The following is a 56,584-nucleotide window of genomic DNA, read 5'->3' as shown; positions in this document are numbered from 1 at the left end:
ATGATGGCGCAGTATCTCGAAATCAAGGAGGCCCATGCCGACGCCCTGCTGTTCTACCGCATGGGTGATTTCTACGAGATGTTTTTCGACGATGCCGTCAACGCCTCCGAGGCGCTGGACATCGCCCTGACCAAGCGCGGCAAGCACAATGGCACAGACATTCCCATGTGCGGCGTGCCAGTTCACGCCGCCGAAGGCTATCTGTTGACCCTGATCCGCAAAGGCTTTCGCGTGGCGGTGTGCGAACAGATGGAAAGCCCGGCTGAGGCGAAGAAAAGAGGCTCTAAATCGGTTGTAAAACGCGATGTCGTGCGCCTGGTGACGCCCGGCACGCTGACCGAGGATGCGCTGCTTGAGGCCCGCCGTCACAACTTTCTCGCCACCTACTCGGCAGTCCGGGACGAGGCCGCTTTGGCCTGGGCCGATATCTCGACCGGTGCGTTTCACGTCATGCCGCTGACAGGCGCGCGGCTCAGCCCCGAGCTGGCCCGACTGGCCCCGTCCGAGTTGATTGTGGCCGATGGATCCCAGCAGGACCTGCAGGACCCGGCGCGCGATCTGGGGATTTCGCTGACCCCCATCGCGCGGGCCAGCTTTGACAGCACCGCGGCAGAAAAGCGCATCTGCGCGCGGTTCAACGTCGGCGCTCTGGACGCCTTTGGCGCGTTCACCCGCGCCGAAGTGTCGGCCATGGGCGCGCTGATCGACTATCTTGAGATCACGCAAAAGGGCAAACTGCCGCTGCTGCAAACGCCTTTGAAGGAAGCCGAAGACCGCGTGGTGCAGATTGACGCTGCCACCCGCCGCAATCTGGAACTGACCCGGTCCCTGTCCGGGGGCCGCGCGGGATCGCTTCTGTCGGTGGTAGATCGAACCGTGACACCGGGCGGCGCGCGCCTGCTGGAACAACGCCTGTCCAGCCCTTCACGCAATCTGGACGTGATCCATTCGCGGCTGGACGCGGTCAGCTTTGCGGTTGAGGACAGCCTGATCGCCTCGGACCTGCGCGAAGCGCTACGTAAAACCCCCGATCTGGACCGCGCCCTGTCGCGGTTATCTCTGGACCGCGGCGGCCCCCGCGATCTGGCCGCGATCCGCAACGGCCTGACCCAAGCCTCCGCGATTGCCGGAATTTGTGAAGAGCAGGACTTGCCCCGCCTGCTAACCATCGCACTGCAGAACCTCGTCGGGTTCGACGACCTGTTAACCCTGCTGGATGAAGCTTTGGTTGCCGAGCCCCCTTTGCTGGCCCGCGACGGTGGTTTCATTGCACCGGGCTTCGACGCCGAACTGGACGAGGCTCGTACCCTGCGCGACGAAGGCCGATCTGTCATCGCCGGGTTTCAGCAGAAATACGCGGACCATACCGGCATCACCTCGCTGAAGATCAAGCACAACAACGTGCTGGGTTACTTCATCGAAACCACGGCCACCCATGCCGAGAAAATGCTGAACCCGCCGTTCTCTGAAACCTATATCCATCGCCAGACCACCGCCAACCAGGTGCGGTTCACAACGGTCGAACTGTCCGAGATCGAAACCCGCATCCTGAATGCCGGAAATCTGGCACTTGAGATCGAAAAAAGGCTCTATCAAAAGTTATCAAGCGAAATTCTGACCCAAGCCGCGCGCCTCAACCTGGCCGCCCGAGGCCTCGCTGAACTGGATTTGACCACAGCGCTGGCCGATCTGGCACGCGGAGAAAACTGGTGCCGCCCGCAAGTCGATACCTCTCGCGCCTTCGATATTCGCGGGGGCCGCCATCCGGTGGTCGAAAATGCCCTGCGTCAGCAAAGCGGCGACGCGTTCGTCGCGAATGATTGCGACTTGAGCGCGGAAGACAGACCTGCCATCTGGCTGCTAACCGGCCCCAACATGGCCGGTAAATCCACCTTCCTGCGCCAGAACGCGCTGATCGCTTTGTTGGCGCAAATGGGCAGCTATGTCCCCGCCGAACAGGCCCATATCGGCGTCATCAGCCAGCTGTTCAGCCGCGTCGGCGCGTCAGATGATCTGGCACGGGGCCGCTCGACCTTTATGGTCGAAATGGTGGAAACCGCCGCCATCCTCAATCAGGCCGACGACCGCGCGCTTGTGATCCTTGATGAAATCGGACGCGGCACCGCCACCTATGACGGCCTCTCCATCGCATGGGCCACGCTGGAACACCTGCACACCGCCAACCAATGTCGCGCGCTCTTTGCCACGCATTACCACGAACTCACAGCGCTGGCGGGAAAGCTGACAGGCGTCGATAACGCAACCGTCGCCGTCAAGGAATGGGAAGGTGAGGTCATCTTCCTGCACGAAGTCCACAAAGGCGCCGCCGACCGGTCTTACGGCGTACAGGTCGCACAACTGGCGGGCCTCCCAGCCTCGGTGGTTGATCGCGCCCGAACCGTCCTTGAACAGTTAGAAAAAACGGAACGCGAGGGCGGCAAGCAAAAAGCCCTGATCGACGACCTGCCCCTGTTCTCAGTCGCGCCACCACCGCCGCCCGCACCCAAAGCCTCACCCGTCGCGGATATGCTGAACGACATCCTGCCTGACGAACTCAGCCCCCGCGAAGCACTCGACCTGATCTACAAACTGAAAGAGGCGGCCAAGTCCTGACCGCCTCTTCATCTTTTCAAAAATACTCTCGCCGAAGGCTTGGCCTCGCAGAGGCCAATCAACTCGCAGGTGTCGACGACACCCCAACCTGCGCCGGACGCAACAACCGGTCATGCAACATGAACCCTTCCGCAGACACCTGAATGATATCCCCCGCACGGGTCCCCGGTACCGGTGCTTCAAACATCGCCTCATGCACGTTCGGATCGAACCGATCCCCAACCTGTGGTGTAATCACCTCGATCCCATGCTTTTGAAACACATCTTTCAGCGCCCGCATGGTCAGCTCAACACCTTCCAACAGACCGGCAGCAACCTCTTTCTGCTCATCGGTTGCGGCCTCAAGCGCACGCTTCATGTTGTCGTAAACCGGCAGCATGTCGCGTGCCAGTTTCGACCCACCATACTGCTCTGCATCCCGACGCGCCTTGTCACCGCGCTTGCGCGCATTTTCTGCGTCCGCCAGCGCGCGCATGAACCGGTCCTTGAACTCGTCCCGCTCTGCCCGCAGCGCATCGATCTCCAGCGCCTTGTCGCTGATCTCAGCAAATTCCTCCGCCAGTTCTTCCGCTTCGGCGGACATGATATCGTCCAGAAATTCTTCGTTCTTGGGCTCTGCCATCTCTTACCCTCTAGCTCCGGTCGGATATCAGCTTGCCGACCAGTTGCGCCGTATAATCCACGATCGGCACGATCCGTCCATAATTCAGACGTGTGGGTCCGATGACCCCGACCGCACCGATTATCCTACGATCAGCGTTCATATATGGAGACACCACCAAAGAGGAACCCGAAAGTGAGAAAAGTTTGTTCTCAGAGCCGATAAAAATGCGCACACCCTCGCCTTCTTCGGTCAATTCGAGGAATTCGGCAATATCACGTTTGCGTTCCAGATCGTCAAACAGGGTGCGAATACGGTCCAGCTCTTCTGCCTGACCCGGTTCGTTCAACAGATTCGCCCGCCCGCGCACGATCAACCGGGCCGAGTCGCTGCCGTCCCCGTCCCAGGCCGCCATCCCGCTTTCCACCATCTCGCGCGCCAGAACATCGATTTCCTGCTTCCGTGCGTCGATCTGCGATAGCATCTGACGACGCACTTCGCTGATCGTGCGGCCTTCGATCAGGGCATTCAGAAAATTTGCGGCCTCGCGCATGGAACTGGGCGTCTGCCCCGGCGGCGGCGTAAACAACCGGTTTTCCACATGCCCGTCCGAGAACACCAACACCACCAAAGCACGATCATGCCCCAGCGAGACGAATTCGATATGCTTGATCTCGGCCTCATGCTTGGGGGTCAGCACCAGCGACGCGCCTTGTGTCACGTGCGACAAGGCTGACCCCACGCGGTCCAGCATTCCCCCCACATCGCCTGCGTTAGAGCCTAATGTCTCGTCCAGTTTCTTCCGATCATCCGCGCCGAGATCGCCCATTTCAAGCAATCCGTCCACGAACATGCGCAATCCCTGCTGCGTCGGAATCCGGCCTGCGCTGACATGAGGACTATCCAGCAGGCCCAGAAATTCGAGGTCCTGCATCACGTTGCGAACGGTCGCGGCGCTGACCTTTTCGGACAGGGTGCGTGTCAGAGTGCGGCTGCCCACCGGTTCACCACTGTCCAGATAGCTTTCGACGATCAGCCGGAACACCTCGCGCGACCGGTCGTTCATCTCGTCCAGAATCTTGCTTGCTTCGCTCATCTGCGGCCCTCTGCTGGATCGCCATTAAATCGCAGGAAAATGAAAGGTCAATCGGGGTTGCATCGTAGCGCTGCGGGGCGGTATCCCCAAGTCAACAGACAAAGGAATGCCCATGCGACCCTCAGGACGTAATCTAGACGAAATGCGCGCTGTTTCCATCGAAACAGGTTTCACCAAACATGCCGAAGGATCCTGCCTGATCAAGATGGGCGACACCCATGTGCTGTGCACCGCCACGATCGAAGATCGCGTGCCGCCATTCATCAAGGGCTCGGGCCTGGGTTGGGTCACGGCAGAATACGGCATGCTGCCCCGTGCGACCAATACCCGGATGCGGCGTGAGGCTGCCTCGGGCAAGCAAGGCGGTCGCACGGTCGAAATCCAACGCCTGATCGGTCGCGCCCTGCGGGCCGGGGTGGATCGCGTCGCGTTGGGAGAACGTCAGATCACCGTCGACTGCGATGTGATCCAAGCCGATGGCGGCACCCGCTGCGCCTCGATCACCGGGGGCTGGGTGGCGCTGCGACTGGCGGTGAACAAGCTGATGAAAGCCGGTGATGTGATCAGCGATCCGCTAGTCGATCCGGTGGCGGCTGTTTCCTGTGGCATATACGCGGGTCAGCCCGTGCTGGACCTCGACTATCCTGAAGACAGCGAGGCCGGCGTGGATGGCAACTTTATCATGACAGGCTCGGGCAAACTGATCGAAGTGCAGATGAGCGCCGAGGGCTCCGTCTTTAGCCGCGCGCAGATGGATCAGCTGATGGATCTAGCCGAGAAAGGCGTTGGCGAATTGGCCGCCGCCCAAAAGGCCGCCACCGCATGACTCGCAAGTTCGAAGGCGACCGCCTGTTGGTCGCCACGCATAACAAGGGCAAGCTGGAAGAGGTCGCGCACCTTCTGGAACCCTTTGGCGTAACCGTGGTGGGCGCGGGCGACATGAACCTGCCTGAACCGGAAGAAACCGAGGATACCTTTGTCGGCAACGCCCGGATCAAGGCTCACGCCGCCGCGCAGGCGACCGGCTTGCCCGCCCTGTCAGACGATTCCGGTATCACCATCGACGCGCTGGACGGTGCACCCGGTGTCTACACCGCCGACTGGGCCGAAACCGGCAATGGCCGCGATTTCCTGATGGCGATGACCCGCGCGCATACTGAGCTTGAGGCGAAGAATGCGCCCCATCCACGCACCGCGCAATTCCGCAGCACGCTGGTGCTGGCCTGGCCCGACGGTCATGACGAAGTGTTCGAGGGCATCGCCCCCGGCCATCTGGTCTGGCCGATCCGGGGCGAAGGCGGCTTTGGCTATGACCCGATGTTTGTCCCCGAGGGCCACGACATTACCTTTGCGGAAATGGATCGCTGGGAAAAGAACAAGATCAGCCATCGCGGCCGCGCGGTGGAGATGTTCGTGAAAGGCTGCTTTGGCGGATGATTGGCGCAACGGGGGCTTTGGCCTGTATGTGCACTGGCCGTTTTGCGAGGCCAAATGCCCCTATTGCGATTTCAACAGCCATGTTTCCAGAAATATCAACCAAAAACAATGGCTTGCAGCATATCTGAGTGAGCTGCGCCGCTCTGCCGCAGAAACGCCCGACCGGGTCCTGAACACGATCTTCTTCGGTGGCGGCACGCCATCCCTGATGGACCCGGACACCGTCGCCGCCGTGATCGACGAAGCCCGCGCGCTCTGGCGCCCGGCCAACGACATGGAAATCACGCTCGAAGCCAATCCCGGTTCGGTCGAGGCCGGGCGCTTCACCGCCTATCGCGACGCGGGTGTGAACCGGATTTCAATGGGCGTGCAGGCACTGAACGATGACGACCTGCGTCGTCTGGGCCGCATCCATACCGTCGCCGAGGCCGGCGCCGCTTTTGACATCGCGCGGGACTGCTTCGACCGGGTCAGCTTTGACCTGATCTATGCCCGCCAACACCAGACGCTGGACGCCTGGCGCATGGAACTGACCGAGGCCCTGTCGATGGCTGTCGATCACTTGTCTCTGTACCAATTGACCATTGAGGACGGCACCGCCTTCGGTGACCGTTATGCCGTCGGGAAACTGCGCGGCCTGCCCGAAGATGACAGCGCCGCCGAGATGTATCTGGTCACACAAGAGATCTGCGACGCCCATGGCCTGCCCGCCTATGAGGTCTCGAACCACGCCCGGCCCGGCGCAGAGTCGCAGCACAATCTGATCTATTGGCGCTATGGTGATTACATCGGGATCGGCCCTGGCGCGCACGGACGCCTGACCCTGAGCGGACGCAAATACGCGACCGAGACACACCTGTCACCGACGCAATGGCTGAGTGCCGCAACATCCGGGTCGGGTGAGAGCAACCGTACCGAGCTGGCACATCAGGATCAGGCCGTTGAATACCTTATGATGTGTATGCGTTTATCAGAAGGCATAAATGTAGATCGATTTGAAACGCTCGCAGGCGATCCACTACCACAAAATCAACTGGAAACGCTGACTGATCTAGGGATGGTCAAGTTCCAGAGCAATCGACTCAGAGCTACTAGAAATGGACGTGCGGTGCTGAACGCCGTGATCCGGGAATTGTTGGGATAGATGATGCAATATCTATGGGCCGGATTGGGTTTGCTCTGCGTCGCTCTTGCGATGATCGGTATCGTATTGCCTTTACTGCCGACTGTTCCCTTTCTGCTTTTGGCCGCATTTTTCTTTGCCCGGTCATCGTCAAGACTGCACACTTGGTTGCTGACCCATCGAACCTTCGGGCCGCTGATTGTTGACTGGCAGAACTCGGGCGCTATCCGACCTGCTGCAAAAAAAGCGGCCACCTTGTCGGTCGCCGCTGTCTTTGGAATTTCGATTCTGATTTCCGTACCGCTGTTTGTTCTGATCATTCAGGCGGTGACGCTTGGAGCGGTGATGATCTTTATCTGGACACGTCCTAACGGCTGAGCTTGGCGCAAAGATCATCCAGCTGATCAAGGTTTTCATAGGCCAGAACAACCTGCCCTGATTCCGATCCGGGCTTGTGATTGATCGTGACCTTCATAGCCAGGATGGCCGACAGGTCTTTTTCAAGCGCACGCGTATCCGCGTCCTTCCCGGCATTCAGATTTCTGGATTTTGGCGCGGATCTATCCGGACCGCTTTGTTGTTTTTTGACCAACGCTTCGGTCGCGCGCACCGAAAGACCGTCCCGAACCACTTGTTTCGCCAATTCCGACGGATTTTCAGCCGTGATCAAGGCGCGCGCATGCCCAGCCGACAGCTTGCCTTCGATCACCAGCGTCTGCACATCCATCGGCAAGGACAACAGACGCAGCAAATTGGCGATGTGACTGCGGCTTTTGCCCAGCGCCTCGGCCAACTTCTCTTGCGTATGCCCAAAGCGATCCATCAACTGCTTGAAACCAGCCGCCTCTTCCACCGCGTTCAAGTCAGCACGCTGGATGTTTTCGATGATCGCGACTTCCAGCACTTCGGTGTCATCGAATTCGCGCACAATGACTGGGATTTCATGCAGTTGCGCCATTTGAGCGGCGCGCCAACGGCGTTCACCTGCAACGATTTCATATTGTCCGCCCGCGATACTGCGCACGATCAAAGGCTGAATGATCCCCTTTTCCTTGACCGACGCCGCAAGCTCATCCAGCTGTTCCTGCGCAAATCTGCGGCGCGGCTGATCCGGGTTCGCCTGCAGCTTTTCTATTGGCACCTTTAGATCAGGGCGACGCGGCTCGGATGTGATCCGACCATCGGCCTCAGGTGTCACATCGGCCATCAACGCAGACAATCCTCGACCCAACCCTCGGGATTTGCTTTTCCTGACGTTCATCATGCTCTCCTGACGGTCGCTTAAACGGCGACTTTGTTATTCTTGTGCATAACCTCGCGGGCCAGATGCCGATACGCCATCGCGCCGAGAGACCCGGAGTCATATTGGAGCACAGGCAACGCATAAGAAGGCGCCTCGCTGACCCGCACATTTCTGGGTATCTTTGTTTTAAATACCATCTCACCCAGATTGTCACGTGCGTCTTTTTCAACCTGACGGGACAAGTTGTTGCGGTTGTCATACATGGTCAACACAACACCTTCGATTCTGAGGTCCGGGTTTGCTGTCTGACGTACCTCGCGAATGGTGAGCATCAATTGCGACAATCCTTCCAAAGCAAAGAACTCGCTTTGCAGGGGAACCAGCACAGAATGTGCGGCCACCATTGCATTAACGGTCAGAAGGTTAAGTGACGGCGGGCAATCAATCAAAACGAAATCCAGGTCAAATTTGTCGATTGCAGTCTGCCGCAGGGCATCATGAAGCAAGTAGCTGCGCTTTTCGTTCGAGATCAGTTCGATATCTGCCGAACTCAGGTCCACGGTCGCGGGAACCACAAACAGCCCGTCAATTTCAGTCTCCTGAACCACAGCCTCCAAAGGGGCGTCGTCCAATATTAGATCATAGGCCGTCCAATCCCGGTCTTCGACCCCTAGCCCGGTCGAGGCATTTCCTTGCGGGTCCAGATCAACGACAAGTACCTTGCATCCCGATTCAGCCAATCCAGCCGCAAGATTGATCGCTGTTGTCGTTTTCCCAACTCCACCCTTCTGATTTGCGACGGCAATAATTCGCGGCCCGGATGGACGAGACAGGTCAACCACGAGAAACTCCTTTAATCTTAAGGATAACGGCCTTGGGTTCCGTTAGACTTGTAATTGGCTCAGCATCAAATTTCCATTCTTCCCGGGCATCTTCGATCTCTTTTTTCCACTGTGCGCCTTTCGGCAACAGAGCCGTCCCAGCTCCGCTTAAATGCCTGTCACAAAAAGACAAAAGTGCCCGAAGATCGGCCAATGCGCGTGCGGACAAGATATCTGCATTCAGCGGCTCAATCAGTTCGATCCGTTTTGAAATCACATGACAATTTACATCGCATTCCCGAGCCGCCGTCCGCAGGAACGCAGACTTGCGTTGATCGCTTTCTACCAGCTTAAAATGCGAAGCCGGCGCGTGTTCCGCCGCCAGAATTGCGCACACAAGCCCCGGAAATCCGCCACCACTGCCGAGGTCACACCATGTATCAAAGGGTCCCGCGCAATCAAAAACCTGAATGGAATCCTGGATATGCCGAACCCAGATTTCCGAAAGGCTATTTTTTGAAACAAGGTTAATCTTCGGATTCCATCGCCTGACGAGATCGACATAGGTGCTGAGGCGCTCAAATGTTTCACGTGAAACATTCAAAGCCTCGATCAGATTGTCGTTCATACTCTGCGAACCCTCTGATCACGTCGCAGCTTTGCCAAAAGCAACGCCAATGCAGCAGGCGTCACGCCCTCTACCCGACTTGCCTGAGACATGTTCTCTGGTCGCGCGGATGACAGCTTTTGCTTAACTTCTGATGACAAGCCTTCCAAAGAAATATAGTCAAAATCATGCGGAATTTCGTGATGTTCGTCGCGCTTCATCGCCTCTACATCTCGTTTTTGCCGTTCAATGTAATTTGAATAAAGTGCGTCACGCTCCACCTGTAGGCGAATTTCAGCTTCGACTGTTTCCAACTCAGGAATCAGCGGTATCAAATCACCAAAACCAACATCCGGAAAAGCGAGGATCGCCATGCCATCCCTACGATTGCCGTCCTGATTCACTGCAATGCCAGCCGCGTTTACCTCTTTCGGAGTGTAGGTTTTATCAGTGAGCCTCTGCTTCGCCGCAGTTAACATGTCCATTTTATCGTTAAAACGACAGCTTCTTTCTTCACCGACGCATCCCAAATCAATACCAACCGGTGTCAATCGCTGGTCTGCATTGTCTGCGCGCAGCGACAACCGGAACTCCGCTCGAGATGTGAACATTCGGTACGGCTCAGCAACTCCGCGCGTCGTCAGGTCGTCAATCATAACACCGATATAGGACGAAGAACGTGAAAAATGCACCGGCTCGCGATCAAAACAGAACTGAGCTGCGTTCAAACCCGCAACGAGGCCCTGTGCTGCAGCTTCCTCATACCCCGTAGTTCCATTTATCTGACCTGCAAGGAAGAGGCCTTGAATTTGCGGCAATGCCAAAGAAGACGTCAGGACCCGTGGATCAATATAGTCATATTCAATCGCATACCCCGGCTGCAAAATATTGGCTTTTTCCAAGCCTTTAATTGATCTGACGTAGTCAAGCTGCACGTCCTGCGGCAGGGACGTCGATATCCCGTTTGGATATATCGTGTGATCATTGATCCCTTCGGGTTCCAAGAAGATTTGGTGCGAATCTTTCTCGGAAAACCGAACAATTTTGTCCTCGATCGACGGGCAGTACCTCGGGCCGACCCCATCGATATGCCCACCATACATCGCGGATCGGGACAGGTTTTTCTCGATAATTTCATGTGTTCGGAGATTTGTATGCGTGATTCCACACGATATCTGTGGCGCGACGACAGATTTTGAAAGAAACGAAAACAATGTCGGATCCTCGTCGCCTTTCTGGCTTTCCAGTCCGGACCAGTCAATTGTCCGGCCATCCAGCCGTGGCGGAGTACCTGTTTTTAATCGCCCCAGAGGAAGATCCAAAGCATCCAGCCGCTCCGCCAGTTTAACAGACGGTTGATCCCCCATTCGGCCACCTGGGTGTGATACGTCTCCGATGTGAATAACGCCGCGTAGAAAGGTGCCTGATGTCAATATGACAGCTTTCGCGTGCACTTCAGACCCGTCAGCCAGAACAACACCCGCAACATGGATCCCGTTCATTAAAAAATCGACAACTTCACCAACCACAACGTCAAGGTTTGGCCTTTGGGCTGTCTCTCTCTGCATAGCGGCGCGGTACAAGCTTCGATCCGCCTGGGTCCGCGGTCCTTGCACAGCTGGTCCTTTTCGCCTGTTCAAAAGGCGAAACTGGATCCCTGCCTGATCGGCAACGCGCCCCATAACGCCATCCATGGCATCGATTTCGCGAACCAAATGTCCTTTTCCCAAACCGCCGATTGCGGGGTTACAGGACATAACACCAATATCCGTTTCGGACAGTGTCACCAAAGCTGTAGACGCACCCATTCGGGCCGATGCATGTGCAGCTTCAGCCCCGGCATGACCCGCACCAATGACCACGACATCAAAACTTGAATGTTTCACGTGAAACACTCCTTACTTACCGAGGCAAAAGCTCGAGAAAATCTCATCCAGCAAATCTTCCACACCGATCCGGCCGACCAATGTTTCAAGTGCACGAATGGCAGTGCGGATTTCTTCTGCCGCAATATCATATAGCTCGGGTCCCGATTCCAGTACAGCGACAGCCGCATTCAATGAATCTTTAGCTGAATTCAGCGCCACACGATGGCGTTCTCGAGTCGCGATACCATGGCTTGTAGAGCGTTTTGACAAAACCCGCGATATATTGTGGACGAGACGATCCAAACCTTCGCCAGTTTTTCCGGATACGCCGGTGTTGCATTCATCGCGCAAATCCGATTTCGGTAACACCTGAATATCGCCCGGGCGCGGCGCAACACCCAAAACAGCTGGATCTTCGGATAGGAAAACACGCAAATCAGCCGATTCGGCGCGTTTGCGGGCCAACTCAACTCCCAGCGATTCAATATGGTCCTCAGTTTCCCGCAAGCCGGCGGTATCCAGCAACGTCACAGGCAGACCCGCGAGGTCCATTCGAACTTCAATGACATCTCGTGTTGTTCCAGCGTATTCCGAGGTAATCGCAGCCTCTCGTCCCGCCAGTGCATTCAGCAAAGTTGATTTACCTGCATTAGGCAATCCCACAATGGCAACTTCAAACCCCGTGCGGATACGTTCGGCAATCTGAACCCCGCGCGCTTCACGCTGCAGATCTGCAATAACGCCCGAGATCAGTAGATTTACCTCGGGTGTTACGTCCGTCGGAACCTCCTCATCGGCGAAATCTATAACTGCTTCCAACAAAGATGCAGCGCGGATCAGGTCTCGTCGCCAGCTCTCAGCCAAACCGCCCAATTCTCCGGCCAGTATCGTTTGCGCTTGTTTTCGTTGGGCTTCGGTTTCTGCGTCGATAAGATCGGCAAGCCCTTCGACTTGCGTCAGATCCATCTTGCCGTTTTCCAGGGCCCGACGTGTGAATTCACCCGGTTCGGCCAAACGCAGTCCTTCAGTGTCAGACAAGCATTGCATGACTGCGCTCACCGATGCCGTGCTTCCGTGTATTTGTAACTCGGCAACATCTTCTCCGGTGAAACTGGCCGGGGCTTGGAAGGTCAGGACCAGCCCTTCATCCAGCCGTGACCCGTCAGGCGCAAAAAGAGTTCGGACTTTCATCCCGCGCGACGGCAGAGCACCTCGGGTCAAGTCCGCTGCAGCAGAATGTGCCAACGCACCCGAGAGACGGATCACCGCCACCCCTGCTTTACCTTGTGCGCTGGCCAAGGCGAATATCGTGTCCATTCGAAGGCCTCGCGTTCGTTAAGACCTGATGGTGTCAGGTATTCATCGAGTCGAAGAAATCCCCGTTCGATTTCGTCTGCTTCAGCTTCGAAAGCAGGAATTCGATCGCGTCCGTCGTGCCCATCGGGTTGAGGATGCGGCGCAGAACAAAGGTCTTGGCCAGATCGCCCTTGTCGACCAGCAGGTCCTCTTTCCGGGTGCCGGACTTGAGAATATCGATCGCAGGGAACACGCGCTTGTCTGCAATCTTACGATCCAGAACGATTTCCGAGTTGCCGGTACCTTTGAACTCTTCAAAGATCACTTCGTCCATCCGGCTGCCGGTATCGATCAGCGCGGTCGCGATGATGGTCAAGGAACCGCCCTCTTCGATATTCCGCGCCGCACCGAAGAAGCGTTTCGGCCGTTGCAGGGCGTTGGCGTCCACACCACCGGTCAGAACTTTACCCGAAGATGGGACGACAGTGTTAAACGCCCTACCAAGTCTTGTGATCGAATCGAGAAGAATAACAACATCTCGTTTATGCTCGACCAGACGCTTGGCTTTTTCGATCACCATCTCGGACACGGCCACGTGGCGGGTCGCGGGTTCGTCAAAGGTTGAGGAGACAACCTCGCCCTTCACCGAGCGCTGCATGTCAGTCACTTCTTCGGGACGTTCATCGATCAGCAGGACAATCAGGTAGCATTCCGGGTGGTTTTGCTCGATGGAATGCGCGATGTTCTGCAGGATCACCGTCTTACCCGTGCGCGGCGGGGCAACAATCAGCGAACGCTGGCCTTTACCAATCGGCGCGACCAGGTCGATCACCCGAGCCGACTTGTCCTTGATCGTCGGATCTTCGATCTCCATCTTCAGCCGCTCTTCGGGGTAAAGCGGCGTCAGGTTGTCGAACAAGATCTTGTGTTTGGCTTTTTCGGGGTTCTCGAAGTTGATCTTCGTGACCTTGGTCAAGGCAAAGTAACGCTCGTTATCGTCGGGCGCTTTGATTTCACCTTCGACCGTATCCCCGGTGCGCAACGAATGCTGGCGGATCATGTCAGGTGACACATAGATGTCATCGGGACCCGGAAGATAGTTCGCCTCGGGCGAGCGCAGAAAGCCAAAACCATCCTGCAGCACCTCAAGCACGCCATCGCCGCCGACGGTCCAGCCTTCATCCGCACGTTCACGGAGAATCTGGAACATCATCTCGCCCTTCCGCATGGTCGAGGCGTTTTCGATTTCCAGTTCTTCGGCCATGGCCAGAAGGTCTTTGGGGCTTTTGGCCTTCAGGTCGGCCAGATTCAGAGATTCAGTGGACATGATGATACGATCCTTGGCCGCAATGGTCGCGGCACGGAGTGGAATTTCAATACGGAAGATACGCCGCCCGGACGGGCGTGTTGCGAATTACATAAGCGGCCAGCGCTTCGGAGTCAAACAGGCCCTCAGAACTTCAGAATGACCGCCAGGACGATGGCAACCATCAAAACGGTCGGAACCTCGTTCATCATGCGATACTGCCGTCCAGTGAGCTTATTTTGTCCCTCAAGGAAATCTTTACGCCGCGCCATCAGCCAGTGATGGAACCAGGTCATGGCGATCACGGCTGCGCCCTTGACCCAGGGCCAGCTCCAATCCCAGCCAATGATGCCCGGTGTGAAAACCATGACAAGACCACAACCCCAAGACACAATCATCGCAGGACGCATAATCACCCGCAGCAGCTTTTCTTCCATTTCAAAGAAAATCTGTTCTGCCCCATCGACCGCTTGCGCTTTTTCGACGTGGTACACGAACAATCTAGGCAAATAAAACAGACCAGCCATCCATGAGATTACAGCCATGATATGCAGTGATTTCACCCAGGGGTATAACGTGAAGAGAAGATCAGTCATTTGGGCTCCGGGGATTGCTTACGACATTCCCTAATAAAAAAAATAGAAAAGAAAAAGGATGATGGTTTTGTAGGGTCGTTCAAATCGGTGGATTACTTTGTTACCCATGGTTTTTCCCCAGGTGGACAGGGTTTGTTATGACATCGTAAGGCTCTGTTGATTTTCATTTTATTTTTTAAATTTCAAAGCCTTATATGATATCAATTAGATTGATCTTGGGGATAAGTCATGGGGTAAGTCTGGATATCCATGTTATCCCTTTGGCCCAAGTTATCCTTACCCAGATTGGACAATCCCTGAGCGACTCGGCTGAGATTTTCACGAAAATGCCGGGCTTGCGTGTCAACCGGAAAACCATACAAACCATCCCTGACGCTTTCACCAATTGCTCAGCAGGTTTTCCACATGTCTGTCCCCATCATCCTGGCCTCGGGGTCGTCCATCCGGTCGCAGCTTTTGCAGAACGCGGGCGTGCCGTTCACGGCCCAGACCGCTCGCGTGGATGAGGATACCGCCAAGCGCGCGCTTCTGGCCGAAGGTGCCAGTCCGCGTGACATTGCTGATACATTGGCCGATATGAAGGCCCGCAAAGTCAGCGACAAGAATCCGGGCGCGATGGTTCTGGGTTGCGATCAGGTGTTGGATTTCGACGGGCAATTGCTGTCGAAGCCTCAAAGCCCCGAGGACGCTCTGACCCAGTTGAAAACCATGCGCGGCAAGCGTCATATGCTGTTGTCGGCGGCGGTGATCTATCAGAATGCCGAGCCGATCTGGCGTCATGTCGGTCAGGTGCGATTGCGGATGCGGGCAAGTTCGGATGCTTATCTGCGCGCTTATATAGACCGCAACTGGGGCAGTATCCGCCACGCCGTCGGGGCGTACAAGCTTGAGGAAGAGGGCGTGCGCCTGTTCGCCACCATTGACGGTGACTATTTTAACGTTTTGGGTATGCCCCTGTTGGAGCTGTTGAATTTTCTGGCGGTCAAAGGGGTGATCGATCAATGAACAAGGCAAAAATTCCTTTGGCCGGGGTCATCGGGCATCCGGTGGCACATTCGAAATCGCCGCAGTTGCACGGCCATTGGTTGAAAACCTACGGACTGGCGGGCCACTATGTCCCGATGGACGTGGCCCCTGACGATCTGGCGAGTGTTCTGAAGATCCTACCAAAGGCCGGATTTGTCGGCACCAATGTTACCGTGCCGCACAAAGTGGCTGCCTTACAGCTTGCGGATCAGGCGACCGACCGGGCTAAACTGATCGGCGCGGCCAATACGCTGGTGTTTCAGCCCGACGGTTCGATCCACGCCGACAACACGGATGGCTACGGATTCATGGAAAACCTTCTCAGCGGCGCGCCGGATTGGCGTCCGGGCGATGGGCCAGCGGTTGTTTTTGGTGCAGGCGGCGCAGCACGGGCGGTTTTGCAAGCTCTGGTCGAGGCAGGCGTGCCGGAGATCAAGCTGACCAACCGCACTCGCAGCCGTGCCGAGCATCTGAGTGAGGAATTTGGTCCCACGATCTCGGTGGTCGATTGGGTTCAGGCAGGAAATGTGATCGACGAGGCCGAGCTGGTCGTCAATACAAGTTCGCTCGGGATGCAGGGTCAGCCGGAACTGCGGGTGCCGCTTGACGGTTTGCAGCCCGGCACAGTGGTCACTGATCTGGTCTATGTTCCGCTCAAGACCCATCTGTTATGCGCCGCGGATGAGGCGGGCTGCACCACCGTAGATGGGCTTGGCATGTTGCTGCATCAGGCGGTGCCCGGGTTTGAACGCTGGTTTGGTGTGCGCCCCGAAGTGACGGACGATCTGCGTGCGGCTGTTTTGGCATGAGCTTTGCACTGGGTCTGACCGGATCGATCGGAATGGGCAAAAGCACCACCGCGCAGATGTTTGCGGATGAAGGTTGCGCCGTTTGGGACGCTGATGCGGCAGTCCATCGGCTTTATTCGACCGGGGGCGCAGCTGTTGAGCCGATGCGTGCAGCCTTCCCTGCCGCTGTCACGGACGGGGCGGTCAGCCGGGAGGCGCTGAAACAGATCATCGCAGAAGATGCCGCCGCGTTGAAACAAATCGAGGCGATTGTGCACCCGTTGGTTGGTGTGGACCGCGCCGCCTTTAGAGATAAGGCATCTGCCGATATTCTGGTCTTTGATATTCCCCTGCTGTTTGAAACCGGTGGAGATGTTGCAATGGATGCGGTTGCTTGTGTTTCGATCCCGCCGGCTGAGCAAAAGCGCCGGGTGATGACGCGTGGAACGATGACCGAGGCGCAGTTCGAACAGATCAGGGCTAAGCAGATGCCGAATGACGACAAATGCGCACGATCGGATTTCATCATTGTGACAGACACTCTGGACCACGCCCGCAGCCAGGTGCAGGATGTGATCAGGCAGATACGGGCGAGGATGGCTGATGCGTGAGATCGTACTGGATACCGAAACCACGGGGTTCGATCCCGAAAGCGGTGACCGGATCGTCGAGATCGGCGCGGTCGAGCTGTGGAACCATGTGGCCACGGGTGAGACTTATCACGTCTATATCAATCCGCAGCGCTCAATGCCCGAAGAGGCGTTTGGCGTGCATGGCATTGGCCCCGATCTGCTGGACTCTCCGCGCCCACCGGAAAAGGGCGAAGTGACGCTGAAGGATAAGCCGGTCTTTGCCAAGGTGGGTCAGGGATTTCGCGACTTTGTGAAAGATTCCCGGCTGGTGATCCACAACGCTTCGTTCGACATGAAGTTTTTGAACGCTGAGCTGGGTTGGATGGGTTTGCCGCTAATCCCGATGGAGCAGGCGCTGGACACGCTGGCAATCGCGCGCAAGCGATTCCCCGGCTCTCCGGCCTCTCTGGATGCGTTGTGCCGGCGATTCAATATCGACAACTCGAACCGCGTGTTGCACGGGGCGTTGCTCGACTCGGAAATTCTGGCCGAAGTTTATCTGGAGTTGATTGGTGGCCGCCAGCCGGATTTCGGTTTGTCGACGGCGGGGACATCCGGCGCCGGTGGCGGAGAGGAATGGCGTCCCGGGGCGCGTCCGACTGCTTTGCCTTCCCGCATCACGGAAGAGGAACGCGCGGCACACAAAAAATTTGTCGAAGGTTTGGGCGAAACCGCCCTGTGGACCCGCGCCTGAGATTGGCTCCGGCGCGGGTCAAAATGTTTAGGCTTCGGCTTTTTGCGCTTCTGCCTGACGGCGCATCAGCTCGTTTCGATACAGGCCGACAAAGTCGATATTGTCCAGATTCACAGGCGGATAGCCACCATCGCGCGTCACATCGCTGACAATGCGACGCAGGAACGGGAACAGCATCCGCGGGCATTCGATCATCAGGAACGGGTGCAGCTGATCATCGGCGACCCCTTCCACGTGGAACAGACCGCAATAGTCGATCTCGCACAGGAACAGAACATCCTCCATGCCCTTGGCTTTGGACTTGAGGTTCAGTTTGATCGATACTTCGAACTGATGATCAGCCGGGCGCTTTTTCGCATCCAGATTGACCTGTACGTTGATCTCGGGCTGCACATCGCCCGACACACCCTTCTGGGCCATCACGTTCTCAAAAGACAGATCGCGGATGAACTGTCCCAGAACGCGCATCTGGATTTGCGGGGCGGCCTGGGCCGCGGTGTTTTCTTTGGCGTCTTCTTCGGCCATGGAACTACTCCGAAACTAAAATCCGCCATTGCTTAGCAAGTTGGGCGGGGCACCTCAATGCCGGTGCGGGCCTTCTACCCATTTCGATGGCTTTGACGGGTCCTGGCGGGGCCGGACCTCGGTAAATTCACCGTCGATCACATCATCTTCCGAGAACGGCTGTGGGCCTGTGCGGAACTGTGCGCCGGTGCCCATCTGGAAATGCGTGATCGTTGCCTTGGACTTGAGGTACCGGAACACAGCGACCCGAATGCCGGGAATTAGCAATGCGAAACCAACGGCATCCGTGAAAAATCCCGGTGTCAGCAGCAGGACGCCCGATAACAGGATCATGGCGCCATGGGCCAGCGGCTCGGTCGGGTCATCCAGCTCAGCGAACGAGCGTTGCAGGTTGGCAAGTGCCATGCGACCTTGTGTCCGGACCAATACGGTGCCCAAAACGGCCGTCAGAACCACGATCGCAAGGGTCGGCCACAGTCCGATCAGGCCGCCAACCTGGATGAACAGGGCGATTTCGATGATCGGAACCAATAAAAAAGCCAAGAACAGATACATTTGCGTTAACCTTTAGCATGTGTCGGGCTGTGGACTTGGCCCGAACTGTCACCTACATAGTGGCAGAGGGCTGCGTATACAAAGCCCGGGTTCTGAAATGAGGACGAAATGAACTCACCCCTGATCCAGCTTCTGGTGCTGGCCGGAATTGCCATCTTCCTGATCCTGCGCCTGAAAAGCGTGCTGGGTACGCGTGAAGGTTTTGAAAAACCACCGCTGCAGCAACAGCCGGAGGCACACAAGTCGCGCCGTGATTTCGAAGTGATCGAAGGTGGGCCGGATCACGATATCACTGATCATGTCCAAGAAGACAGCGAACAGGCGCAAACCCTGGCCGCGATGAAGCGGATTGAGCCCGCGTTTTCCGTCAGCGAATTTGTGCAGGGCGCGCGCGGGGCTTATGAACTGATCGTGATGGGGTTCGAAAAAGGAAATCTGGATGAAATCCAGCCTTTCCTGTCGGAAGAGGTGTTTGACACATTCGTGTCGGTTGTCGCCGCTCGAGAAGACCAGGGCCTGACGATCGAGGCGGAATTCGTTGGGGTGCGCGAAACGACGCTTTCGGATGTCAGGTTCGACAAGGACAGCAATGAAGCCGAGATTACCATGAAGTTCATCGGCGAGCTGACCTCGGTCGTGCGGGATCGCGGCGGCGATATCATCGAAGGCAATCCCAACACGGTCAAACGCCAAAAGGACAGCTGGACTTTTGCCCGTGTCATGGGCTCGGACGATCCGAACTGGCTGCTTGTTGCTACGGACGCATGATTGCAGCGCTTCGGTCGCTTTGTCTGGTGGCCGTCATGACCACCGCCGCCAGTGCCGAGGCAACGCGATCCATCCTGTCTTTTGATGACCTTGATGGCTGGGCCGCCGATGACCACGGGGCGGCCCTTTCGGTTTTTCTGAACACGTGTGGCGATCTGGATGATCCGGATTGGCGCGCGTTATGCGGCGTCGCGCGCACCTATGAAGCCGATGCTGCGCGTGCGTTTTTTGAGTTGTTCTTTCGCCCTGTTCTGGTCGAAGACGGCAAAGATGCTCTTTTCACTGGTTATTTCGAACCTGAGTTGGATGGGTCACGCACACGATCCGCCCGCTTCAGATATCCCATCTACAAGATGCCGCCTGAAGCCCGAGGTGTGGACCAATGGCTGAGCCGCCGTGACATTCTGACCAGCGGTGCCATGTCCGATCGCGGGTTGGAGATCGCTTGGGTCGATGACCCGGTTGAGTTGTTCTTTCTGCAAATTCAAGGCTCGGGCCGCGTGCGTCTGCCGGACGGAGGTGCGCTGAGAGTTGGATATGGCGGGGCAAACGGGCATCCGTACCGCTCGATCGGGGCCGAGCTAATCCGGCGCGGCGCGCTGGGCGCGCATCAGGTCAGCGCGCAGATGATACAGGCATGGGTGCGAAAGAATCCCGAGGCCGGGGCCGAGTTGCTGCTCCACAACCCTTCTTACGTGTTCTTTCGCGAAGTCACCCGCGTTGCGCCTGAGCTTGGTCCGTTGGGCGCGATGAACCGGTCTGTCACCACGATGCGCAGTATTGCGGCAGATCCGGTCTATACACCTTTGGGCGCCCCGGTTTGGGTTGAGAAAGACGGAAAAAACCCGCTGCGGCGATTGATGATCGCGCAGGATACTGGCTCGGCCATCAAGGGCGCGCAACGCGCGGATATCTTTTTCGGAACCGGAGACCAAGCGGGCCAGGCAGCTGGTCGCTTGAAGGATCCGGGTCGGATGGTGGTTTTGCTTCCCATTCAGCGGGCCTATGCCCTGTTGCCGGATGAATTCTGATGACTCGCCGCAAGCTGACTTCTGACGAGATCGAGCTGTGGCGCAAGGTCGCCAAACAAGCTGAACGCCTGCATCCCGAACTTCCCCCGACAGTGCATCCCACCACGTTGCCCAAGCCGAAACCGATCAAAACGCCCAAAGTTAGACTCGAAGATTTCGAAATTGGCCAAATAGCGCCCGCTAAACCCGCACGCAATGCGTTGAAACCGTCGATTACGGAAAGTCTGCATGCGAAACCTGTTCAGATGGATCGCAAGGCGTTTGGTCGCCTGAAACGTGGCAAGCTGAAGCCCGAGGGCAAGCTGGATCTGCATGGGATGCGCGTGGATACCGCGCATCCTGCATTGGTGCGTTTCATTCTGACGGCACAAGCCTCTGGCAAGAGACTGGTTCTTGTGGTGACGGGCAAAGGTAAGGATCGGGACGAGCCCGGCCCCATCCCGACCCCGCGCGGCGTATTGCGCAACCAGGTGCCGCATTGGCTGTCCATACCGCCATTGGCGCAGGCGGTGCTGCAGGTGACCCCTGCGCATATCAGCCATGGCGGTGACGGGGCTTATTACGTTTATCTGCGTCGCAGCCGTTAAAGCGTGCGCGCGGCGCGGGTAATGCCGGTTTTTGCCAGAACGCACACCAGTACAAAATAGACCCCGATCCACCGGAATTGTTGGTCCAGCGCAACCCCATGATCGACCAGAACCCCGGTCATACCGGGTCCGATGGCCGAACCGAGCACCATAACCGCTGTGGCCATGGCTTTGATCGCGCCGATATGCCGGGTGCCGTAGAATTCGGCCCAGAATGCGCTGGGCAAGGTGCTGTTTGCTCCGACTGTAAACGCCAAAAAGATCAGTGCTATGGTGGCATCGATGATCGATCCTGAGGCAGAGAGGATCACAAATCCCAACGCCATGGGTAATTGATAGTACGGGATCAGGCGCACGGTCCCCCATTTGTCCAGCGCCCATCCCGTCGCGAACATCGCAAGCAGGGAAACGCCGGTGTAAACCGGAAAAAGGGCCACCAACTCTATGTGTTGCCAGCCTTTGACCTCGGTCAGATGAACCTGATGAAAGAAAAACGCTGTAATAAAAGCCGATGGTCCCAGCAGCGTGGGGGCCATGAACCAGAACAGTGGATGGCACAGCGCCTCGGTGCGGGTCCAATGGCGACCCTGCATTCCTTCGGCTGCGTATTCGCTGGACAGGCTTTGGGGCGTGCGTTCGTTCCGTAGAAGGCTATGCAGTAAGGGAATGCCAAGTATGGTGACACCGGCTGAGATTACCCAAAGCCAGCGCCAGTCCAGATAGACCATTGCGGCGACAAACAGAACCGGCAGCAACGCCTCGCCAACCGAAAACCCTGCTGATGCGATTGACAACGCTTTGCCCCGCGTGGCGGTAAACCAGCGCGCCATTGCAACCAGCGCCAGATGGGTGCTCATGCCCTGCCCGAACAGGCGCAGAAAAAAGACCACGAGGGGCAGAAGAACCAGCCAGTTGTTCAGCGCCATGGCAAGGGCGGCAAATGCCAGCCCGGTTAGCACTACAGGCCCCAGAACCCGCACGCGAAAAATATCGGTCAGGCTGCCAGCCCAGATCATGACAATGGCCGAGACGGTGGTGCCCAGCGAATACAACCCACCCCAGGCACCATGGCTCAACCCGAAAGCAGTGCGAATCTCGCCCGAGAAGATCGAGATGAAAAACGTCTGTCCGAAGCTGGATAAAAAGGTCAAAAGCACACCTGCACCAAGCCACCGTGCGTTGTCCCGCAGGTAGCGAACAGGCCCGCGTTGGATCACGGAGTGATCACTTTGGTCTCACCAGTTTCGCTCAGCACAATTTCGGTCGCGCCATCAACGTTGCGCTGACTCCTGGGAACCAGAATATCGATCCCGGGCGGTCCGTCCGGTCCGAATGTGGACGACACCCGGCGAACCGAATTCAGAATGGTCAGCAACGCAGGAGAAGTGGCGGCGACGAAGTGAGACGATTGTGCATCGCTGTTGAAGGCGGTTGTGTCGATCACGTTGATCGGAAATTCGGACAGCGACTCGATCGAGCTGATGTTGCCCAGACGTTCGCCTTCAGCCGTGCCGCGCAGGCGGGCCGAAATGTTCAGGATTTTATCCTTCTGCGACACCATCACGACGAAGGGATCAGGAGGATTGTCGATCCGTTCCATTTGCGACCGGAACAGATCCACATCCAGATCGGGAGAGATCAGTATAACTCCCTCGATGTTTCGGTTCGGCCAGTTAGGCTCTTGCAATTCGGCCTGGCGCATCATCTCCATTGACAGGGCGCTTCCCATACTGTGCGCGACCAAGATCACGCGTTTTACGCCCATGGATTTCAGGTCGCGTATGGTCTCTTCCAGCCCGTCGCGGGCAAACAGCATGCTGTCCAGATCATAGGCATAGCCGAAGCCCGTGGCGCGGCTTGGCCAGGAATAGACCAGAATGCTGCCCGGAAGACCAATGTCGTGGGACAGTTGCGCCGCGCGAAAAATGGTCTCGGTCTGGGTCGAATTATACCCATGCACGAATATCGTCACCTCGTCCTGTCCGCGCAGGTGTTTCTGCAAATCCCGCGAACTGTCCAGTTCTGTTGTGTCGACCAGCACGAATTCCTTGTTGGGATCCGGGTTTGCATATGAAAACTTGAGCGTTCCGGGCGTATGGCTTGGAGGGATCGAGACTGTTGTATCCAGAAATTTCAGGCTATCGGCGCGGCGAAAGCCGTAGGAGCCGTCTGCCTCTCGGGCGCGCGTCGTGCTGGCAAAGACCTTGACTGGCGTGCCAACCTCCAGCGCCGAGGGCACGGTTTCGGTAATTGTCCTGTCCGTACATGAGGTCAAAGACAGGAATGCAATCAAAACGATAAATTGGCGCAGCACGGGCGGACCTCGGATAGCTATTGCGTCAAGCTAACGAATTCTGGCCTCGCGTCCAGCGACACAAGGCGACTTTGGTGCAATTCCTGTCAAATGGCGTTACAGAACGTAACGGCTGAGATCGGTGGATTTCGTCAGCTCGCCCAGATTGTCCTCGACAAACTGTGCGTTCACGGTGATCTCGGCCCCGGCCTGATCGGGCGCAGTGAACGAGAGTTCCTCGAACACCCGCTCCATCACTGTATAAAGCCGCCGTGCGCCGATGTTTTCGACGCTCTGGTTCACATCCGCCGCGATCTTGGCCAGCGCGGCAATGCCGTCATCGGTAAAGCTGACGGTAACCTCTTCGGTGCCCATCAGGGCAGTGTATTGGCGGGTCAGAGCGTTGTCGGTCTCGGTCAGGATACGCACGAAATCTTCTTCGGTCAGCGCCCGCAACTCGACACGGATCGGCAGACGCCCCTGCAATTCCGGCAACAGGTCCGAGGGTTTGGCGATGTGGAACGCTCCGCTGGCAATGAACAGGATATGGTCGGTTTTCACCGGGCCGTGCTTGGTGGACACCGTGGTGCCTTCGATCAGAGGCAGCAGGTCGCGCTGCACCCCTTCCCGGCTGACATCGCCACCGCGTGCTTCGGCGCGCGCGCAGACCTTGTCGATCTCGTCCAGAAACACAATGCCGTTCTGCTCGACCGACTCCAAAGCCACGCGGTTGACGGTTTCATCATCCAGCAGCTTGTCGGCTTCTTCCCCGATCAGCGCGTCATAGCTGTCGGCGACGGTCATACGTTTCTTGACGGTGCGCCCGCCAAAGGCTTTACCGAAGATATCGCCCAGATTCATCATCCCCATCTGGCCGCCGGGTTGACCCGGAATGTCGAACATCGGCATCGGGTTTGACGTGTCCGAAAGTTCCAGCTCGATCTCGGTGTCGTCCAGTTCCCCGGCTTTCAGTTTCTTGCGGAACATCTCGCGCGTGGCCTCGCGGGCGTCTGTTCCGGCGATGGCTTCGATCACACGATCTTCCGCAGCTTGATGGGCGCGGGCCTTCACATCTTCGCGCATGTATTCGCGGGTCTGGATGATCGCTGCATCCGCCAGATCGCGCACAATCTGTTCCACGTCGCGGCCGACATAGCCGACCTCGGTAAACTTGGTGGCCTCGACCTTGATGAAAGGCGCGCGGGCCAGTTTGGCCAGACGGCGGCTGATCTCGGTCTTGCCAACGCCGGTGGGTCCGATCATCAGGATGTTCTTCGGGTAAACCTCATCGCGAATGTCATCCGCCAATTGCTTGCGCCGCCAGCGGTTGCGCAGCGCGACGGCAACGGCGCGTTTGGCATCCTTCTGCCCGATGATAAAACGATCCAGTTCCGAGACAATCTCGCGCGGGGTCAGGTCGGTCACGGGGGCAGTCCTTTCGATCAGCGGTTTGGCTTAGGTAGTCACCGCAAGGGCGAAAACAACATCGGCGGCGCTGCTTAGCAATGCGCTTTCGGCTTTGCAAATGCTTTCCTTAGGTGATCGGCGCGCCCTCTGATACAGTGATTTCAAGGTGTTGAGGGTCCGGAGTGCGGAAATGACGAAAATTGCCAAGATCACCCTTCTGTTTGTGGTGTTTGTGGACCTGATCGGACAGGGGCTTGTCTTTCCCATCATCAACTCGCTGATTATGGAGACGAAATCGGGCTTCCTGCCGGAAAGCACGGCCATGGGCACACGGCACTTTTATTATGGTCTGGTGATCGGTTGTTTTTTTCTGTCGTGGTTTCTGGGCGTTGTCTACGTGTCCAAAGTCTCGGACTCGATCGGACGGAAAAACGCGTTGTTGGTCTGTTTGGGCGGGGCGCTGATTGGGTACGCGCTGACGATTGCCGCCCTCTATATCAACAGCCTGCTGCTGCTGATCGTGGGCAGGTCGATCACCGGGTTTACCGCAGGCAATCAGCCCATCGCGCAAGCCGCGATGATCGATGGCAGCACCGATGCCGCGGATCGGGACCGAAACATGGGCTATATCGTGACCGGCGTCAGCTTTGGCCTTGTCGGAGGGCCCATCATCGGTGCGGTCCTGTCCGATGCGGCCTTGCTGGGCAGCGTTGCGACCCTGAAAACACCGTTTTACGGGGCCTTTGTTCTGGTCCTGATCGCCATTTTCCTTGTCCTGACCTTCTTCAAGGACACGCGGACCGAGCGTGCCGCTTTTGTGTTCCGCGCCCGCGATGTCACGGATAGCCTGATCGCAGTACGCGAACACCCGACGGTTCTGAAAATCCTGCCGGTCTATTCGTTTTTCATGATCGCCAACGTCACCTTCTATGTGTTCGTCGACAATTTCCTGACCAGCAAATTCGGATATGGCGTGATCGGCGGCAGTGTGGCCATGGTTGTGATCGGTTTTGCCCTCGCGTTCTCGAGTACATTCCTGGTTAAGCCCGCGCAGGAAAAGTTCAGCAAACATCAGATCATCTACACCTCTCTGATCGTGATGGTGATCTGCGGCTTGGCATTCGCCTTTATCCCCAGCGGAATCCTGATTTATATCCCGGTCTTTTTCTTCTATTTCCTGTTCGGGGTTGCCTACCCCACAATGCTGGGTTTGTTTTCATCAAGCGTCAGCGAGGCCGATCAAGGCTGGGTTATGGGCGTGACCACAGCTGTATTCTGTCTGGCCGGGGGCATCATGTCCCTGATCGGCGGCGGATTGATGAGCATCGACATCCGCGTGCCCTACTATATCGTGATCGTTGCGGCGATCTTTGGCCTGATCGGTATGCACCGGCGCTGGAAAGGAAAAGAGATCAAGGCGCTATTGGCCTGAGATCTCCTCAACCGTCAGATTACCGTTGGTATAGACACAGATATCAGCGGCAATTGCCATCGCCTCGCGCGCCACCTGCTCGGCGGCTTTGTCGCTGTCCATCATCGCGCGTGCTGCCGCCAGGGCAAAGTTCCCGCCCGATCCGATGGCGGCCACGTTGTGTTCGGGTTCCAACACGTCCCCTGCCCCGGTGATGACCAGCAGGTCCTTACCGTCAGTCACGATCAGCATCGCTTCGAGCTTTTGCAGGTACTTGTCGGTGCGCCAATCCTTGGCCAGCTCGACCGAGGCGCGGGCCAGTTGACCCGGCGTGGCTTCCAGCTTGGCTTCTAAACGTTCCAGCAGCGTGAAGGCATCCGCCGTCGATCCGGCGAATCCGGCAACCACTTCAAACCCACCGGGCGACAAACGGCGCACCTTGCGGGCGGTGCCCTTGATCACGGTCTGACCCAGACTGACCTGCCCGTCGCCCGCAATCACCACGTGGCCGTCTTTCTTGACGCCAATAATCGTTGTGCCATGCCAACCGGGAAAATCGCTGTCTGCCATGAAAGCCTCCGTACTATCCGGCGTCCTATATGGGCCGGACCAGCAGCCAGCGCAACCGTTCTCAAACTGCCTAAAAGATATGCAATGCGTGCAATCCGGGGTTACCAATCCGGCAATTGTGAGTCTCTGAGGCGCAGGTTACATCAGCCCCACAACCGACACGAGGTCGGCTGTTTCAGATATAAGGAACGCGCAAATGGCTGCTATTGCCAAAACCCATGCGCCGCTCGGAGCAGTCACCATCCTGCATGTAGTGGACGCATTTCTCGGCACTTTCGAAAACGCTGTCGAATGGAACAACAACCGCAAAACCCGCAAGGAACTGTCGGCCCTGAGCGATGAGCAACTGGACGATATCGGCCTGACACGGGCCGAAATCGAAAAGATCTGATCCATCGATCTAAAATCCATGCTGATGAGACAAGCCGCCGGTTCATCCAGGCGGCTTTTTCATGTCTTGTTGATTTCGGGATGATCGAGCGACCTAGAAACGGCAGTTCTTGAAACGCGGCTGATCCCATGACACACAAGGCTGTGCCAACCGGTGTTTTCACAGCAGAAATTGCATGTCTCAGCTTACCGATACGGAAATGACCACCCAGCAACGTCGCGCGTTTCTTGCCGACGTCATTCGACCTTATGATCTTGGCTATCATCTGATCCGTATCGGCGCGTTCGGGGATGGTGGCTATTTGCTGCCCAATGATCTCGAGGACATCGCCGCATGTTTTTCGCCGGGTGTGTCACTGCAATCCAGTTTCGAGCTCGATCTGGCGAAACATGGCATTCGATCCTTCATGGCGGACGGGTCGGTTGAGTCCCCTGTTCTGACCGTGCCCCATGCAGAGTTCATTCAAAAACACCTGGCCGAGGAAACCGGTGATCAGGTGATCTCGCTAAAGGACTGGATGGCGCAATCCGCCCCGGCAGCTGGTGATCTGATCTTGCAGATGGATATCGAGGGCGCAGAGTACAAAGTGCTTGCTCCACTATCGCGGTCTGAGCTGAACAGATTTCGGATCATCGTAATTGAGCTTCACGGCATTCCGTCGATTCTGACAAAGGCGCGGCGCTTCCAGCAAGCATATCCTGCTTTGTCTGCCCTGAAGGAAAGCTTTATCTGTGCTCATTTGCATCCCAACAACGCATCAGGCGTTGTCGAGTTCGAAGGCGTGGCATTCCCGCGTGTGATCGAGGCGACTTTTGTGCGGCGGGATCGGGTCAAGAAAATCACGCCAGTTGACGCCTTGCCGCATCGGTTGGATGTGCCGCACCGCGCGCATATCCCGGCACTGACCCTGCCTGTGGAATGGACCGAGTATCCAGCGACTTGAAGTCAAATAAAAAAGGAACGCCCACGAGAGGCGCTCCTTTCAACGTACTTGATCAAAGATCAGATGGATTCGTCAATCCAGCTTTGCAGTGCTGCCTTTGGGGCGGCGCCGGCACGGTTCGACACAACCTGACCGTCCTTGAAGATGAACAGCGCGGGGATACCGCGCACGCCCATGGCCGCTGCAGCGTTCGGGTTGCTGTCCACATCAACCTTGGCAATTTTCACCTTGCCACCATACTCGGTCGCCAGCTCTTCCAGAGCGGGGCCGATCTGCTTACATGGGCCACACCATTCGGCCCAGAAATCGACAACCACAGGGATGTCAGAGTTCTTGACCTCGGCGTCAAAGGTGTCGTCAGTTACGGCTACGGTCGACATATTCTGTCTCCTGAATGGGGAATGCTTGGTCACAGAACCTAGGTGCGGGGTATTCGGACGTCAAGATATCTGGGCGCGACGCAATGCGTCCGTCACAATATCGTGTGGCAGCCACATCAACTGTGCGGTGCGGGTCCAAAGGATCGCGGTTCTGATGTCCCGGCCCGGATATATTTGCGCAAGCGCCTCCGCATAGGCTCCCATCTGCCGCAACAGGCCTTCTGGGCAAGCGGTTGGGTTGTCGGGGACCATCATATTCGATTTGAAATCAATGACCTGAATATCCGTTTCCGACACGATGAGACGATCAATAACGCCATGCACACGCCGACCCATGAGATCGGCCGATATGGGAATTTCGGCAAGGGTATCTGGCGCGAAAACAGGCTTTAAATGTTCGGCCGTCAGCACAAGTGCTGCTTCGCTCAGCAACGCTTGCCGCTCCGCGTCTTGCATATCAGGCAGAACCCGCGCGCAAAGCTGCGTCCAGTTGTCCGGTGCTACCGACGGAAGATGCTCCAGCAGCAGGTGCAGGCGCGTGCCGCGCAGTTTGGCGGCCTCTTCATCCAGACCTTTGTCGCCGGGCAACGCCTTGGCGCCGCCCAGTTCGGACGGACTCAGCGTATCGGGTATGGGTGCCGGTGGCGGTATGGGTGAGGCAAATACCTTTGGCAGATCTTCGGGTGTATCTTTGTCTTCCTCGGGCGTGATCTTCTGCAGCCCGTCCCAGTCGCCATGGGACAGCCGCAGCGTATCCGAGCCTGGTATCTGTGTGGCCCCGGCACGTGTCATTGCGGTTTGAACCATCTGATACCAACTTGATCCATCCTTCCCGACATCACCCGCGGCTGCAACAATTAACCATTTTTCTGCTCGTGTTAGAGCCACATATAGCAACCGAAGCCGTTCATTTTCTTCCCTCTCGCGCGCCTCGACCCGCGCCTCGGCAATCAGGCGTGGCGACGCATCAGCGGGGACTTTCCACAAGGCTGTGCCCTCGGCCACCATGATCTCGGCATCACGCGGCGCCCGTCGTTTGCCGGTATCGGGCAGAATGACGATCGGGGCCTCCAGCCCTTTTGAGCCATGCACGGTCATCACGCGGATCATGTTTCCGACGCCGCTCATCTGTCGTTTGATCTCAAGATCGTCGGTTTGCATCCAGGTAAGGAACCCGGTCAGGCTGGGAATATCGGTCCGTTCATAAGCCAGCGCCTGCGACAGCAGCGCGTTAATCCCGTCTTCGGCTTCGGCCCCCAACCGGCCCAACAGGTTGCGGCGACCATTGTGGCGGGTCAGGATACGCTCGATCAGATCATAAGGGCGCAGAAAATCGATTTGGGCCCGAAGATCGTTCAGAATGCCAAGTGTTTCGGGATACTCCTCGGCCCTTTGGCGCAGGGCTGCCCACAGAAATTTGTCCTGCCGCCGATGGGCCAGATCGAACAATTGCTGTTCCGACCACCCTAACAACGGAGATTTCAGGACTGTCGCCAAAGAAAGGCTGTCTTCGGGTGTCGCGAGAAAGCTCAGCAGAGCCGCCAAATCCTTGACCGCAAGTTCCGCGCCCACTTTCAGCCTGTCAGCCCCGGCGATGGGCAAATGCCTGGCCTTGCACGCGCGGATGATCTCGGCAAACAGATCCGAGCGACGCTGTACGAGGATCAAAAAGTCGCCCGGCTGCACTTTGCGGCGCACGAACACATCGGGTGCGTCACCGTCTTCTGGGATAGTTTCGCCGCGGTCGATCATCGCCTTGATGGATGCCGCAACCTGTTCGGCCAATATCACTGTATGATGACGCGCACCGGGTCGGTCCACTGGGTCGGTCCAGTCGATCTCATCATCGTCCTCGACCTTTTCGACCACAGGCCACAGGTCCACACGCCCGGGCAGGTCTGCCTTGAAGGCGCGGTGCTGACTGTCCTTGTGGAACCCGGCCTCTGCATGATTTTCAAAGAGGATATCGACAAGTGAAAGGATCGCGCTGGAGGATCGGAACGAATATTCCAGCGTCGAATCCCACAATTTAGAGCCTGATTCAGTCAGTTTTCGCCCGAATTCCTGCTGCATGCGATCAAAGGCTTGTGGATCGGCGCCCTGAAACGAATAGATCGATTGTTTTTTGTCGCCCACCACAAAAATGGTGCGCTCTACGCCCGAGCGTGCGCCCTCGCCGCTGGTGAATTCCTGTGCCAGTTTCTCGACGACATCCCACTGATCCGGGCTGGTGTCTTGCGCTTCGTCCACCAGAATGTGATCGATTCCGCCATCCAGCCGGTACAAAACCCATTCAGCTACCGCCGGATCGTTCAACACCTGCCGCGCGCGCAGGATCAGGTCGTCGAAATCCAGCCAGCCGCGTTGCTGTTTACGTCGCTCGTATTCCGGCAGGAAAGCGGATGCAAATCGATGCAGGACATGTGTTTTGCGCGCCGCCACAAGCGCCAGCCGCTGCTCGCGCGCTGCTTCAACGCGCAGCATCAGTGCTTCGAGCTGCGGCATCTTCCCGGCCAGCGCACCTTCGCGCAGTGTTTTGGTCGGGAAACTGTTGATCTTGGCGGTGAATGGTTCCTTCGCCGCTTTTCCGGTCAGAAACACAGCTTCCAGAACTGGCAGGCTGTTGATACGAGGATCGGTGAACGTTGCCAGTTTGGCGGCCGCCTTGGCGTTGTTGCCGCCGCTTTCCGTCAGCACGGGCAGGATTGAGCGGATCAGATCGACCTCTCCGCCCAAAAAGACGCGCGACAGCAAGGTGTCTTCGTTGAACCCATCGGGTAAACCGAAGCGCGCCAGTATGGCATCCCATCCCAACGGATGCGCAAACTGGCTGCGTCTGTGTGTCACGGCCGCAGTCAGGGTGTCAAAGCCGGTATCAGTGACAAACCGAGCCACTTCGTCGATCAAAGTGGCATGTAGGCTATCGGCAAAATCCTCGAGAATCTCTTGGCGCAGCAATGCGGCGGCCCGATCCTCCATCTCGGAAAACTGCGGACTGACGCCCGCTTCCAGCGGAAATCGGCGCAAAAGCGATGCGCAGAATGAGTGGATCGTCTGAATTTTCAATCCGCCGGGTGTTTCGATAGCCCGTGCAAACAAGGTTCGGGCCTGCGCCAACCGTTCGGGATCGATCAGGCCGGGCACGCCCAGATCGGACAGCTGAGCCAGAAGCCGATCATCGTCCAGCATCGCCCATTCACCCAGCCGTTTGAACAGCCGGTTCTGCATCTCGCTGGCGGCGGCTTTGGTATAGGTCAGGCACAGAATGTGTTGCGGCTGCACCCCGTCCAGCAGCAATCGCGCGACACGGTCGGTCAGGACCCGTGTCTTGCCCGATCCCGCATTGGCGGCCAGCCAGGTCGAAGCATCAGGCCGCGCCGCCTGAACCTGCCGCTCGGTCGCGTCGTTGCGAGCGCTCACGTCAGATCCTCCGGTTGCGTTTCATCCGTTCGGTCCCACTCACCAAAACGCGCCAGATGGTCGTAATCCCCGATATCGGTGTCCTTATGCAGCATCCGACGGGATGAAAAGCCTTGATCGGGCTCTAAATAGGCGGAAACCAGTTCTTTTAGTTCTGACAAAATCTTGTCTACAGGTTCCTTCGACAATGGGGCCGGCACTTCCTTGTAGTTGGCGCCGACGCCGATAAAAACCGCCTCGGCCACAGTCAGCGGGTCAAAGCCCTCAAGTCCACCCTGTTCGGCAATGGCCGCTTCGATCAGCAGTTGTTTGTCGAATCTTGCCTGCTGGCTTTCGGTCGGCGGGGCACCGGTTTTGTAATCGACCAGCCGCAAAGCCCCGCGGCTGTTTCGATCAATCCGGTCTGCACGACCCGCGATGGTAAAGTCCAGCGGGTGCAGCTTCAGGCTCATCGCAGCTTCAAAGGCGACGGGTCCACCGTCCTTGCGCCGTCCGATTTCGGCCGTCAACAAGTCATCGGCGATCCGGTCCAGGCGCGCCAACCACAGTTTGCGTGCCGTGGGCCAGGCGACATGTTGTTGTAGCAGAGATTCCGCGCGTTTCAGGAAGTTCTCTCGGGTCAAAAGCGCGGTATCCAATACGCTGTCCCGGATGAAGTGCTCCAGAATCTCGTGAACAACAATACCGCGCAACAAGGCGTCCGGGGTTTGCACCAGCGGGTCCAGAGGCTTTAGCCGCAGCACATGTTTGGCATAAATCGCATAGGGATCTCGGATCAACCGCTTGATCTCGGTGACCGTCAAGCGACGCGGTCTGGCTGCCACAGGAGGCCGCGGTGAGGGGCGTGGGGCGGCTGCGGCTCTGGGCGCGTGTTCTAACTGCCCGGCCCAGTGCAGCCATTTTTGTCCTCGCGCGCGCATGTCCGCCAGCTCTTCGGGCCCGCCTTGTTCGGGCAGGCCGCTCAGCAAATTGGTCAGTCGGTTCAACCAGCGGGACGGAACCGTTTCCGCATCATCGGACCGGATTGCGCGGGTCAGCCAAACTTCGGGCGCGCCGACGGCCTGCTGGAAATCATGCGCCGACAGACCGATCCGTCGCTCGGGCAGCAACAGCCCCACCTTGTCACGCATCTGACGATTCAACCAGGGATCGGGTGCGGCAGCTTCGGGCCAACTGCCTTCGTTCAAACCGCCAAGGATCAGAAGATCAGCGCCCTGCACCCGTGCCTCAAGCGTGCCCCAGATCATGATATGAGGATGTGGTGCGTCGCGGTCGCGTACCTCTTCGTTTGCCAACAAGGCGCCCAGCAAATCGGCAAAGTCATGCGCCGTCATCGTGCCGCCATGTTGCGCTTCTGTCTCGAGCGCGGTTATCACAGACTGCGCTTTTTGCCCGGCGTTTTTATCCCAAAGGGTGCCTGTTTCACCTGCACTGCCCGCAGAAATGGCCTGCGCCAAAGTACGCAAGTCTGCCACCCAGTCTGATAGCTGGCGTTCACCTGAAATCTGTTGGTTGCAGAATTGAGCGGTTACCCATTGCACCCAGGGATCAGGCAATTTCGCGCGCAGAGCCAAAGCGGCAATGTTCTCCGGATCGGGGAAGGGAATCCCGTGACGGCGCAAGTCCAGCTCAAGCTCGCGGGTATTCAGCAGATGTTCGCCGCGCGCGCCGCCATCGTGACACAGCGGATGCTTGAGCAGGGTCAGCAATGTCTCGCCATCCAGCCGCCGCGCAAACAGGTTTGCCACATGCCGCAGAAACCGACCAGGAGGCGAAAGCTGCAGCGGCAGGCCTGCGCTGTCATCGGGCAGGATGTTCCACTGATCCAACGCCGCGCTGACCTGACGGGTCAGCATGCGGTCAGGCGTAATCAGGGCGGCGGTTTGGCCTGCTTCGGCGGCCTGACGCAGGCGCAGGGCAATGGACAATGCCTCGGTTCGGGGGGATTGCGCCTCGACCAGCGTCAGATCCGCGGCTGCCTGATCAAGACCCGTCAATCGAGGGCCTTCGGACATCCAGGCATCCGTAATCGGAGCGGGGCGCAAAGCAAGTGAGATCAATGCGTTGCGTGCGGGCGAGGGCGGTTCAACCGGGGTCCAGCGTTTGATCTGATCAGGGTTCAGCCCCAGCCGGGCCATCAGCTTATAGAACCGGAATTGCGGATGATCCTCCGAACTCAAACCGTCCGTCAGACTCGCCCAAACTTGGTCAGGCTGGTCAAAATCAAACCCCGGCAGGATCAGCGCCCCTTGTGGCAACCGGGCCACCGCCTCCATCAGCATCAGCGTTGTTCCGCGCGAACCGGTCGAGCCTGCAAGAATGACCGGGTGTTGCGGCGGCGCGGTTTCCCAGCGGGTGATCAGGTTTTCAACCACGCGCCGTTGCCGTGCCTGCACATCCAGCGCATTGTCGTCGGCCTCAATGAACCGGTCAGCGATCCCGATGAATGCCTGCGCGCGCGCCCAGTGACCGGACATATCGCTGACATCCAGCTGTCGGATCGCGTCAGCTGAAACACCTTCGCCCTGCATCTCATCAATCAGGGTGGCCAAACTGTCGGACAGGTCAAACACCGAAGACCGTGCCGCCAGATCAGGTTGCTGGTCCAACAATTTGCTGATCAAGCGGGTCAGTTCCAGACGCCGACGCAAAGGCGGAATTGCCGGGGGAACCTGCGCCAGATCGACGGTTTCCCCTAAATCCGTGACCAGAGACAGACGTGGCAACAGACAGGCAGGGCTCTGGTCAAACAGTTCACGGACCCGGCGCGCCATGCGGCGTGTGTTTAGCACCAGCTCGACCCGCGCCAAATCTTCGGGCGGGTGATCGGCGCTGCGGCTGCGCAGCCCGTCAACCAGCGATTTGGGAAAATCGGCACCAGGTGGCACCGCAAACACCCGGGGCAGGGCGCTTGTGTCAAACATTGGCCAGCAGCCCTTCGGCCATTGCGATTCCTTCTGGTCGACCGACATCGCACCAACGGCCCGGATAGGATACCGCGAACAGCCGACCCTGCGTCTGCATTCGATCCCATAACACGTTCAATGAGAAAGCTGTGTCAGCGATATCAGCCAGCCCTTCGGTTTTCAGTATCTGCGCTCCGCCATAGATCAAGCCCGGACCACGCGTAATCCTGCCATCTGGGTCCGAACGGAAATCGCCCTGACCGGAATGGCCGATGGCCTGCCCGGTCGGGACACACATCAGCAAAGCGTCCATACAATCCGGATTCCATGCATCACGAAGTAATTTCAGCGGGTTGGGTCCTGTCCAAATGGCATCGGAGTTCATCGTGAAAACAGGCCCTGCGCCCAGGAGGGGCAGCGCGGCCCGCAATCCACCGCCGGTTTCCAGTATGGTCGGGGTCTCGTGTGAGATGGTTACGTTTCTGGGCTTTAGATGCGCCTCTATCTGGTCGGCCCGGTAATGGGTGTTTGCGACGACCTTCCGGGGCGCGATTTCATCTACAAGATCCAGCGCGTGATCGATCAGCGGGCGACCGGCCACATCGATCAAGGGCTTGGGGCGGTTCTTGGTCAGCGCGCCCATGCGGGTTCCAAAACCCGCAGCGAATAACATGACGGCCTGCGGCGTGGTGGTCATCGGGCCCTCAGCCTTTCCAGATTTTCAGGTGTTGGTCGGGGCAGCGCGTCGCGCAAGAGCCCGGCCACCTGTGCCAACGCCGGATGTTCCAGGTTGCGCATCAAATGGGCCCAGGCCGACGGTATCAGATCGATATAGTTGGGCTTTCCGTATTCTGTCGCCAGTCGGGCAAACCCGCCCAGAATGCGCAGATTGCGCTGAGCGCCCAGTACCGCGTAAGCGGTATGAAACCTATGCGCATCCGTGCCGGTGGCCGAGATGTAGCGATCGATCATGCGCATCTCGATCCCGGCGGGCACCCTGCGCCGAACATCCTGCAACAGAGACATCAGATCATACGCGGGATGCCCAAGCATTGCGCTCTGGAAATCCAGCAACCCGACACGCGCCAGCCCGCCACGCTCGGGCAGCCAGATCAGGTTTTCGGCGTGATAGTCCCGTTGTACCACAACGCGCTGTCCGCCGGTTTCTGTATGAAGGATATCCGCAAACCGCGATTCAAACTGCGTTCGGGCCGGAGCATCGAAACTTCCCTGAATTCCCTTGGCGTATTTGGTAAAGGACAGGGCAGCCAAATCGGTCATCATCGCCGGATCATAGCTGTCCAGTGCCAATGTGGACCCTTGGTGGAGATGTACGAGTACATCTGTCGCCGCGTCATAGAGGGTCCGTTCAAGCTGCGGCTCGGCCTGCAACACGCGGGCGAACAGAGCATCGCCCAGATCCTCAAGCAAAAGAAAGCCATACTGAGCGTCTTCGGCATATATCTCGGGCGCGCTGAGGCCGAGCGAGCGCAGATACTGGGCCACGCGCACAAAGGCTTCGACATCTTCGCCTTTTTCGGGTGGTGCATCCATCAACACGGCGGTTCTGCCGCTGGCCGTGTCGGTCACGCGTTCGTATTTCCGGTTCGATGCGTCCCCGGCAAGCGGAGCGCGGCTTGCCCCGGCCCAGGTGGTTCGGGCAATCAGGGCTTCGGCGAGAACAGCCCGGTTTGTCATTTTATCGCCTCCAGCTTTCGCATCCAAACCGGATCGGACCACGAGATTTCCAGATGCCGTCTGCCCAAAACCTCGGGATCGGTCCGAAACCGGAGGCTCAGGGCGGATGCGGGCGTCAGAGCGCCCAGTTTTTCGGGCCATTCGATCAGGCAAATCGCAGAGTCAAATGCCTCTGCCAACCCCAATTCATCGATCTCGAATTCCGAGGACAGACGATAGAGATCGGCGTGCCAGATCTCTCCGATCTGTGTGTCATAGACTTGCACAAGGGTGAATGTAGGCGACGGGACATCTTCGATCCGGTCCATCGACGACTGGATCAGGGCGCGGGCAAAATGGGTTTTTCCGCTGCCAATTTCTCCGCCCAGAAGGATGACGTCAGCGGGCCGCAGACACCGGGCCAAACGCGCCGCAAGATCCGAGGTTTCCTCGGGCGAATTCAACAGGATCGAGACAGGCGCAGTCATGGCGCCACAATGGACCCGCCCCGAAGCGGCTGCAACCCGGTTCAGGCGCTGATTTTCCGTATTCCCGCCATTGGTTCCATCGTGTTGACATGTGTAAAACGAACGATGGTAGCGCCGTTCTGCATTGGACTGACGGTGCAGGTCATGTCGCGACCGTCTCGCATCCGAATCTCAGCGCTCCATTCCGCGCGGTTCTCGCGTGACTTTACGAAATCCCGGATTTCTCCAAGAACCGGAGACGCCATGCAGTGGTCTTGCCACGCACGGGTGACATCAAGGATGGTGACGGGGTCAAAGCCGGTCTCGTCGCTGTCGCCCCAAAGGGTTTGATAGGCATAATTTGTCAGGGCCAGCGACCCGTCGTCGGAAAAGACGGCAATGGCGTCGGCCAGCTTGTCCAGAATGGATTGCATCAGGTCCATTTCCGACCGGAACCGCCGGGTCAACGTGATTTCGGCCGTAATGTCCTCGAACAGGAAGGCAACAGCTCCATCCGGATGGGGTCGCCCGCTGACCGAATAAACCGACCCGGACGGGAGCGACCAGGTCTCCTGATAACTTCCATCCTGTGCCGCCTCTAGAAGATCGTCCATCTGGCGCCGCCAACTGCGGTAATTTTTGGGCTCGGGCATCATGTGCTGATCCCGCATCCGGTCAAAAAAGCTGGACAGGCTGGGGCGACAGCTGAGGAAATCCGGAGGCAATCCGGTCAGATCAATCAGCGCGGGATTGAACAGAGCAAGTTGCCGGTTGCGGTCGAAGATCGCCAGACCGATGGACAATTGCGCGAAGGTTTTTGTCATGGTCTGCACGAATTTGCGCTGCGTGGTTTCGGCCTCGACAATCGCGTTGACGTCGACCGCATAACACAGCAAACCCTGCTCGCGCCGCATACAGGTCAGATCGAACCAAAGCTTGGCGTCCGCACCATCTGCAGAAATTGACACGCGGATCTTGCGATCCAGTTGTGTGTCATCCTGAATGGTCGGGATCAACGGCTCGGTCAGGTCAGCATCCGTACCGCGGATTTTGCGAACCAGCGCGACATACGCGGCGTTGCACCAGCCAACCCGCGCCTCATGATCAATCAACCAAACCGGATACGGGGCCTTGTCCATCGCCAGTCTGACAGGATCGTTGGGATCGCGTCGGGCAGGGGTGGGGGCCAGGGTCAGCTCTCGCATCTGGACCCGCACGATGCCGTCGATCCATTCGCAAAGAACCTCGCGCTCGACGGTGCAGTCGATGGCCGAGACCACAAGACTGCCTTCATTGCGGACGATATCCGGCGAGTCCGGAAAAGATGGGAAGTCGCGGTTCAGCAATCTGTGGAGGTCTTTCCAGTCCCGAACAGCCTCATACCCGGCCAGCGCAATATCTGAATGGCTGATCAGCCTGTCCCCATCGAACAGAAACACCACATCGAACAGGCAATCCCGCGCAGACAGGCCAAAACTGTCATTCCGCAGCATATGCCGTGGCATAAGCCACACAATTGCGAAACAGGCCGAAACCAGGCTGACGACCGCAAGTATGAGCCAGTCGGTCATGGGTCAAAAACTCTCCGTTAACCATCAGGGGCTGTTTATCGCGACCAAGTGTTAACGGGGTCTTAACTCAGATCTCAAAAGGTTGATTTACACCCGAGGGAACCGGAGTGTCGCCTGTCTGCGCATCAATGATTTTCCGGGGCCAGGCCACTTTGACAATGGCCCCGGTCCGGTCGGACAAGTTCGTCAGGGTCTGATAGGGGTCAGAGCCGTTGGCAAACTGCAACTCGGCGCCGCTGCGTTCCAGCAGAGTTTTCGCAATGAAGAGACCCAGACCCATGCCTTCGTATTCCGGGCGGGCGCTGCGCTCGGCGCGCCTGCGCCGCATGAATGGATCCCCGATCCGACCGATCATATGTACAGGGTAACCACGGCCGTCATCCATGATGCAGATGGTAATTTTTTCGGGTGTCCATTTGGCCTCGACCCAGACATCCGTGCGCGCAAAATCGACGGCGTTCTGGATCAGGTTGCGCAGGCCGTGAATAATCTCGGGTTTGCGTAGGATCGAAGGTTGCTGAACATCCCCGTCATCGGCAGGCCCTTCGGTAAAGTGAACGGTCTTACCGCGGTTGATATGCGGTTCCGCTGCCTCATGCACAACTGTGGACAGCGGAGCCTGTCGCAGATGCAGGTCGTCTTTGCCCGCCCGCCCCATGTCGCGCAGAATGTCCCGACAGCGGTCCGCCTGTTCTCGGATCAGGGCGGCGTCCTCTTGCAACTCTGGACGCTCGTCCAGTTCTTCGATCAGTTCCGAGCTGGCCAGTTTGATTGTGGCCAGCGGCGTGCCCAGTTCATGCGCGGCTGCTGCGACAACGCCGCCCAGATCGGTCAGCTTCTGTTCGCGGGCCAGAGCCATATGAGTGGCCGAAAGCGCTTCGGACATGGATCGCACTTCCGAGCTGATGCGGTGAGAATATGCGCCGATAAAGACAATCGCGATGACGATCGCGGCCCAGTTTCCGAACAGCAGAATATCCGGGATATCCAGCACAAGGCCCAGCTCGGTGCGCAACGGGACATGAAATTGAACCAGAAGTGTGGTCAGAACTACGGCGACCGTGCCGATGATCAGGGTCGACCGGGTGCTCATGACAGAGGCCGAGATCGTGACAGGGCCGACCAGAAGCAAAGCGAACGGGTTGTTCAGCCCGCCGGTCAGATACAGCAATATCGCCAATTGCAGCAGATCGAACAAAACCATCAGGAAGTTCTCGAACTCGGTCAGACGCTTGTTCTGCGGAAACACGAAGATCGCCGTCAGGTTGCCCAGGACCGAGATGCCGATGGCCAGATAGCACAGCCCGAGATCAAGTTGAACGTGATAGGTCTGTTGTGCCACGGTTATGGCGGTGATCTGGCCGATGATCGCGACCCAGCGCAACAGGATCAGGGTGCGCAGGCGGATCCAGCTGCTGCGTTCCTGCCCACGCCAGAGGCTGATATTGGAATCCTTCATAGGTCGATTATGTCCTGTTGCATCGGCTGTGCAACTTGATAGGTGTCCGCGCCGATACGATCAACACGCCGCTGTCACAGGATCATCGCCATGACCCGCCTTTACGCCATTCTCGCAACCCTTGTTCTGGCCATTGGCCTTGGGGCCATGTGGCTTTTGACCCGCGGAACCGGGTCCGACGACCAGTTTGCGCAATGCCGTTCCAGCCAGATCGCAGGCGGTACGGCGGCCATCGGCGGCCCGTTCGAGCTGTTGAATGGTCAGGGTGAGACCGTCACTGACGCAGATGTGATCACCGAACCGACACTGGTTTATTTCGGATACACGTTCTGCCCTGACGTCTGCCCTTTCGACATGTCCCGCAACGCCGAAGCCGTGGACATCCTGGCCGAGCGCGGGCACTCGACGACGCCGCTGTTTATCTCGATCGACCCGGACCGCGACACGCCCGAGATCATGGCAGATTATGCCTTCAATCTGGGGGGCAAAACCATCGCGCTGACCGGATCACCCGAGCAGGTCAAAGCCGCAAGCCAGGCTTACAAGACCTATTACAAGGCGCATGACAAAAGTGACGAGTATTACCTGGTCGATCATTCCACCTTTACCTATCTCGTCACGCCCGAGCATGGATTTCTGGAGTTTTTCAAACGCGATGACACGGCCCAGCAGATGGCGGACAAGGTTGGCTGCTTCATCGAAAACATGTAGCTGAAACCTGTTGTTTGACCTTTGTCATGGCGCTGCTATTACTCATGTCTAAGCCAAAGTCGTGAAATAGCGGAAAGAATAGAATATGGCGGACACTTCTCAGCTGGATATCGGCCCGGATCAAACCCTGCTTTTGGTTGACGATGACGAGCCGTTTCTGAGGCGTCTGGCCAAAGCTATGGAAAAGCGTGGCTTCGCGGTGGAAACAGCAGGTTCAGTCGCTGCAGGCCGCGCCATCTGTACGGCCCGCCCACCAGCTTACGCGGTTGTGGATCTGAGGCTCGAGGACGGAAACGGCCTCGACGTGGTCGAAGTGCTGCGCGAAAAGCGGCCTGACAGCCGGGTTGTGGTATTGACTGGTTACGGCGCCATCGCCACGGCTGTGGCCGCCGTCAAGATCGGAGCGACCGACTATCTGTCCAAACCCGCCGACGCCACCGACATCACCAACGCGCTGCTGGCCAAGGGTGACGAACTGCCCCCGCCACCCGAAAACCCCATGAGCGCGGACCGGGTGCGCTGGGAACATATCCAGCGGGTTTATGAGCTGTGCGACCGGAATGTTTCCGAGACGGCGCGGCGGCTAAACATGCACCGACGGACTTTGCAGCGGATCTTGGCAAAGCGCAGTCCGCGGTAGAGAACCGCCTATGGACGGTGCCTAATTTTCTAGCTCCTGTTAGGAAGACGCGATCAAGGTCTGCTTAGCGGAGATAGTGTTGAAAAAGTCGATGCAGGATCTGCCGATGGGTTGCGCTCGAAGCAGCTTTGCCGTTCCTCTCAGCCTATTGGTTGTTGTTGCGGAACCATTTTTGCCAGTTTCCTGAGGTTTTGTGCTGTGGCTGCGAGTTGGAACTGTTCGTACGCGCCTTTGGGTCCTCGAAGTCGCATCATCGGCACGCCGATGTATCGCTTCAGATGCGCAAACAGCATCTCGACTTTGCGCCTCTGAATGAATGAGGTCATGTAGGCATCGGTTTTGCGGATATCGCGGGCGACGTCGCGTGCTGCTTCATGAACAGAACGAAGCACGTTTCGGGCTGGCTGTCTCGGACAGCAATTTACTTTCAGTGGGCATGCGTCACAATCATGCTTCGAGGCGCGGTATCGGATGAACCCGTCTTTGCCACCGTTGGGCTTTCGCGGCTTGGAGAAGTTCCGGCGGTATGTTCGCAGTTCCTTGTTGCCGGGGCATGTGTAGCTGTCGGTTGCGGGGTCGTAGATGAAGTCTTCGCGTGAGAATGTGCCGTCCGTCCGTTTGGATTTGTCCCAGACTGGAATGTGTGGCGCGATGCCACGCTCTTCGACCAACCAGCCCAACATCTCTGCTGATCCGTAGCCCGTATCACCAACCAGCTTGTCTGGTGTCATGTCAAAGCGTTCGGTAACCCGGTCGAGCATACGGCGTGCCGCAGAGGCCTCAGCGGTCCGGATCGGAACCGACGGCTCGACGTCAACGATCACCGCATTGTCCAAATCAACCACGTAGTTGGTGGAGTAAGCGAAGAATGCGGCACCTCCATCGGCGCCTGTCCAGCGCGCCGCAGGGTCCACCGGCGAGATGTATTTGGGAACGACTTTGGTGGACGCGCCGAATGCGGCATCATCCAGTGTTTCGAGATATTCGTGAACCACGCGCGTGGCCAATTCCCGTGGCAGACCCTCCTTGCTGTCAATGCCGCGCGTCTGGTTCGCATTGGCGGGGATCAAGCTGGCATCGACGCCAAAGCTCTCGCCACCGACCAGGCCCTCATCGATGCATCGCTGTAGCACCGTTTCGAAGAGGTGGCGGAACAGGCCGCTTTCCCGGAAACGCCCGTGTCGGTTCTTCGAGAAGGTCGAATGGTCTGGCACCGGATCGGTCAGGTCGAGCCTGCAAAACCACCTGTACGCCAGATTGACATGCACCTCTTCGCAAAGGCGGCGTTCTGATCGAATGCCTTGGCAGTGCCCAACAATAGCATCCGGATCATCAACTCTGGATCAATCGAAGGGCGGCCATGCGAGCTATACGACGGTGCCAGAAGTGGTCGAACGTCGGACAGGTCCAGGAACCGATCAATGCCGCGCAACGGGTGATCGGCAGGAACAAACTCGTCAATCGAGAACTCATAAAACAACGCACCTTGCGCCACCTGCCTTGGTCCCATCATCGCCGCACCTCCGCTCATAAAACGAGTGAATCAGCGACACACCAACCAATCAACAGACTTTTTCAACACTATCCGGACATTCCTGGCGTTCGCAGGAGTAATGCCAATGGTAGCTTTCGTTCCGTAGCGGCTTGCTTGAACGCGAATAATTGTGCCACCCTAACTACGTTGCTTGAATTGACTCGTTACATCAAAACCTATTCAGGAAAAAGAAAATGCTCATCGACCAGCTAGCAGCCCTAGCCGCGACAGCAGCTTTGTTGGTCGTATCCCCCAAAGCAGTTCTCTTACAGGAAACTGTCCACGGCGGCGACGTGACAATCGATCCTGCTGCAATCTCGCAAACCGCGCGTTTGGGTTCACGTAGTTATTCACCCTACGCCAACCGCAGTTTTCCCATCCGTCCACTATGGGGTGATCAGCACGTCCATTCCGGCTGGTCATTCGACGCAGGTTTCATCAATGCACTCTCTCCTGAAGATGCGATGCGCTTTGCAAGAGGTGAGCAAGTAGAGACAACGTTTGGCGTGCCTATCCAGTTGTCGCGCCCGCTCGACTGGCTGGCGATGACCGACCATTCGGACCTTCTCGGCATTCCGCCGGCATTGCGAGCAGGTGACCCGGCCTTGGTTGAAGCGGACGAAACGCTGGCTGAATGGAGCGAGGTCATGCAGTTGAATGATATCGAGACAGCCATCCAGGTGGGCATGTCAGCGATCCAAGCCCAAGGCAACAACACTCTGCCGGATGCTGCCAAGGATGAAGACTTCTTCCGCGACACATGGCACGACTACACTGAGATTATTGAAAGTTTTAACGAACCAGGCAGGTTTACAGCTCTTATCGGCTACGAATGGACGCCAAACGAAGGTCCCGGCAACAACATGCACCGCAACGTGATTTATCGCGGTGGTAAAGACACGGCTGATCAGATGCTGCCCTACACGACCTTTGAGAGCTACGACCCTGAAGACCTATGGCGCTGGATGGAAACCTTCGAGGAGACGACAGGTTCGCGGGTGCTGGCCATTCCCCACAACGGCAACCTATCAAATGGGCTGATGTTCGACGACGTGACCTATACCAGCAAGAAACCTCTCGACGCGGATTATGCCCTGCGTCGTCAGCGGTTTGAGCCAATCTATGAGGTCACCCAGATCAAGGGCGACGGTGAAGCCCACCCGATGCTATCGCCAGACGACGAGTTCGCGGACTACGAGACCTGGGACGAAGGGAATCTCAACCTTACGCCGAAAGAACCCGGTATGATTGAGCGGGAGTACTATCGTGAGGCATTGAAACGAGGTATTCGGATTGAGCAGGATATTGGCGAAAATCCATTCCGCATCGGGGCTGCAGCCGGAACAGATTCACACACAGCCTTGAGCGCGGTCGAAGAAGAAAATTTCTTTGGTAAACACTCCGGCGTAGAACCCTCGCCGACGCGTTGGGAACATACCGTATTATCATTTGATGGACGTGAGGTTCTTGGCTGGCGACAAGCTGCATCTGGATATACGGCGGTTTGGGCGACCGAGAACACCCGTGAGGCAATCTGGGACTCGATGGCACGCCGCGAAACCTACGCCTCTACTGGACCGCGCATGACGGTCTGGTTCTTCGGCGGGTGGGAATTTGAGCAGGACGATGTGGGCGTCCGCGAACCCGGCTGGGTCGGCTATGACAAGGGCGTTCCCATGGGATCAGACCTGCCGACCGGTTCCGATGGTGCAAACCCGACGTTCTACGTCGCAGCCTTGAAAGATCCAATCGGTGGCAACCTTGATCGCATTCAGATCGTTAAGGGATGGGTCGATAACGAGGGCAACACCAAGGAAAAAATTTACGATGTTGTCTGGTCCGGCGACCGGGAAATCGGAGTTGACGGCAAACTCCCCGCTGTTGGAAACACAGTGGATGTCGCCGCCGCAACATGGACAAACACGATCGGTGCGCCTGAGCTTATCGCCGTTTGGGAGGACCCGGATTTTGACCCCGCCCAACCGGCGACATATTATGCGCGCGTACTACAGATTCCGACACCCCGCTGGACGGCCTACGAAGCCCTGCGCTTTGATATTGAAATGCCTGACGAAATTCCGATGACGACGCAGGAGCGAGCATATACCTCGCCGATCTGGTACAGGCCAACCGAATGATGATCACAAAGCAGAACTTCGGACAAAGTGAAACTATAACTGCATCGGGCTCACAGGAGACATTCGGCCAATTGGATGTCTCATAAGAGCTCCATCAACTCTTTATGACGAACAGTATACGCCTGCCGAACCTCAACTGGCGGGCGTAGCGTGATCCGCAACCCCTCCATCACCGCCTTGTCCGGACGACCAAAGAACTTGGTCGCCTCAGCCTCGGAAAACCCGGCAATCTGGGTCGCTTCCATCCAGGCGCTGATCTTGTCGGCCTTCTTGATCTGGCGTTTCACAGTCTTCGGCACCTCTGCCGGCAAACCGAACCGGATGTGGATCGCCGCTGCCAGACGGTCATCCAGCGCGCCGTAATCAGGGCCGACGGCGGATTTCACCGGCGAGATCATATCTCCGATCACGTATTCGGGTGCGTCATGTAACAGGGCGGCCAGACGCCATTTGGCGGGGGCTTTGGGGACGATGCGGCCAAACAGCTCTTCGACCAGCAGAGAGTGCTCGGCCACGGAATAGGCGAAATCGCCGCCTGTTTGCCCGTTCCAACGCGCCACAAATGCCAATCCGTGTGCGATATCCTCGATTTCGATGTCCACCGGCGTCGGATCCAGCAGGTCAAGCCTGCGGCCCGACAGCATTCTTTGCCACGCTCGGGGTTGTGTTGCCATTCTGCCATGCCTTGTGAAGTCGGACACATTCTTTTCTCGTTTTCGTGCTAAGATGTACCTGTCAAGATCACCAGCTGCCAACTTTTTCTTGAGCGTTTGTGCTTTGAACCGGCGCGTTGTGATCCCGACATGAAGTGCTGAGGGGGGCGCACGCTCCTCCCGGTGTGCCCCTCTCGAAACGAAACTCGTATCGAAAGGAGCTTGCTATGTTCAAGCGTTTGTTTGGAATTGCCCTGGCCTTTGGAATGGCCGCCACTGCCCCTCCGGCTTTTGCTCAGCAGAGTTGCGCACAGCGCGAGCATGTGATCGCCAAGTTACAGGACAGTTACAAGGAACAGCTGGCCTTTGGTGGATTGCAGAAATCGCGCGGCGGACAGTCGGTCATGGAGGTCTGGACCTCAGAGGAAACGGGAAGTTACACCGTTTTGGTGACCCACGCGAGCGGCCTGAGTTGCATTGTCGCCGTTGGCACCGACTTTTTCGAGGCAATCCCGAAAATCAAAGTCGAGGGCACGCCAAGCTGATTTTTAAGGCGTAAGAACCCGTTTCCGGCCATCTTCGTTGCCACACAGATAAAGGGATGCTAGTGGCAATCCGGACTGTGAATTACCGGAGTGGAGCACCTGATGGCCGGGGACTATATCGTTAAAGACATTTCATTGGCGGGTTTTGGCCGCAAGGAATTGGATATCGCGGAAACCGAAATGCCGGGGCTGATGTCCCTGCGGGCCGAATATGGCGACAGCAAACCTCTGTCAGGTGCGCGGATCGTCGGTTCGCTGCACATGACCATCCAGACCGGGGTACTGATCGAAACGCTGGTAGCACTTGGCGCGGATGTGCGCTGGGCGTCGTGCAACATTTTCTCGACCCAGGATCACGCGGCGGCGGCGATTGCCGAGGCGGGCGTTCCGGTCTTCGCCATCAAGGGCCAGACGCTGGAAGAACACTGGGATTATCTCGACAAATCCTTCCTGTTCGACGACGGCCCCAACATGATCCTGGACGATGGCGGCGACGCCACGCTGTATATCCTGCTGGGCGCGCGCGCCGAAGCAGGCGAAGACATCATCCCCGTTCCGGGTTCGGAAGAGGAAGAGGTGATCAAGAAGCAGATCGCCAAGCGGATGGCGGCCTCGCCCGGCTGGTTCACCAAGATGCGCGACCAGATTCAGGGCGTGTCCGAGGAAACCACCACCGGCGTGAACCGCCTGTATCAACTGGTGAAGGACGGCCACCTGCCATTCCCGGCGATCAACGTAAATGACTCAGTCACCAAGTCGAAATTCGACAACAAATACGGCTGTAAGGAATCGCTGGTCGACGGTATCCGCCGCGCCACCGACACCATGATGGCCGGTAAAGTTGCCGTGGTCTGCGGTTATGGCGATGTAGGCAAAGGCTCAGCGGCTAGTTTGCGTGGCGCGGGTGCCCGCGTGAAAGTCACCGAAGTTGACCCGATCTGCGCGCTGCAGGCCGCCATGGACGGGTTCGAGGTCACTCTGCTGGAAGACGAAGTTGCCAGCGCGGACATCTTCATCACCACCACCGGCAACAAGGACGTGATCCGTATCGAGCATATGCGCGAGATGAAAGACATGGCCATCGTCGGCAATATCGGCCATTTCGACAACGAAATTCAGGTGGCCAGCCTGAAGAACCACAAATGGACCAACATTAAGGAACAGGTGGACATGATCGAGATGCCCTCGGGCAATCGTCTGATCCTGCTTTCCGAAGGCCGCCTGCTCAACCTCGGCAACGCCACCGGGCATCCTTCGTTCGTGATGTCGGCGTCCTTCACCAACCAGGTGCTGGCGCAGATCGAGCTGTTTACCAAGGGCGATGAGTATGAAAACGACGTCTACATCTTGCCCAAGCATCTGGATGAGAAAGTTGCCCGTCTGCATCTGGACCGCATCGGTGTGAAGCTGACCCAGATGGACAGCGAGCAGGCGGCCTATATCGGCGTGAAGCCCGAGGGCCCCTATAAGCCCGAGCATTACCGCTACTGATTGCGGATCGGGTATGACCGAACCTTCTGGACGCCGCCGGTTGATGCAACTGGCGGCGTCTTTCTTTTCGATCATTGTATTTCTATGTCTTGTTGGATCGGGCGTTTATCTGCTGTTGGCGCATCCCAAAACGCCACTTCCTGCGCATTGGAATCCCCTTCGGGACCTGACCCTGACAGCCCCGGTCACACCTGCCACCAAGTTCCAGCTTAATCGCGCGCTGGCGGACGAGGCACAGTGCCGGGCGGTGCTGTCACAAGCTGGTGCAGCATTCTCGGAGATGGAGGATTTGGTGGTCGATCAGAATTGCGGCATCGCCGGTCGGGGAACGCTGTCACAGTTGGTCAGTGCCCGGGTCAGCGGGGTCGAGACCCGCTGCACCACTGCTCTGCGCCTCGCGATGTGGGAACATCATGTGGTGCAATCCGCCGCGCGCGACCTGTTGGGAACCGAGGTGCGCGCGTTGCGGCATCTGGGCAGTTACAATTGCCGCCGTATGCGCACCGCGCAGGGGGAAAACAGCGGATGGAGCAGCCATGCAACGGCGGATTCCATCGACATCGTAGGAGTAGAACTGGCCGATGGGCGAACACTCAGCCTGCTACAGGACTGGACGAATCCGGGCCCCGAGGCTGACTTTCTGCATCGCATTGGGAAAGGGGCCTGCGACTGGTTCCGCGTTGTGCTGGGCCCCAATTTCAATCGCCTGCACGCGGATCATTTCCATCTGCAAGGACCCGGTTGGGGCTATTGCCGGTAGGTATCCCGGCCCCGCATCGCAGGGCCGGGGTTTCGCCTAGCGTCCGCTGACCGCGTCAGACAGCGATTTGAACCGGACGATCTTGTAGATGCCCTTAGAGGCATCCTCGCCATTGTTCAGTACTGGTGAGCGGTGCAACTCGTTAATCGTGGCATAGACATAGCCATCCGCACCGATCGAGAACCCGTCTGGCCACGGCAATTCATCATCCGACTGGAATAGAACCTCATAGGTCCCGTCCGGCTTGGTCACACCCAGCGCATTGTCCGTCATCGCAGTGATGTAGACATTGCCGCCGGTATCGACGGTCGAACCATCCGAGATCGGCTTGTCGCCATAGCGTTCAACCTTCGCCTCAAGATCAGCGTCTGACAGGCTTTCGTCCAGCAGCGCGGCGGTCGGGATGCGGTACATCGCGCTGGCCGTCATCGGGGCGAAATAGACCCATGTGTTCGTCGGATCGACGGTGATCGGGTTGATGCCGATCTTGGCCGGATTGCCGCCCAGCGTGATCTCGCGCCCGTCGATCACCATCGGCGTATCCTCGGGAATCGTATATTGAGAGCCTTCCAGAACCCGTCGCGCACGCCCGGTGTCCAGATCGACCACGATGATGGCCGAGTTCTGACCGTTGCCTGTGTCCGAGATGTAGATGGCCCCGTGGTCGCGGTCCACGGCCAGATCGTTCAGGAACGAGGTCGGGCGCGCCACCGGAGCGCCGATATAGTGAATCGCATGCAGCGTCTCGGTATTGGTGTCCCAACCGACGATGCGCCCGGTCTGGTTTTCACCCTGACCGTCCAGCATCCACAGGATACCATCGCGGTCGGCGCGCAGGCCCAGCACACCGTTCAGCCCATCCGCATCATCCTTCGGGGCGCGGGCCCAGTCTTCGGTCGGGTAGGGTTTGGTGGACCCGTCGGGCATCACCTCAACCACGCGCAGTTCGGGGCCGTAGAATTCATGAACCGACATGAACATGCGCCCGTCCGGGCCAATGGCCAGATTGCCCGGGGGCATGGCCTTTTCGAACTCAAGATAGGTTTCCAACTCGGCCGCTGCGGCGGGCAGGGCCAGCGCAAGCGCGCATGTGGCTGCATATAGGGATTTCATCGGGTCCTCCTCTGGTGATGGCAGAGCAGATATCATTTGAATTTTTCCGCGATAACTGGCTCAATTCTGAAACCAGCGTTAGGAATTTTCGAATGTACCACGTGAACGACCTGCTGACCTTTGTCGCTGTCGCCAAAACCGGCGGCGTCGGGTCGGCGGCCAAAGCACAGGGGCTGTCTGCGGCCACGGTCAGCCACCGCATCACCAAGCTTGAGGAGGTGCTGAACCTCAAACTGTTTCACCGCAACAGCCGCAAGGTGCAACTGACGGATGAAGGGCTCATCTTTCTGGACCGGATCGAACCCCTTCTGGCCGATCTGCGCGAGGCCGAGCTGGACGCTGGCAGTGGCACCGGGGCCTTGCGTGGACATCTGCGGGTCACGCTATCGCCGTGGATTCTGTCGCGCTTCATTATGCCGATGATGGGTGCGTTTCAGTCAGACCATCCCGATCTGACCGTCGAGTTTCTGGCTGTGGACCGCTATGTCTCGCTGGTCGATGAGGGTATCGATTGCGCCATTCGGGTCGGTCAGATGGCGGACAGCACGCTGAAGGCGCGCAAACTCAGCGACAATGATCGCATCATCTGCGCGGCGCCCTCGTTTTGCAACAAGCACGGAACGCCACGCTCGGTCGAGGATTTGCGCACAATGCGCTGGGCGTGCCTGCCCTGGCAAACGCGGCTGGATATAGCGGACGGAAACGGCGCGGCGCTGTTTTCAATTCCGCGAGGAATCGCGGTCTCCAATTCCGACATGCTGACCGAGGCGGCGGTTCAGGGTCTTGGCCTTGCTGTCAAGTCCCGTCTGGCTGTGCAGCGCGAGCTTGAGAGCGGGGCGTTGTGCGAAATTCTGCCGGGTATCCTGAAATCGCCTGAAGCTCCAATTTCTTTCGTCCATACAGGCACTTCCACACCGGGTCGCAAGGTGCGTGCCTTTTCGACTCTGGCCAGTGCGGCGTTTCAACGAGCACGGGGCCAACCGAAGTCCGCTTAGGAGGCGAAGTGCGGATTTTTCCCCTTTGAGTGCGACACCCGCGCGATTAGCGTTCCGACATCTGATTATGAAGATGCAAAATCGCGGCAAACGCCGCTTTAGGGAGAGAATTTCATGGGAAAACGTGACGAGTTGATCGCCAAATACGCAGAGGACCTGAAGTCCAAATGCGGTATGGATGCGGACATGGACCTTTTGACCAAGGTCACCATTGGATGTGGTCCCGCTATCTATGATGCGGATGCATGCACGGTGGCTTCCAGCCAGGACGCTGAACTGGAAACCGTCAAGAACAACTTTCTGATCAAAAAGCTGGGCTTGTCGGATGGCCCGGAATTGATGGAAGGGATCAACAAGACGATCGAAACCTATGGCAAGTCCGAGCGGAACAAGTACCGGGCCGTGGTCTATTACATGCTGACCAAACATTTCGGGAAAGAGTCCGTTTACAGCTGATCCCGGATTTCCTTTTGCTGCACCCGTCAGTTCCATGGCGGGTGTTTTCAATTTTAGGCACTTGGCGTTTGATATCTTGAGGCCTGATCGGTTAAGGTATCAATGTGGCCAGGACGGTCAGAACCATAGATTTCTATACGCGTGTGGTGTGATGGGAGCACGCGGGGTAGGGAAGGTTCTGCACTGTCAGAACCTTCCCGATTTTCCTAGTTATTTGCATTCAAAAGCCGTGCGATAAATTGCTCAAACTGGCTGGGCTGCGCGCTTGGGCGCTGTGTGGGCTGTCGGCCGTTGCCTTCCAGGTAAACTTCGATATGTCCGGGGCGGGTTTTGCGGGCTGCACCAGTAAAGTCCCGTGAAATGCCACCAAGCGCCTCGGCCGCTGCCGCAGCTACGTCTGCATCCTGTTGGTGATAATAACGCACCTGAGTATCCCGGACGGAAAACCCCACACGCGCGGTGTCGACGATATTGGCTTGCCCGCCCGACAAAAGATTCAACGCCCGTGTTCCGGTTTCTGCAGGTACCCGATTTGGCACAAACAGCGATACATCCGAATTGATTGCGGGGCGCGCAACCGGCGGTGTGTCCAGTTCCGCGCGCAATGGTTCGATGGCCTGGATGGGCTCGGTCAACGCAATATTGGTCACTTGTGGCACAATGTCGGGCTCTGTTTGTGCTGCGACAGGGCGGGGCGCGCGCGCCACCTCGACCGGCAACGGATGGAATGTCGCCAATACCAAGGTTTGGGACGGTGCCAAAGCGGGGACGGAAACGCGCGACTCGGTGCCCGGGCCATAAAAGGCGAACGCAGTTTGCGCGACATCGGGTTGCTTTGAAATCAAGGGCGGCGTCGTACCCAATGAGCTTTCTTCCCGACCTGTTAGCTCCGGCAGAAAAACTCTGGCCGCCGGAGCATACGGCAGATCCCTTTCCGGGGGCGTTGGCCGCAGGGCAACCCTTGGCAAATCCGGTGCCATATCAGGAAGCGTCAACTGCACTGGAGCGCGGGTTTCGGATGCATAGGCCGCTCCGCTGAACAAAGACCCCAGGATTGCGCCGGGGTCGGACGGTGTTTGCAGACGGTTACCGGCCAGCTTATCCCAACTGGATATCGCGGTACTTCCACCCCAAAGCACGAATGCCACAATCAGCGCGGTCGCTAACACTTTTGGAAAGGCTGAATTAGACTCTCTTCCTTTGCGTCCCCGGTCAATTTCCGGCGAAACGGCCTGAGGTGTGACCGCGCGTTCCAGCGTCGATAGATGTTGAGCCTGCGGGCGTGGCGACGGTGTCTCAACTTCCGCTGAGACAGGTTTCCCGGCTTGATTTGCATTTGATTGCGCAAGTGCCTCGGCCCGTTGTTTCCGCGCGATTTCAAGACGTGCTTCCCACGTCAGACGCCTTGGCGCAGCATCATTGTCACGGGGACCACCACTTTTGTCATCACTGTCAGACACTGGCTCAAACTTTCACAACACTCGAAACCCAAACACACAGATTCCGGGACCGAAAAACGTGGTACCGAAATCGCTTGGCTGAACGTCAGAGATTATAGCAGTTTCTCTAGCCGCTGGGAAGAAAAGCACGAGGCTTATTCAATCATGCCGGGTTTGACCCAGAGCGCATACGGTTTCCCATTCCACTTCACTGACCGGTTGCACCGACAGCCGAGAGTTCTTGACCAGCACCATGTCCGACAACCGCTCGTCCGCTTTGATCTGGTCCAATGTCACAGGTACAGAAAACGGACGCACGGCCTTGATATCCACGCATTCCCAGCGTTCGTCATCCGTGGTGCTGTCGGGGTGGGCCTCGGCGCAGACCTCGACGATGCCGACAATCGCCTTGTCTTTTTGCGAGTGGTAAAAGAACCCGCGATCACCCATCTGCATCTGCCGCATGAAATTGCGCGCCTGATAATTGCGCACGCCGTCCCATTCTTCGCCGACTTCGCCTTTGGCGACCTGTTGGTCCCAGCTCCAGGTTGAAGGTTCGGATTTGAACAGCCAGTAAGCCATCAGCCGACGACCTTTTTCCACGCGATCAGTTCAACGGATTGGAACAGACCGGCTTTTGCATAAGGATCATTGTCGGCCCAGGCCCGGGCTGCTGCCATATCTTCGACCTCAAGGATGATCAGCGATCCGATCATTGCATCGTCGTTCAGCAGGGGCCCGGCCTGTGACACAACGCCGGTTTCCTCGATATAGGCCAGATGGGCCGAGCGATTGTCCAGCCGGGTTTGCAACGCGCCTTCCTTGTCGCGGGCGATGAGGGCGATCAGCATATTATTCCTCCTTCAGGGGTCGGTTCAGCAGAGTTTCGATAGCTTGGGTGACACTGTACGCACCGTGGCTGAGATCGGCCACCGTGGCGCTGATGGGCATGTCCAGCGCTTCGGCCGTGGCGATGTCAGACATGGCGCGGGCGGTGGCGACGCCCTCGACCGTAGTGGTGGTGTCAAAGGGCTTGTTTTGACCCAAACTCAGGCCAAAACGGTAATTACGGGACAGTTCGGACGAACAGGTCAGGACCAGATCACCCAAACCGGACAACCCCATCAGCGTATCGGGCCGTGCGCCGCGCATCAGCGCGTACCGCTGCATCTCGGCAAATCCCCGCGTCATCAGCGCCGCACGGGCACTGTCACCCAACCCGGCACCTATGGCCGCGCCGCAGGCGATGGCCATGACATTCTTGAGCGCGCCGCCAAGTTCGGCCCCGGCAACGTCCGTGGTTCGGTAGAGGCGCAGGTTTGCAGTGGTCAGTTCGTGCTGCAGCTCATGCGCATCATCTTCGCAGGCCAGTGTCAGAGCGGTGGGCAGCCCACGCGCGATATCATCGGCAAAACTCGGTCCGGTGAGCAGGGCGGGGCGCGCATCCGGGATGGTTTGGCGGATCACCGAAATCGGGCCAAGACCTGTAGACAGTTCGATCCCTTTGCAGCACGCGACCAGCGTCTTTCCGGCCAGCGCCGGGGCGTGATGCCGCAAGGCGTTGCGCATCTGCTGCATGGGCACCGAGATCAGTAGAGTGTCGCTGGCTGCGGCCACAGATATATCCGATGTGACCGAGATCGTATCAGGCAGCGTGACATCGGGCAGACGTGTTTCGTTCATCCGGCTGGAGTTCATACGTTGGGCGTGTTCGTCATCCCGTGCCCACAAAGTGACCGGCCCATTCCCCGCCAGCGAAATCGCCAGCGCGGTTCCGAACGCGCCCGATCCAAGCACCGCGACGCTCATGCCTTGGCTCCTTTCCTGCCACTGCCCAGCATGGCCGGGCTGGTCTGGTCCAGCGGCCACCTGGGACGGGCTGTCAGGTCTAACCCGTCCCGCGCCCCAAGGCGAAACCGTTCAATTCCGGCATAGGCGATCATTGCGGCATTGTCAGTGCAAAGCGCCAGCGGCGGCGCGATGAACCGCGTGTTTTTTTGGTCGCAAATAGTCTCTAATGATGCACGAATTGCGGAATTTGCCGCCACACCTCCGGCGACGGCGATCACCGGATCCGCGGGAGCATGTTCCAGATACTGATCAATTGCACGACGGGTCTTCTCGGCCAGTGTATCGACGACGGCTTGCTGAAATCCGGCGCACAGGTCTGCACGGTCTTGTCGGGTCAAGCCGCCCTGATCGGCCACGATCTGATCCCGCATTCGCATCAACGCTGTTTTGAGTCCCGAGAAGGACAGATCACACCCGGGACGATCCAGAAGCGGTCGGGGAAACCGAAAGCGCGAGGGATTGCCTCGTCGCGCTTCAGCCTCGACCGAGGGGCCACCCGGTTGTGAAAGGCCCAGCAGGCGGGCAGTTTTGTCAAAAGCTTCGCCCGGCGCATCGTCGATCGTACCGCCCAGTCTAGTAAACTGTTCCGGGCCGTGCGCGATCAGGTATTGGCAATGGCCGCCCGAAACCAGCAGCATCAGATACGGAAAAGCAATCCCGTCCGTCAGGCGCGGTGTCAGCGCGTGCCCGGCCAGATGGTTGACCCCGATCAGCGGCAGGCCGGTCGCGGCGCTGATCCCTTTGGCACACATGACGCCGGACAGGACGCCGCCGATCAGACCCGGTCCTGCGGTTACCGCGACCGCGTCCATATCGGACAGAGCCAGACCTGCATCCTTCAAGGCCTGCGTGACACAGATATCCAGCTTCTCGGCATGGGCGCGGGCCGCGATCTCGGGCACTACGCCACCGAAGGCACTGTGAAGCTCGGTTTGTCCGTGAACAATCGAGGACAACACCTCAGCCCCTTCGCCGCTTTGGCGCACGACAGCGGCGGCTGTGTCATCACAGCTGCTTTCCAGCCCGAGGACAGTAAGTGTTTGCACCATTGGCCCGATCCGTTACACCTTGATTGCCAAGCGGGGTATCACCCCGTGCGGATGCAAACAATCCCAAGGCCCAAGGCGCCGACTTTTGTATTTGTTGATGACCCGTCCCCGTGCCGCGTCCGAACGGTTCGTTGCACAGCTTTCGACCCGCGTCAGGTCACGGGTTGAGGTCATCCATTCTCCGATCCTGGATATCCGGACACTGCCGGTTCAGGTGGATGTGGCTGGGATCAAAGGCCTTATCTTTACGTCGGCCAACGCTGTGAATGCAGCCGTCTCACTGGGCGTGACCCGAGACATGCCGGCCTACTGCGTCGGTTCGGTCACCACGGGAACAGCCGCTGATGCCGGGTGGCGGGCGCAGATGATGGGCGCATCCGCGGAAGAGCTGGTTGCCGCCTTGCTGCAGGCCAGACCAGTATCGCCGCTTTTGCATCTGCGCGGCGAGCACAGCCGGGGTAACATTGCGCAAAGACTGACCGAATCTGGACTGACAACACATGAACAACCCGTCTACCGACAGCTTTTGTTACCGCTGACATCGGACGCCCTTGCCGCTGCCGCTGGTAAAAAGCCGGTTATCGCCCCGGTTTTTTCGCCCAGAACGGCGCGACATTTTGCCGAAACCTGGACAGGAAATGCGCCGTTATGGCTGGCAGCCATCAGCGAAGCGACCGCCGAACCCCTTTATTCCTTGGACTATGTGCATCTGAAGATCGCGTCAGAGCCGACCCCGGACGAAATGAGGAAAGCCGTTAAAAAACTTGTGAAACACGCGATGCGGGTTGAGGGTGACGAGACCTCCGATTAACTTGGTCAGGTCTGTTATTCATGTGTTTTTGGATTCGATAAGGGGAAGATTGCGGTGGCTGGTAAGAAAAAGTCCGATCAAAAGCCGGTGGAAGATCCCAAGTCGGATGACGTGGCCGATACCGGTGTTGACGCCGAAGGTACGACAGATGCTGTGACCCTTGACGCCGCCGAGCCAGTCGGGAAGGCCCCTTCCGAAGCCGAAGCCGAAGCCGAAGCCGAAGCCGAAGCCGAAGCCGAAGCCGAAGCCGAAGCCGAAGCCGAAGCCGAAGCCGAAGCCGAAGCCGAAGC

At 57.8% G+C, this 56,584-nt stretch carries 54 protein-coding genes and 2 pseudogenes; 25 read left to right on the top strand and 31 right to left on the bottom strand.

Translation table 11 applies throughout. The features are described from left to right. Window positions 1–2,613, top strand: coding sequence for a DNA mismatch repair protein MutS (gene mutS / locus ACRZ9X_RS13735; protein ID WP_480520105.1), 2,613 nt, complete (start codon window positions 1–3; stop codon window positions 2,611–2,613). Window positions 2,614–2,671: 58 nt separating this feature from the next. On the opposite strand, the gene ACRZ9X_RS13730 is transcribed toward mutS, so the two are convergent. Both ACRZ9X_RS13730 and hrcA read right to left on the bottom strand, forming a co-directional pair. Beyond that, entirely contained in the window at window positions 2,672–3,235 is a 564-nt protein-coding gene (locus ACRZ9X_RS13730) for a nucleotide exchange factor GrpE (RefSeq protein ID WP_480519761.1), read from the bottom strand. A 10-nt stretch (window positions 3,236–3,245) separates the two neighbouring features. Next, the gene (gene hrcA, locus ACRZ9X_RS13725) at window positions 3,246–4,310 is read right to left on the bottom strand and encodes a heat-inducible transcriptional repressor HrcA (protein WP_480519759.1); all 1,065 of its coding nucleotides are present in this window, start codon (window positions 4,308–4,310) and stop codon (window positions 3,246–3,248) included. Window positions 4,311–4,422: 112 nt separating this feature from the next. On the opposite strand from hrcA, the gene rph reads away from it, so the two are divergent. From rph to ACRZ9X_RS13705, 4 genes are read left to right on the top strand one after another with little or no spacing between them, the layout of a single operon-like run. Then, window positions 4,423–5,136 (top strand): ribonuclease PH, encoded by a 714-nt coding sequence (rph, locus tag ACRZ9X_RS13720; protein WP_480498089.1) that lies wholly within the window; start codon window positions 4,423–4,425, stop codon window positions 5,134–5,136. Then, on the top strand, window positions 5,133–5,747 hold the full coding sequence (gene rdgB / locus ACRZ9X_RS13715) for an RdgB/HAM1 family non-canonical purine NTP pyrophosphatase (protein WP_480519757.1): 615 nt from the start codon (window positions 5,133–5,135) through the stop codon (window positions 5,745–5,747). The genes rph and rdgB overlap by 4 nt, the downstream gene beginning before the upstream one ends. Further along, window positions 5,737–6,891, top strand: a complete 1,155-nt coding sequence (hemW, locus tag ACRZ9X_RS13710; RefSeq protein WP_480519755.1) for a radical SAM family heme chaperone HemW — start codon at window positions 5,737–5,739, stop codon at window positions 6,889–6,891. Before rdgB ends, hemW begins: the two co-directional genes overlap by 11 nt. 3 nt (window positions 6,892–6,894) lie before the next feature. Then, complete coding sequence (locus ACRZ9X_RS13705; RefSeq protein WP_480519753.1) at window positions 6,895–7,248, top strand: YbaN family protein; 354 nt, start codon at window positions 6,895–6,897, stop codon at window positions 7,246–7,248. Here the strand turns inward: ACRZ9X_RS13705 and ACRZ9X_RS13700 are convergent. The 7 genes from ACRZ9X_RS13700 to ACRZ9X_RS13670 form a co-directional block, all read right to left on the bottom strand. After that, window positions 7,238–8,131 carry a ParB/RepB/Spo0J family partition protein gene (locus ACRZ9X_RS13700; RefSeq protein WP_480519751.1) on the bottom strand — a complete coding sequence of 298 codons (894 nt, stop codon included), beginning with the start codon at window positions 8,129–8,131 and terminating at the stop codon, window positions 7,238–7,240. The genes ACRZ9X_RS13705 and ACRZ9X_RS13700 overlap by 11 nt on opposite strands. A gap of 20 nt (window positions 8,132–8,151) precedes the next feature. Then, window positions 8,152–8,955: a ParA family protein gene (locus ACRZ9X_RS13695; protein WP_480519749.1), complete on the bottom strand. Its 804-nt coding sequence runs from the start codon at window positions 8,953–8,955 to the stop codon at window positions 8,152–8,154. Then, window positions 8,948–9,562, bottom strand: a complete 615-nt coding sequence (gene rsmG / locus ACRZ9X_RS13690) for a 16S rRNA (guanine(527)-N(7))-methyltransferase RsmG (protein WP_480519748.1) — start codon at window positions 9,560–9,562, stop codon at window positions 8,948–8,950. The genes ACRZ9X_RS13695 and rsmG overlap by 8 nt, the downstream gene beginning before the upstream one ends. Further along, window positions 9,559–11,427, bottom strand: a complete 1,869-nt coding sequence (gene mnmG, locus ACRZ9X_RS13685) for a tRNA uridine-5-carboxymethylaminomethyl(34) synthesis enzyme MnmG (RefSeq protein WP_480519747.1) — start codon at window positions 11,425–11,427, stop codon at window positions 9,559–9,561. The genes rsmG and mnmG overlap by 4 nt, the downstream gene beginning before the upstream one ends. Before the next feature lie 12 nt (window positions 11,428–11,439). Beyond that, on the bottom strand, window positions 11,440–12,726 hold the full coding sequence (mnmE, locus tag ACRZ9X_RS13680; RefSeq protein ID WP_480519746.1) for a tRNA uridine-5-carboxymethylaminomethyl(34) synthesis GTPase MnmE: 1,287 nt from the start codon (window positions 12,724–12,726) through the stop codon (window positions 11,440–11,442). 34 nt (window positions 12,727–12,760) lie between these two features. Then, window positions 12,761–14,032: a transcription termination factor Rho gene (rho, locus tag ACRZ9X_RS13675; protein WP_480519744.1), complete on the bottom strand. Its 1,272-nt coding sequence runs from the start codon at window positions 14,030–14,032 to the stop codon at window positions 12,761–12,763. A gap of 125 nt (window positions 14,033–14,157) precedes the next feature. Further along, window positions 14,158–14,607, bottom strand: a complete 450-nt coding sequence (locus tag ACRZ9X_RS13670; protein ID WP_480519742.1) for a CopD family protein — start codon at window positions 14,605–14,607, stop codon at window positions 14,158–14,160. 405 nt (window positions 14,608–15,012) lie between these two features. Here ACRZ9X_RS13670 and ACRZ9X_RS13665 point away from each other — a divergent pair, with 405 nt between their 5' ends. Genes ACRZ9X_RS13665 through dnaQ form a run of 4 tightly spaced genes read left to right on the top strand, consistent with a single transcriptional unit; the run spans window position 15,013 to window position 17,747 of the window. After that, a complete protein-coding gene (locus ACRZ9X_RS13665; protein WP_480519740.1) occupies window positions 15,013–15,612 on the top strand; it encodes a Maf family protein in 600 nt (199 codons plus the stop codon). Beyond that, the gene (locus tag ACRZ9X_RS13660; protein WP_480519738.1) at window positions 15,609–16,442 is read left to right on the top strand and encodes a shikimate dehydrogenase; all 834 of its coding nucleotides are present in this window, start codon (window positions 15,609–15,611) and stop codon (window positions 16,440–16,442) included. Before ACRZ9X_RS13665 ends, ACRZ9X_RS13660 begins: the two co-directional genes overlap by 4 nt. Next, entirely contained in the window at window positions 16,439–17,032 is a 594-nt protein-coding gene (gene coaE, locus ACRZ9X_RS13655) for a dephospho-CoA kinase (RefSeq protein WP_480519736.1), read from the top strand. Before ACRZ9X_RS13660 ends, coaE begins: the two co-directional genes overlap by 4 nt. Beyond that, window positions 17,025–17,747 (top strand): DNA polymerase III subunit epsilon, encoded by a 723-nt coding sequence (gene dnaQ, locus ACRZ9X_RS13650; RefSeq protein ID WP_480519734.1) that lies wholly within the window; start codon window positions 17,025–17,027, stop codon window positions 17,745–17,747. The genes coaE and dnaQ overlap by 8 nt, the downstream gene beginning before the upstream one ends. Window positions 17,748–17,774: 27 nt before the next feature. Here dnaQ and secB read toward each other — a convergent pair whose 3' ends face one another. After that, window positions 17,775–18,272, bottom strand: coding sequence for a protein-export chaperone SecB (gene secB, locus ACRZ9X_RS13645; protein ID WP_480519732.1), 498 nt, complete (start codon window positions 18,270–18,272; stop codon window positions 17,775–17,777). Window positions 18,273–18,326: 54 nt separating this feature from the next. Beyond that, complete coding sequence (locus ACRZ9X_RS13640; protein ID WP_480519730.1) at window positions 18,327–18,827, bottom strand: FxsA family protein; 501 nt, start codon at window positions 18,825–18,827, stop codon at window positions 18,327–18,329. A gap of 108 nt (window positions 18,828–18,935) precedes the next feature. On the opposite strand from ACRZ9X_RS13640, the gene ACRZ9X_RS13635 reads away from it, so the two are divergent. The 3 genes from ACRZ9X_RS13635 to ACRZ9X_RS13625 are packed head-to-tail and all read left to right on the top strand — an operon-like array spanning window position 18,936 to window position 21,213. Beyond that, window positions 18,936–19,595, top strand: a complete 660-nt coding sequence (locus tag ACRZ9X_RS13635) for a Tim44/TimA family putative adaptor protein (RefSeq protein ID WP_480519728.1) — start codon at window positions 18,936–18,938, stop codon at window positions 19,593–19,595. Beyond that, entirely contained in the window at window positions 19,592–20,626 is a 1,035-nt protein-coding gene (gene mltA / locus ACRZ9X_RS13630; RefSeq protein WP_480519726.1) for a murein transglycosylase A, read from the top strand. The genes ACRZ9X_RS13635 and mltA overlap by 4 nt, the downstream gene beginning before the upstream one ends. Then, the gene (locus ACRZ9X_RS13625) at window positions 20,626–21,213 is read left to right on the top strand and encodes a Smr/MutS family protein (protein WP_480519724.1); all 588 of its coding nucleotides are present in this window, start codon (window positions 20,626–20,628) and stop codon (window positions 21,211–21,213) included. The genes mltA and ACRZ9X_RS13625 overlap by 1 nt, the downstream gene beginning before the upstream one ends. Here the strand turns inward: ACRZ9X_RS13625 and ACRZ9X_RS13620 are convergent. From ACRZ9X_RS13620 to hslU, 3 genes are all read right to left on the bottom strand, one after another. Continuing rightward, window positions 21,210–22,430 carry an MFS transporter gene (locus ACRZ9X_RS13620; RefSeq protein WP_480519722.1) on the bottom strand — a complete coding sequence of 407 codons (1,221 nt, stop codon included), beginning with the start codon at window positions 22,428–22,430 and terminating at the stop codon, window positions 21,210–21,212. The genes ACRZ9X_RS13625 and ACRZ9X_RS13620 overlap by 4 nt on opposite strands. Then, window positions 22,427–23,527, bottom strand: a complete 1,101-nt coding sequence (locus tag ACRZ9X_RS13615; RefSeq protein ID WP_480519720.1) for an alpha/beta hydrolase — start codon at window positions 23,525–23,527, stop codon at window positions 22,427–22,429. The genes ACRZ9X_RS13620 and ACRZ9X_RS13615 overlap by 4 nt, the downstream gene beginning before the upstream one ends. Before the next feature lie 96 nt (window positions 23,528–23,623). Then, window positions 23,624–24,931, bottom strand: coding sequence for an ATP-dependent protease ATPase subunit HslU (hslU, locus tag ACRZ9X_RS13610; RefSeq protein WP_480519718.1), 1,308 nt, complete (start codon window positions 24,929–24,931; stop codon window positions 23,624–23,626). A gap of 172 nt (window positions 24,932–25,103) precedes the next feature. On the opposite strand from hslU, the gene ACRZ9X_RS13605 reads away from it, so the two are divergent. Further along, entirely contained in the window at window positions 25,104–26,345 is a 1,242-nt protein-coding gene (locus ACRZ9X_RS13605) for an MFS transporter (RefSeq protein WP_480519716.1), read from the top strand. Here the strand turns inward: ACRZ9X_RS13605 and hslV are convergent. After that, window positions 26,334–26,894, bottom strand: a complete 561-nt coding sequence (hslV, locus tag ACRZ9X_RS13600) for an ATP-dependent protease subunit HslV (RefSeq protein ID WP_480519714.1) — start codon at window positions 26,892–26,894, stop codon at window positions 26,334–26,336. The genes ACRZ9X_RS13605 and hslV overlap by 12 nt on opposite strands. A gap of 196 nt (window positions 26,895–27,090) precedes the next feature. On the opposite strand from hslV, the gene ACRZ9X_RS13595 reads away from it, so the two are divergent. Both ACRZ9X_RS13595 and ACRZ9X_RS13590 read left to right on the top strand, forming a co-directional pair. After that, a complete protein-coding gene (locus tag ACRZ9X_RS13595) occupies window positions 27,091–27,285 on the top strand; it encodes a DUF1127 domain-containing protein (protein WP_480519712.1) in 195 nt (64 codons plus the stop codon). 175 nt (window positions 27,286–27,460) lie between these two features. Further along, window positions 27,461–28,228 carry an FkbM family methyltransferase gene (locus tag ACRZ9X_RS13590; RefSeq protein ID WP_480519710.1) on the top strand — a complete coding sequence of 256 codons (768 nt, stop codon included), beginning with the start codon at window positions 27,461–27,463 and terminating at the stop codon, window positions 28,226–28,228. Window positions 28,229–28,287: 59 nt separating this feature from the next. On the opposite strand, the gene trxA is transcribed toward ACRZ9X_RS13590, so the two are convergent. From trxA to regB, 8 genes are all read right to left on the bottom strand, one after another. Then, on the bottom strand, window positions 28,288–28,608 hold the full coding sequence (gene trxA / locus ACRZ9X_RS13585) for a thioredoxin (protein WP_039542610.1): 321 nt from the start codon (window positions 28,606–28,608) through the stop codon (window positions 28,288–28,290). Between the two features lie 60 nt (window positions 28,609–28,668). Continuing rightward, a complete protein-coding gene (gene addA / locus ACRZ9X_RS13580) occupies window positions 28,669–32,028 on the bottom strand; it encodes a double-strand break repair helicase AddA (protein WP_480519708.1) in 3,360 nt (1,119 codons plus the stop codon). Continuing rightward, complete coding sequence (addB, locus tag ACRZ9X_RS13575) at window positions 32,025–34,952, bottom strand: double-strand break repair protein AddB (RefSeq protein WP_480519706.1); 2,928 nt, start codon at window positions 34,950–34,952, stop codon at window positions 32,025–32,027. Before addB ends, addA begins: the two co-directional genes overlap by 4 nt. Continuing rightward, window positions 34,945–35,631: a nucleotidyltransferase family protein gene (locus ACRZ9X_RS13570; protein ID WP_480519704.1), complete on the bottom strand. Its 687-nt coding sequence runs from the start codon at window positions 35,629–35,631 to the stop codon at window positions 34,945–34,947. The genes addB and ACRZ9X_RS13570 overlap by 8 nt, the downstream gene beginning before the upstream one ends. Next, a complete protein-coding gene (locus ACRZ9X_RS13565) occupies window positions 35,628–36,632 on the bottom strand; it encodes an aminoglycoside phosphotransferase family protein (protein ID WP_480519702.1) in 1,005 nt (334 codons plus the stop codon). The genes ACRZ9X_RS13570 and ACRZ9X_RS13565 overlap by 4 nt, the downstream gene beginning before the upstream one ends. Continuing rightward, on the bottom strand, window positions 36,629–37,099 hold the full coding sequence (gene tsaE, locus ACRZ9X_RS13560; protein WP_480519700.1) for a tRNA (adenosine(37)-N6)-threonylcarbamoyltransferase complex ATPase subunit type 1 TsaE: 471 nt from the start codon (window positions 37,097–37,099) through the stop codon (window positions 36,629–36,631). Before tsaE ends, ACRZ9X_RS13565 begins: the two co-directional genes overlap by 4 nt. Window positions 37,100–37,140: 41 nt before the next feature. Further along, window positions 37,141–38,649 (bottom strand): PAS-domain containing protein, encoded by a 1,509-nt coding sequence (locus tag ACRZ9X_RS13555; RefSeq protein ID WP_480519698.1) that lies wholly within the window; start codon window positions 38,647–38,649, stop codon window positions 37,141–37,143. Window positions 38,650–38,716: 67 nt separating this feature from the next. Next, on the bottom strand, window positions 38,717–40,108 hold the full coding sequence (regB, locus tag ACRZ9X_RS13550; protein WP_480519696.1) for a sensor histidine kinase RegB: 1,392 nt from the start codon (window positions 40,106–40,108) through the stop codon (window positions 38,717–38,719). A gap of 90 nt (window positions 40,109–40,198) precedes the next feature. On the opposite strand from regB, the gene ACRZ9X_RS13545 reads away from it, so the two are divergent. Together ACRZ9X_RS13545 and ACRZ9X_RS13540 are read left to right on the top strand one after the other, a co-directional pair. After that, the gene (locus ACRZ9X_RS13545) at window positions 40,199–40,819 is read left to right on the top strand and encodes an SCO family protein (RefSeq protein ID WP_480519694.1); all 621 of its coding nucleotides are present in this window, start codon (window positions 40,199–40,201) and stop codon (window positions 40,817–40,819) included. 85 nt (window positions 40,820–40,904) lie between these two features. Continuing rightward, window positions 40,905–41,459 (top strand): ActR/PrrA/RegA family redox response regulator transcription factor, encoded by a 555-nt coding sequence (locus ACRZ9X_RS13540; RefSeq protein ID WP_480519692.1) that lies wholly within the window; start codon window positions 40,905–40,907, stop codon window positions 41,457–41,459. Between the two features lie 140 nt (window positions 41,460–41,599). On the opposite strand, the pseudogene ACRZ9X_RS13535 reads toward ACRZ9X_RS13540, so the two are convergent. Beyond that, window positions 41,600–42,972 (bottom strand): annotated as a pseudogene (locus tag ACRZ9X_RS13535) (transposase). Window positions 42,973–43,187: 215 nt separating this feature from the next. Here ACRZ9X_RS13535 and ACRZ9X_RS13530 point away from each other — a divergent pair. Next, window positions 43,188–45,131, top strand: a complete 1,944-nt coding sequence (locus ACRZ9X_RS13530; protein WP_480519690.1) for a DUF3604 domain-containing protein — start codon at window positions 43,188–43,190, stop codon at window positions 45,129–45,131. A gap of 80 nt (window positions 45,132–45,211) precedes the next feature. Here the strand turns inward: ACRZ9X_RS13530 and ACRZ9X_RS13525 are convergent, their stop codons facing one another. Then, window positions 45,212–45,805, bottom strand: a complete 594-nt coding sequence (locus tag ACRZ9X_RS13525) for an HD domain-containing protein (RefSeq protein ID WP_480519688.1) — start codon at window positions 45,803–45,805, stop codon at window positions 45,212–45,214. A 206-nt stretch (window positions 45,806–46,011) separates the two neighbouring features. On the opposite strand from ACRZ9X_RS13525, the gene ACRZ9X_RS13520 reads away from it, so the two are divergent. The 3 genes from ACRZ9X_RS13520 to ACRZ9X_RS13510 all read left to right on the top strand — a co-directional run bounded on the left by ACRZ9X_RS13520 (window position 46,012) and on the right by ACRZ9X_RS13510 (window position 48,580). Continuing rightward, window positions 46,012–46,329 (top strand): hypothetical protein, encoded by a 318-nt coding sequence (locus tag ACRZ9X_RS13520; RefSeq protein WP_480519686.1) that lies wholly within the window; start codon window positions 46,012–46,014, stop codon window positions 46,327–46,329. Window positions 46,330–46,431: 102 nt separating this feature from the next. Beyond that, complete coding sequence (gene ahcY, locus ACRZ9X_RS13515) at window positions 46,432–47,820, top strand: adenosylhomocysteinase (protein ID WP_480519684.1); 1,389 nt, start codon at window positions 46,432–46,434, stop codon at window positions 47,818–47,820. 13 nt (window positions 47,821–47,833) lie between these two features. Then, window positions 47,834–48,580 carry an extensin-like domain-containing protein gene (locus ACRZ9X_RS13510; protein WP_480519683.1) on the top strand — a complete coding sequence of 249 codons (747 nt, stop codon included), beginning with the start codon at window positions 47,834–47,836 and terminating at the stop codon, window positions 48,578–48,580. 36 nt (window positions 48,581–48,616) lie between these two features. Here ACRZ9X_RS13510 and ACRZ9X_RS13505 read toward each other — a convergent pair whose 3' ends face one another. Next, window positions 48,617–49,693, bottom strand: a complete 1,077-nt coding sequence (locus ACRZ9X_RS13505; RefSeq protein ID WP_480519681.1) for an L-dopachrome tautomerase-related protein — start codon at window positions 49,691–49,693, stop codon at window positions 48,617–48,619. A 92-nt stretch (window positions 49,694–49,785) separates the two neighbouring features. On the opposite strand from ACRZ9X_RS13505, the gene ACRZ9X_RS13500 reads away from it, so the two are divergent. Beyond that, a complete protein-coding gene (locus ACRZ9X_RS13500) occupies window positions 49,786–50,688 on the top strand; it encodes a LysR family transcriptional regulator (protein WP_480519679.1) in 903 nt (300 codons plus the stop codon). 114 nt (window positions 50,689–50,802) lie between these two features. Beyond that, a complete protein-coding gene (locus ACRZ9X_RS13495; RefSeq protein ID WP_480519677.1) occupies window positions 50,803–51,144 on the top strand; it encodes a DUF2853 family protein in 342 nt (113 codons plus the stop codon). 206 nt (window positions 51,145–51,350) lie between these two features. On the opposite strand, the gene ACRZ9X_RS13490 is transcribed toward ACRZ9X_RS13495, so the two are convergent. The 5 genes from ACRZ9X_RS13490 to tsaD all read right to left on the bottom strand — a co-directional run bounded on the left by ACRZ9X_RS13490 (window position 51,351) and on the right by tsaD (window position 55,483). Continuing rightward, window positions 51,351–52,292, bottom strand: a complete 942-nt coding sequence (locus ACRZ9X_RS13490) for a hypothetical protein (protein WP_480519675.1) — start codon at window positions 52,290–52,292, stop codon at window positions 51,351–51,353. 450 nt (window positions 52,293–52,742) lie between these two features. Next, complete coding sequence (locus ACRZ9X_RS13485; protein ID WP_480519673.1) at window positions 52,743–53,165, bottom strand: EVE domain-containing protein; 423 nt, start codon at window positions 53,163–53,165, stop codon at window positions 52,743–52,745. After that, window positions 53,165–53,434 carry a YciI family protein gene (locus tag ACRZ9X_RS13480; RefSeq protein WP_480519671.1) on the bottom strand — a complete coding sequence of 90 codons (270 nt, stop codon included), beginning with the start codon at window positions 53,432–53,434 and terminating at the stop codon, window positions 53,165–53,167. The genes ACRZ9X_RS13485 and ACRZ9X_RS13480 overlap by 1 nt, the downstream gene beginning before the upstream one ends. Before the next feature lies 1 nt (window position 53,435). Continuing rightward, on the bottom strand, window positions 53,436–54,392 hold the full coding sequence (locus ACRZ9X_RS13475; RefSeq protein ID WP_480519669.1) for an NAD(P)H-dependent glycerol-3-phosphate dehydrogenase: 957 nt from the start codon (window positions 54,390–54,392) through the stop codon (window positions 53,436–53,438). Further along, entirely contained in the window at window positions 54,389–55,483 is a 1,095-nt protein-coding gene (tsaD, locus tag ACRZ9X_RS13470) for a tRNA (adenosine(37)-N6)-threonylcarbamoyltransferase complex transferase subunit TsaD (RefSeq protein WP_480519667.1), read from the bottom strand. The genes ACRZ9X_RS13475 and tsaD overlap by 4 nt, the downstream gene beginning before the upstream one ends. Window positions 55,484–55,580: 97 nt before the next feature. On the opposite strand from tsaD, the gene ACRZ9X_RS13465 reads away from it, so the two are divergent. Further along, a complete protein-coding gene (locus ACRZ9X_RS13465; protein ID WP_480519665.1) occupies window positions 55,581–56,294 on the top strand; it encodes a uroporphyrinogen-III synthase in 714 nt (237 codons plus the stop codon). Window positions 56,295–56,348: 54 nt separating this feature from the next. After that, window positions 56,349–56,584, top strand: a pseudogene (locus ACRZ9X_RS13460) (hypothetical protein); the annotation flags it as partial.

Source organism: Ruegeria sp. AL1, from assembly GCF_056540905.1.
This window is presented reverse-complemented; position numbering and strand designations above follow the sequence as displayed.

Coding starts and splice junctions, on each gene's coding strand:
- mutS (WP_480520105.1), top strand. CDS start 1: ATGATGGCGCAGTATCTCGAAATCAAGGAGGCCCATGCCGACGCCCTG.
- ACRZ9X_RS13730 (WP_480519761.1), bottom strand. CDS start 3,235: ATGGCAGAGCCCAAGAACGAAGAATTTCTGGACGATATCATGTCCGCC.
- hrcA (WP_480519759.1), bottom strand. CDS start 4,310: ATGAGCGAAGCAAGCAAGATTCTGGACGAGATGAACGACCGGTCGCGC.
- rph (WP_480498089.1), top strand. CDS start 4,423: ATGCGACCCTCAGGACGTAATCTAGACGAAATGCGCGCTGTTTCCATC.
- rdgB (WP_480519757.1), top strand. CDS start 5,133: ATGACTCGCAAGTTCGAAGGCGACCGCCTGTTGGTCGCCACGCATAAC.
- ACRZ9X_RS13705 (WP_480519753.1), top strand. CDS start 6,895: ATGCAATATCTATGGGCCGGATTGGGTTTGCTCTGCGTCGCTCTTGCG.
- ACRZ9X_RS13700 (WP_480519751.1), bottom strand. CDS start 8,131: ATGAACGTCAGGAAAAGCAAATCCCGAGGGTTGGGTCGAGGATTGTCT.
- rsmG (WP_480519748.1), bottom strand. CDS start 9,562: ATGAACGACAATCTGATCGAGGCTTTGAATGTTTCACGTGAAACATTT.
- mnmE (WP_480519746.1), bottom strand. CDS start 12,726: ATGGACACGATATTCGCCTTGGCCAGCGCACAAGGTAAAGCAGGGGTG.
- rho (WP_480519744.1), bottom strand. CDS start 14,032: ATGTCCACTGAATCTCTGAATCTGGCCGACCTGAAGGCCAAAAGCCCC.
- ACRZ9X_RS13670 (WP_480519742.1), bottom strand. CDS start 14,607: ATGACTGATCTTCTCTTCACGTTATACCCCTGGGTGAAATCACTGCAT.
- ACRZ9X_RS13665 (WP_480519740.1), top strand. CDS start 15,013: ATGTCTGTCCCCATCATCCTGGCCTCGGGGTCGTCCATCCGGTCGCAG.
- ACRZ9X_RS13660 (WP_480519738.1), top strand. CDS start 15,609: ATGAACAAGGCAAAAATTCCTTTGGCCGGGGTCATCGGGCATCCGGTG.
- coaE (WP_480519736.1), top strand. CDS start 16,439: ATGAGCTTTGCACTGGGTCTGACCGGATCGATCGGAATGGGCAAAAGC.
- dnaQ (WP_480519734.1), top strand. CDS start 17,025: ATGCGTGAGATCGTACTGGATACCGAAACCACGGGGTTCGATCCCGAA.
- secB (WP_480519732.1), bottom strand. CDS start 18,272: ATGGCCGAAGAAGACGCCAAAGAAAACACCGCGGCCCAGGCCGCCCCG.
- ACRZ9X_RS13640 (WP_480519730.1), bottom strand. CDS start 18,827: ATGTATCTGTTCTTGGCTTTTTTATTGGTTCCGATCATCGAAATCGCC.
- ACRZ9X_RS13635 (WP_480519728.1), top strand. CDS start 18,936: ATGAACTCACCCCTGATCCAGCTTCTGGTGCTGGCCGGAATTGCCATC.
- mltA (WP_480519726.1), top strand. CDS start 19,592: ATGATTGCAGCGCTTCGGTCGCTTTGTCTGGTGGCCGTCATGACCACC.
- ACRZ9X_RS13625 (WP_480519724.1), top strand. CDS start 20,626: ATGACTCGCCGCAAGCTGACTTCTGACGAGATCGAGCTGTGGCGCAAG.
- ACRZ9X_RS13605 (WP_480519716.1), top strand. CDS start 25,104: ATGACGAAAATTGCCAAGATCACCCTTCTGTTTGTGGTGTTTGTGGAC.
- hslV (WP_480519714.1), bottom strand. CDS start 26,894: ATGGCAGACAGCGATTTTCCCGGTTGGCATGGCACAACGATTATTGGC.
- ACRZ9X_RS13595 (WP_480519712.1), top strand. CDS start 27,091: ATGGCTGCTATTGCCAAAACCCATGCGCCGCTCGGAGCAGTCACCATC.
- ACRZ9X_RS13590 (WP_480519710.1), top strand. CDS start 27,461: ATGTCTCAGCTTACCGATACGGAAATGACCACCCAGCAACGTCGCGCG.
- trxA (WP_039542610.1), bottom strand. CDS start 28,608: ATGTCGACCGTAGCCGTAACTGACGACACCTTTGACGCCGAGGTCAAG.
- addB (WP_480519706.1), bottom strand. CDS start 34,952: ATGTTTGACACAAGCGCCCTGCCCCGGGTGTTTGCGGTGCCACCTGGT.
- ACRZ9X_RS13570 (WP_480519704.1), bottom strand. CDS start 35,631: ATGACCACCACGCCGCAGGCCGTCATGTTATTCGCTGCGGGTTTTGGA.
- ACRZ9X_RS13565 (WP_480519702.1), bottom strand. CDS start 36,632: ATGACAAACCGGGCTGTTCTCGCCGAAGCCCTGATTGCCCGAACCACC.
- tsaE (WP_480519700.1), bottom strand. CDS start 37,099: ATGACTGCGCCTGTCTCGATCCTGTTGAATTCGCCCGAGGAAACCTCG.
- ACRZ9X_RS13555 (WP_480519698.1), bottom strand. CDS start 38,649: ATGACCGACTGGCTCATACTTGCGGTCGTCAGCCTGGTTTCGGCCTGT.
- regB (WP_480519696.1), bottom strand. CDS start 40,108: ATGAAGGATTCCAATATCAGCCTCTGGCGTGGGCAGGAACGCAGCAGC.
- ACRZ9X_RS13545 (WP_480519694.1), top strand. CDS start 40,199: ATGACCCGCCTTTACGCCATTCTCGCAACCCTTGTTCTGGCCATTGGC.
- ACRZ9X_RS13540 (WP_480519692.1), top strand. CDS start 40,905: ATGGCGGACACTTCTCAGCTGGATATCGGCCCGGATCAAACCCTGCTT.
- ACRZ9X_RS13530 (WP_480519690.1), top strand. CDS start 43,188: ATGCTCATCGACCAGCTAGCAGCCCTAGCCGCGACAGCAGCTTTGTTG.
- ACRZ9X_RS13525 (WP_480519688.1), bottom strand. CDS start 45,805: ATGGCAACACAACCCCGAGCGTGGCAAAGAATGCTGTCGGGCCGCAGG.
- ACRZ9X_RS13520 (WP_480519686.1), top strand. CDS start 46,012: ATGTTCAAGCGTTTGTTTGGAATTGCCCTGGCCTTTGGAATGGCCGCC.
- ahcY (WP_480519684.1), top strand. CDS start 46,432: ATGGCCGGGGACTATATCGTTAAAGACATTTCATTGGCGGGTTTTGGC.
- ACRZ9X_RS13510 (WP_480519683.1), top strand. CDS start 47,834: ATGACCGAACCTTCTGGACGCCGCCGGTTGATGCAACTGGCGGCGTCT.
- ACRZ9X_RS13505 (WP_480519681.1), bottom strand. CDS start 49,693: ATGAAATCCCTATATGCAGCCACATGCGCGCTTGCGCTGGCCCTGCCC.
- ACRZ9X_RS13500 (WP_480519679.1), top strand. CDS start 49,786: ATGTACCACGTGAACGACCTGCTGACCTTTGTCGCTGTCGCCAAAACC.
- ACRZ9X_RS13495 (WP_480519677.1), top strand. CDS start 50,803: ATGGGAAAACGTGACGAGTTGATCGCCAAATACGCAGAGGACCTGAAG.
- ACRZ9X_RS13485 (WP_480519673.1), bottom strand. CDS start 53,165: ATGGCTTACTGGCTGTTCAAATCCGAACCTTCAACCTGGAGCTGGGAC.
- ACRZ9X_RS13480 (WP_480519671.1), bottom strand. CDS start 53,434: ATGCTGATCGCCCTCATCGCCCGCGACAAGGAAGGCGCGTTGCAAACC.
- ACRZ9X_RS13475 (WP_480519669.1), bottom strand. CDS start 54,392: ATGAGCGTCGCGGTGCTTGGATCGGGCGCGTTCGGAACCGCGCTGGCG.
- tsaD (WP_480519667.1), bottom strand. CDS start 55,483: ATGGTGCAAACACTTACTGTCCTCGGGCTGGAAAGCAGCTGTGATGAC.
- ACRZ9X_RS13465 (WP_480519665.1), top strand. CDS start 55,581: ATGACCCGTCCCCGTGCCGCGTCCGAACGGTTCGTTGCACAGCTTTCG.